Source organism: Streptomyces sp. NPDC059787, assembly GCF_042732315.1.
Taxonomy (GTDB): Bacteria; Actinomycetota; Actinomycetes; order Streptomycetales; family Streptomycetaceae; genus Streptomyces; species Streptomyces atrovirens.
Genome location: NZ_JBHWHX010000009.1, coordinates 171,638 through 227,196 on the forward strand (window position 1 = coordinate 171,638; position 55,559 = coordinate 227,196).

Below are 55,559 nucleotides of genomic sequence, written 5' to 3' on the forward strand. Positions count from 1 at the left end.
CGCCAACGACGCGCTGCGCACCTTCTCCGTGGACCTCGCCATGGCCGCCGCCCTCCAGGGCCGCGACCTCGTCCACTCCCACACCTGGTACGCCAACCTCGGCGGCCACCTCGCCAAGCTGCTGTACGGCATCCCGCACGTGATGACCGCCCATTCCCTGGAGCCCCTGCGCCCCTGGAAGGCCGAGCAGCTCGGCGGCGGCTACGACCTGTCGAGCTGGGCCGAGCGCACCGCCGTCGAGGCGGCCGACGGCGTGATCGCCGTCTCCGGCGCCATGCGCGACGACATCCTCGCCTCCTACCCGGCGCTGGACCCCGGCCGGGTGCACGTCGTGCACAACGGCATCGACACGGACCTGTACCGCCCCGACCCCGGCACCGACGCCCTGGACCGGATCGGCCTCGACCGCTCCCGCCCGTACGTGCTGTTCGTCGGCCGGATCACCCGGCAGAAGGGCGTGCCCCAGCTGCTGCGGGCGGTGCGCGGCATCGACCCGGCCGCACAGGTCGTGCTGTGCGCCGGCGCCCCGGACACGCCCGAGATCGACCGGGAGTTCCGTGAGCTGTACGAGGAGCTGAGCCGGGTCCGCGAGGGAGTGCACTGGATCCCGCGGATGCTGCCGCGGCCCGAGGTGATCCAGCTCCTGACGCACGCCGCCGTGTTCGCCTGCCCCTCGGTGTACGAGCCGCTCGGCATCGTCAACCTGGAGGCCATGGCGTGCGGCACCGCCGTGGTCGCCTCCCGGGTCGGAGGGATCCCCGAGGTCGTGGCGGACGGCGACACCGGGGTACTCGTGGACGCGGACGACGACTTCGAGGCGGGCCTCACGCGGGCGCTCGACTCGGTCCTCGGCGACCCGGAGGCGGCACGGCGGATGGGCGAGGCGGGCCGGGAGCGCGCGGTCTCGGAGTTCGGCTGGGGCGCGGTGGCCCGCCGTACGGCCGGGCTCTACGAGGAGATCCTCAAACAGGCTTAGTCCCGCCCGTCCGGGGCAGTGTTGGGAAAATTCGGCGTGAGGGGAGAGACCGTGCGTCGTGGAGGTCCTTCGGTCCTGGGAATCGTGCTCGCGGGCGGCGAGGGCAAGCGCCTGATGCCCCTCACGGCGGACCGCGCCAAACCGGCGGTCACCTTCGGCGGCACGTACCGCCTGGTCGACTTCGTGCTGTCCAACCTGGTCAACGGCGACATCCTGCGCGTCTGCGTGCTCACGCAGTACAAGTCGCACTCGCTGGACCGGCACATCACCACCACCTGGCGGATGTCCAGCCTGCTCGGCAACTACGTCACCCCGGTCCCCGCCCAGCAGCGCCTCGGCCCGCGCTGGTACCTGGGCAGCGCCGACGCGATCCTGCAGTCGCTGAACCTGGTCTACGACGAACGGCCGGAGTACGTGGCGGTGTTCGGCGCCGACCACGTGTACCGCATGGACCCGCGCCAGATGCTCGCCCAGCACATCGAGAGCGGGGCCGGGGTCACGGTGGCGGGGATACGGGTGCCGCGCTCGGAGTCCTCCGCCTTCGGTGTGATCACGCCGGGCTCGGACGGACAGTCCGTGGACCGCTTCCTGGAGAAGCCCACCGACCCGCCCGGACTGGCCGACGACCCCGAGTGCGTGTTCGCCTCCATGGGGAACTACATCTTCACCACCAAGGCGCTCATCGAGGCCCTCCACCGGGACGCCGAGGACGAGAACTCGGTGCACGACATGGGCGGTTCGATCCTGCCCCGGCTCACCGAGCGGGGCGAGGCCGCGCTGTACGACTTCAGCGCCAACCACGTGCCCGGCGAGACCAGCCGCGACCAGGGCTACTGGCGGGACGTCGGCACGCTGGACGCGTACTACGAGGCGCACATGGACCTGATCGCCGAGCGCCCCGCGTTCAACCTCTACAACCGGCAGTGGCCCGTCTACACCCACTCCGGCCAGCTCTCCCCGGCCCGCTTCAACGCGGGCGGCATGGCGAGCGAGTCGATCATCAGCGCAGGCTGCCTCATCCGGGGCCAGGTCACCCGGTCCGTGCTGTCGCCGGGCGTGGTCGTCGATCCGGGGGCCGTGGTGCAGGGCTCGGTGCTGCACGACAACGTGCACGTCGGGCGGGGCGCGGTGGTGCGCGGCGCCGTGCTCGACAAGAACGTCGAGGTGCCGCCGGGCGCCACGATCGGCGTCAACCCCGAGCGGGACGCGGAGCTGTACACGGTGTCCAAGGGCGGGGTGATCGCGCTCGGCAAGGGACAGCTCGTGCCCTAGGGGCGGAGTGGGAGGCCCCCTGGAAAGCGCCGACCTTCAACGAGGGCTGGGGCCAGTACGACATCGGCCGCATCGCCGAACAGGCCAAGGCCTGGGACCCCAGCCGGCTGGTCAACAACCGGTCCGGGCTCAACCTCGGCGCCGACGGGAACGCCGGCGACATCATGGACGAGCACGGATACCCCAGCCCGGCGCTCCCGCCCGGCCCGGACGGGAAACGCGCCCTGGTCAGCGGCGAGTACGGCGGCCTCGGCCTCGCGGTGCCCGGACACGCCTGGCCCGTGCAGCAGTCGTACGTCGACCCGGCGACCTGCACCGAGGACTACCTCACCAAGCTCGACGAGGTGCGCGCGCTGGTGTGCCGGGGCAGCAACGGCGCCGTCTACACCCGGATCACGGACGTCGAGGGCGAGCTCAACGGGCTGCTCACCTACGACCGGCGCGTGATGAAGCCGGACGTGGCCCGGGTGAAGGCCGCCCACGAGGCCCTGATCCGGGACGCCTCACGGGCACGGCCCGCGGGCTGCCCGGCGGCGGAGGGCGCCGCGCGATGAACCGTTCCTCCAGAGGGCCGCGCCCGTCCGGGTGGTGTCCGTCACCCAGGAGGCGGTGAACGCGCCGCAGTAGCCCCGTCCGTCACTCCCGTCCCGCCCCTTCCGCCGCACCGGCGGGAGGGGCGAAGACGTCACATGCTGTTAACTATGTGTAGCCAGATCGTACTTGACCGTAATCGGCCGGGAGCGATTGACTGCTGATCCGTTCCCGTCGTCGACGCGAGGCCCCGCCCATGACCGCAGATCCGCTCGCCCCTCTCGACCTGGCGTTCTGGAACATCGAGTCCGCCGGTCATCCCATGCACCTCGCGGCGCTCGGCGTCTTCTCCGCCGGCTCGCCCTCCGCGGCGGCCCACGCGGCCGACCTGCTGGCGTCCCGGGCCGCCGCCGTGCCGGGGCTGCGCATGCGCATCCGCGACACCTGGCAGCCGCTCGGTCTGCGCCGGCCGCTGGCGGCGCTGCGCCGCCCCTGGCCGGCGTCCGGCGAGTCCCTGGCTGCCGTGCTGCGGCAGCCGCTCGCCTCCGCCCTGCGCCGGTCCCTCGCCTTCGGCGGCGCCGCCCGCGAACCCGACCCCGGCTTCGACCCCCTCGACCACGTACGGCTGCACCCCCCGGCCGCCGAATTCCACACCGCCGCCGGACGCCTCATGGGACGCCCGCTGCAACGCACCCGGCCGCCCTGGGAGGCCCATGTGCTGCCGGGGGAGGACGGCACCTCCTTCGCCGTCCTGTTCAAGTTCCACCACGCCCTCGCCGACGGGCTGCGCGCCCTCACCCTCGCCGCCGCGCTGATGGACCCGATGGACCTCCCCGCACCACGGCCCCGCCCCGCCGAGCCACCGCGCGGACTCCTCCCGGACGTGCGCGAGGTGCCCGGCCTCGTCCGGGACGCCCTCTCCGACGCGGGCCGGGCCCTGGACATCGGCGTCGCCGTCGCCCGCTCCACCCTCGACGTACGCTCCTCGCCCGCGCTGACCTGCGCGCCCAGCGGCACCCGCCGCACCGCCGGCGCGGTCGTCGACCTCGACGACGTGCACCGGATCCGCAAGAGCGCCGGCGGCACCGTCAACGACGTACTGATCGCGGTCGTCGCGGGCGCCCTGCGCCGCTGGCTCGACGAGCGCGGCGACGGCAGCGAGGACGTCGCGCCCCGCGCACTCGTCCCCGTCTCCCGGCGCCGGCCGCGCACCGCCCACCCACAGGGCAACCGGCTCTCCGGGTACCTGATACAGCTCCCCGTCGACCAGCGGGACCCGCTCGTCCGGCTCGCGCTGGTGCGTACCGCCATGGACCGCAACAAGGACGCCGGTCCGCACCGGGGTGCGGGCGCCGTCGCCCTGCTCGCCGAGCACGTGCCGCCGCTCGGCCACCGGCTCGGCGGACCGCTGCTCGGCCAGGCGGCCCGGCTCTGGTTCGACGTCCTGGTCACCAGCGTGCCGCTGCCCGGCTTCGGTCTGCGGCTCGGCGGCGACCCGCTCGGCGCCGTCTTCCCGCTCGCGCCACTGGCCCCCGGCCACTCCCTCGCGGTCGCGGTCTCCACCTACCGCGGACGCGTCCACTACGGGCTGGTCGCCGACGGCGCGGCCGTCCCGGACCTCGACCGGCTGGCCCGCGCGCTGACCGAGGAGGTGACGACGCTGACCGCCGTCTGCGATCGCTGACGTATCCGGTTTGGCGCTGCGGCCCGGCGCTCCGTAAAATCCCCCGTTCGACAGCGTGCGCGAACGGAGCGCCGCGAGAAGCAGAGCGGGAAACGGCAGCGGCGATGACGGTGACACAGGACGGCCCCGAGGCCATGGACGCGGTGGCACACGGGCCCGGCATCGACCCGGAGCGGCTGGCCGTCTGCCTCGACGTGCTGCGGGAACTCGACGAACTCGACGTCGACCACCCGGACGCGATCCTGGTCCGCCGGGCCACCTCGCACATCTACCGCACGGTCAAGCAGCGCCGCCGCCAGGAGCGCCGGGCCGCCAAGACCGCCCACGACAAGGCCGTCACCGAGGCCACCGCCACCGGCTCCGCCGAGCGCATCGACGACGAGACCGAGGGCATCCTGCCCTCCTCCCGCGTCGAGCCCGGCAGGATCGCGGGGATACTCCAGCGTCCCCGCTCCTGCTACACCTGCAAGACCCGCTACACCGAGGTCGACTACTTCTACCACCAGCTCTGCCAGAACTGCGCCGCCGAGAACCGCGCCCGGCGCGACGCCCGCGCCGACCTCACCGGCAAGCGCGCGCTGCTCACCGGCGGACGCGCCAAGATCGGCATGTACATCGCGCTGCGGCTGCTGCGCGACGGCGCCCACACCACGATCACCACGCGCTTCCCCAAGGACGCCATCCGCCGTTTCAAGGCCATGGACGACTCCGCGGAGTGGATGCACCGCCTGGAGGTCGTCGGCATCGACCTGCGCGACCCCGCCCAGGCCGTCGCCCTGGCCGACCGGGTCGCCGAGCAGGGCCCGCTCGACATCCTGATCAACAACGCCACCCAGACCGTACGCCGGCTGCCGTCCGCGTACGCCGCGCTCGTCGAGGGCGAGGGCGCCCCGCTGCCGGCCGGTGAGCTGCCCGCCCACCATGTCATCGGCGCCTTCAACTCCGGCGCGGTCGACGGACTGACCGCGCTGCCCGTCGGCGTCAGCGGACTCGAGGCGCAGAAGGTGGCCGACCTCGCCCTGGTCGCGGGCAACGCCAGCGTGGTCCGGCACCGTGAGGGCACCGCCATCGACGCGGGCGGCCTGCTCCCCGACGTCGTCGACACCAACACCTGGGTCCAGACCATCGAGCAGATCTCCCCGGTGGAGCTGCTGGAGACCCAGCTGTGCAACTACACGGCGCCGTTCATCCTGATCAGCAAGTTGCGTCCGGCGATGGCCGAGGCCGCGCGCCGGGCGTCCGCGGGACGCGCGTACGTCGTCAACGTCTCCGCGATGGAAGGCGTGTTCGACCGCGGCTACAAGGGTGCGGGACACCCCAACACCAACGCGGCCAAGGCGGCCATGAACATGGTGACGCGGACCAGCGCGCAGGAGATGTTCGACGCCGACCGCATCCTGATGACCTCGGTCGACACCGGCTGGATCACCGACGAGCGCCCCCACTTCGACAAGCTGCGCCTCGCCGACGCCGGTTTCCACGCCCCGCTCGACCTGGTCGACGGCGCGGCCCGCGTCTACGACCCGATCGTGCGCGGCGAGGCGGGCGAGGACCTGTACGGCGTCTTCATGAAGGACTACGCGCCCGGCCGGTGGTGAGGGCGGCCGGCCGTGCCCGGCAGGGAGCTGTGCGCCGCCGGCAGCTCCAGGACACCGGCGCCGAAGCAGACGGTGCGGGCCTCCTCGTCCGCCGCGCGGCCGGCCCGTACCCCTGGTTCGCCCGGCCGTGGCGCGGCGGTGCGCGGCTCCGTGCGCCGGCCCTCCCGGGAGCGGGCCGTCGCCGCGCGGCAGCGGACCGTGCCGCGTACCGGCCGACGGGACCTGAACTGCGCCCCCGGACGCGCGGCCCGGTCGAAAACGCCGACGCCGATGTACTTCGAACGGGTGGCCGCGACCAGTCGCGTCGATCCGGAAATAGGAGCATATTCCGATCCATTGAGTACCGTCCGACGCGGGATTGTTACCGTCGGTTTTGAGCCCCATCGAGCGGGGGGCCGCTCATTTGGTTACTCTGTTCCGGACGGACAGCAGTTCAGGGTTCTACCCGCACCCACGGTCCGTCATGGGACCAGCCGGTTCACAACGGCCTGCTCTCCCTCGAGTCGCCGGCGCCACCGCGTCCGAACGGTTTTCATTCAGACCCGAGCGGACGTCGGACGCCAGGCACAGGGCCGACGCAGTACGTCCCGAGGGTGACCGACACATAAGGAGTGCGCGGTGACACCGGAGCAGACGAAGAGCGATCAGCGCCCCAAGGAGTACACGGAGCGCGCCGCCCGCCGGCCGGGAGAGCTCGGCAGTCTCGACGTGTGGGCCCGTTCGGCCCCGATTCGCCTCGCGGGCTACGAGGACGACCTCGCCGAGCCCCACATCCTGCCCAGCGTCGACTGACGGCACGTGCGGGCGGGCGCGCCCCGTGGCTACGGCCGGGCGTAGGGCCGGGTCATGATCTCCATGTTGTGGCCGTCCGGGTCGTCGAAGTAGGCGCCGCGTCCGCCGAAGAGGTCGTTGACCCTGCCCGGCTCGGTGTGGCTCGGGTCCGCGTAGTAGGTGACCCCGGCCGCCTCCAGGCGCGCGATCATGGCATCGAACCGCTCCTCGGGCACCAGGAACGCGTAGTGCTGGCCCTGGACCGGCTCGTCCCGCTTCTCGTAGTAGTCGAGGGTCACGCCGTTGCCCAGGTCGACCGGCAGGAACGGGCCGAACGGGACGCCGACCTCCAGTCCCAGTATTCCGGCGAGGAACTCGGCGGAGTGCCGGCGGTCGCTGGCGTAGACGGCGGTGTGGTTCAACTGGACGTGCTGTACTGCGGACATGGCTGGATTCGTCTCCGGTGTCGGTTTCCGTGGTGGGAGGGAACACGCGGAGAAGGGGCGGGCCACGGGCGCGCGCGAGCGGGGGCGCGCCCCGCACCGGCCTCACACCGAGGCCGGGAGCGCCTCACGTGAATGGCCCACGGCCGACCCGGCAGTCACCCGGCCGACCCTAGACCCTCGCGATCGATCACCGCAATGCCGTCGCGGTCAGGCCGGGTTGTGCCCGTCCCCGCCGTGGCGCACGGTCGACTCGTTCTCCTGGGCGAGCCGGCGCAGGGCCATCAGCGCCGGTTCCAGGAGGAACGTCAGCAGCACCGCCCGCTCGGCCTTCTCCAGCGGGTCCGTGACCGTCTCCAGGCGGTCGAGGTCGTACCGGGCCGTCCGTTCCGCGAGCTCGGCGTAGGGGAGGAGCGCCTCCCAGTCGTACTCGACGTCCAGTGAGCGCAGGGTCCGCAGCGTCTCGTCGATGATCCGCCGGGCCGGGTTCCGCGCGGAGACCGACCAGCCCATCGCGTCGACCAGGGCGGCGGCCTCGGGATTCGCCTCGGCCAGGGCCTCGCCCTCCTCCTCGCCCTCGGCCGGCGTGCCGCTGTCGGCCGGCCGGATGCCGAAGGCGATGCCGAGCAGCTCGTGCGTGTCGGCCCGGTGTTCGGTCATGGCGTCCAGGACCTGCTTGGCCGAGGCGACGGACAGGCCCCGCACCCCCGTCAGCGCGCGGATCAGGCGGAGTCTTCTGAGATGGGTCTCGTCGTACTCGGCCTGGGTCGCCGCGGTCGCCCGGCCGGGCGGCAGCAGCCCTTCGCGCAGGTAGTACTTGATCGTCGCGTTGGACACCCCGCTGCGGCGGCTGAGTTCCGAGATTCTCACGTGCTTTCCCATTCTCCCTTTGGCATTGGGTAGTGGAACTGTCTAATATGGATAGTGCCACTACCCAACTATGGAGGCGAGACTACCGTGCCTACTCTTCCCTGGGTCACGCCGCACCCGGTGGGCCCCGACACCACCCACGCCTTCGTCATGGCCTCCCGCTTCGAGGTGCGGTCACTGAAGGACGTCCCGCGCTTCTTCCGGAAGTCCCTCTCCGCCTGGGGCCAGGTCCGCAAGGCACCCGGCGCCCTCGGCGCCTCCCTGGAGGCCCGGCCGTTCGGCAGGGTCTTCTACACGCTGTCCGCGTGGGAGAGCCGGGAGGCGCTCTACACCTACGCCCGGACCGAACCGCACAAGAGCGTCATGACCGGCGTGCGCGAGACGATGAGCGACTCGACGTTCACCTTCTGGGAGGTGCCCGTCAGCGGGCTGCCGGTCGACTGGAGCGACGCCAAGCGCCGGCTGGAGGCCCAGGCGCGGGCCGGCGCCCCGGACGGGCACGGCACCGCCCACTGAACGGCGGCCTGGTTCGAACGGGCGCGCGCCGGGGGATCCGTACCCCTGGTGACCACCCGTCCTCACCCATGGAGCGCCCCGCATGCATGACGACCGCCCCCTGGTCGAAGCCCGCCTCGAACGCGTCCTCGACGAGCGCCTCCGCCCCGCCGTGTACCCCGAGTCCGTGCCCCTCGAGGTCGCGGTGTGGCACGCCCCGGGCGAGCCCGTCCCCGTCGCCGAGGGCCTCGCGGCCGAACCCGAGCCCGTCGAGGTGGGCACCCGCTGGGGCGCGCCCTGGGGCACCAGCTGGTTCCGGGCCACCGGGACCGTGCCCGAGGCCTGGGCGGGGCGGACCGTGGAGGCGGTTCTCGACCTCGGCTTCGACGAGAACATGCCCGGCTTCCAGTGCGAAGGCCTGGTCTACCGGCCCGACGGCACCCCCGTGAAGGGCCTCAACCCCCGCAACCAGTGGGTGCGCGTCGGCGCGCCCGCCGAGGGCGGGGAGGAGGTGCGCCTGCACATCGAGGCCGCCTCCAACCCCGTCGTCCTGGGCCACCACCCCTTCCGGCCCACCCCGCTCGGCGACAAGGAGACCGCGGGCAGCGCACCGCAGTACACCCTCGCCCGCATGGATCTCGCCGTGTTCGACGAGAACGTGTGGCAGCTGGTGATCGACCTCGAGGTGCTCGGCGAGCTGATGGCCGAGCTCCCGGTCGACTCGCCCCGCCGCTGGGAGATCCTGCGGGCGGTGGACCGGGCGCTGGACGCCGTCGACCTCCAGGACGTGGGTGGCACGGCGGAGCGGGCCCGTGCGCGCCTCACCGAGGTGCTGTCCGCCCCCGCCGTCCCCTCCGCCCACCGCGTCAGCGCCGTCGGCCACGCACACATCGACTCGGCGTGGCTGTGGCCGCTGCGCGAGACCGTGCGCAAGGTCGCCCGTACGGCGGCCAGCATGACGGCCCTGCTGGACGACGAGCCCGAGTTCGTGTTCGCCATGTCGCAGGCCCAGCAGTGGGCGTGGGTGAAGGAGCACCGGCCCGAGGTGTGGGCGCGGGTGAAGAAGGCGGTGGCCGACGGGCGGTTCGTGCCGGCCGGCGGCATGTGGGTGGAGTCGGACACCAACATGCCCGGATCGGAGGCGATGGCCCGGCAGTTCGTGCACGGCAAGCGGTTCTTCCTCGACGAGTTCGGCGTCGAGAACGACGAGGCGTGGCTGCCGGACACCTTCGGTTTCGCCGCCGGACTGCCGCAGATCATCAAGGCGGCGGGCTCCGAGTACCTGCTGACGCAGAAGATCTCCTGGTCGCGGACGAACGGCTTCCCGCACCACACCTTCCGCTGGGAGGGCGTCGACGGCACCCGGATCCTCACCCACTTCCCGCCCGTCGACACCTACAACTGCTCCATGAGAGGCGCCGAGATCGCCCACGCCGTCCGCAACTTCAAGGACAAGGGCGTCGCCCGCCACTCCCTCGCGCCCACCGGATGGGGCGACGGGGGCGGCGGCACCACCCGCGAGATGGTCGCCAAGGCGGCCCGGCTGCGGGACCTGGAGGGTTCGGCGACGGTGACCTGGGAGACACCGTCCGCGTTCTTCGCGAAGGCCGAGGCCGAGTACCCCGAACCACCCGTCTGGGTGGGCGAGCTGTACCTCGAACTGCACCGGGCCACCCTCACCAGCCAGGCCGGCACCAAACAGGGCAACCGCCGCAGCGAGCACCTGCTGCGCGAGGCCGAACTGTGGGCGGCCACGGCCGCCGTGCGCACCGGATTCGCCTATCCCTACGAGGAGCTGGACCGGATCTGGAAGACGGTGCTGCTGCACCAGTTCCACGACATCCTGCCCGGCTCCTCCATCGCCTGGGTGCACCGCGAGGCCCGCGCCACCTACGCCCGGACCGCCGCCGAGCTGAACGGCGTCATCGGCTCCGCCCAGCGCGCCCTGGCCGGCGAGGGAACACTCCCGCTGGTCTTCAACGCCGCCCCGCACACCCGCGCGGGGGTCCGGGCGGGCGGTGCGGGGCCGGCGGTCGTCGAGGGCCGTACGACGCTCGACGCGCGCCCCGGCGGCGGTCACGTCCTCGACAACGGCCTGCTGCGGGTGGAGACCGACGCCCGGGGCCTGGTGGTCTCCGCCCATGACATCGACGCCGACCGCGAGACCATCGCCCCCGGCCGGGCCGGCAACCTCCTCCAACTCCACCCGGACTTCCCGAACATGTGGGACGCCTGGGACGTCGACGAGTTCTACCGCAACACGGTCGTCGACCTGACCGACGTGGACGAGGTCGCCGCCGGTCAGGACGGCGCCTCGGTGCGGATCGTCCGCTCCTTCGGCGACTCACGGGTCACGCAGGTGCTGACGCTGCCGCCGGGGGAGCGGCGGCTCGTGGTGGACACCGAGGTCGACTGGCACGAGACGGAGAAGTTCCTCAAGCTCGCCTTCCCGCTCGACCTGCACGCCGAACGGTACGCGTCCGAGACGCAGTTCGGGCACTTCTTCCGGCCCACCCACACCAACACCTCCTGGGAGGCCGCCAAGTTCGAGGCGTGCAACCACCGCTTCGTCCACCTGCAGGAACCGGACTGGGGCGTGGCGGTCGTCAACGACTCGACGTACGGCCACGACGTGAGCCGTACGGTCCGCACCGACGGCGACGGCGGTACGACCACCACGGTGCGCGTCTCCCTGCTGCGCGCCCCGCGCTTCCCCGACCCCGAGACCGACCAGGGCGTGCACCGCTTCCGGCACGCGCTGGTGCCGGGCGCGTCCATCGGCGACGCGGTGCGCGAGGGCTGGCGGATCAATCTGCCCGAGCGACGGCTCACCGGGGCCGGCGAGGTCGCCCCGCTGGTGACGGCCGACCGGGACGCGGTCGTGGTCACGGCGGTCAAGCTGGCCGACGACGGCAGCGGTGACGTCGTCGTCCGCTTCCACGAGGCCCACGGCGCCCGCGCCCGCGCCACGCTCACCACCGGCTTCACCGCCACCGGCGTCGAGGTGACCGACCTGCTGGAACGCCCGCTGAAGGACACCCAGGCGCCCCCGCTCGACGGCGACCGGATCACCGTACGCCTGCGCCCCTTCCAGCTGATGACGCTGCGGCTGAAGCGGGCCTGACCGGCTCAGTCCTCCAGCCGGGCGCGCAGCCACTCCTCCACCGCGCCCACGTGCGCGGCCGCCGCCGCCCGCGCCGCCTCCGGGTCGCGGGCGGCCAGGGCGCGGTGGATCGCGGCGTGTTCGCGCCGGGTGCGGGCGAAGGCGCCCTCCTCCTGGTACCCGCGCCGGACCCGGGCCCGGAAGGTGCGCGAGGACAGGCCCTCCAGGATCGCGGCCGTCGTCCCGTTGCCGGCGGCCGCCGCGATCTCGCGGTGGAAGGCCAGGTCGTGGGCGAGGATCTCCTCCGGGTCGTCGGTGGCGTTCATCGCCGTCAGGTGCTTCTCGACCTCGGCCAGCCGGTCCGGGGTGATCCGGGCGGCGGCCAGGGCGGTCGCGTGCGACTCCAGGACGCGGCGCACCTCCAGCAGTTCGACCAGTTGCCGCCCCCGGGACAGGTCAGCCACCACCCCGAACGTCTCCAGCAGGTCCCCGGCCTCCAGCCGGGTGACGTAGATGCCCGAGCCGTGCCGGGCCTCGACCACCCCCAGCACCGTGAGCGCGCGGATCGCCTCCCGCATCGAACTGCGGGAGATGCCCAGCCGGGCGGCGAGCTCCCGCTCGGTGGGCAGCCGCTCGCCGGGCTCCAGTTCACCCTCGCGGATCATCGCCGTGATCCGTTCGATGGCGCGCTGCGTCACCGTGCCCTTCTGCGGGGCCGTCTCCTCCACGCCACTCCTCCACTCACCGGATGCGCCGCAGTCTAACGACGGAAGTGGTCGGACCAAATCCGGTCAGATGGCGGATCCGGCGCGCCAGAAGGGTGTTCTCATCGGCAAGTGGTCTGATAAATATGCGATTCCGTCCCCCATCGAAAGGCCCTCCGTGCCCCCGCGACCCGCCCGCATCACCGCCGTCGACACCTACGACGTCCGGTTCCCCACCTCGCGCGAACTCGACGGCTCCGACGCGATGAACCCCGACCCCGACTACTCGGCGGCCTACGTCGTGCTGCGCACCGACGCCGCCGACGGACACGAGGGGCACGGGTTCGCCTTCACCATCGGGCGGGGCAACGACGTCCAGGTCGCCGCGATCGAAGCACTCCGCGGCCATCTCGTCGGACGGTCCGCCGACGAACTCTGCGCCGACCCCTCCCTCCTGAACCGCGACCTGACCGGTGACAGCCAGCTGCGCTGGCTCGGACCCGAGAAGGGCGTGATGCACATGGCGATCGGAGCCGTCGTCAACGCCCTCTGGGACCTGGCCGCCAAACGCGCGGACAAACCGCTGTGGCGGCTGCTCGCCGAGGCCGACCCCGTCTGGCTGGTCCGCCAGATCGACTTCCGCTACCTCACCGACGCCCTCACCCCCGAAGAGGCCCTCGCCCTCCTGCGCCGCGGCCGGGAGGGCGCCGAGGAGCGCACCGCCCTGCTGCTGGAGCGCGGCTACCCCGCCTACACCACCTCGCCCGGCTGGCTCGGCTACGACGACGGGAAACTCACCCGGCTCGCCACCCAGGCGGTCGCCGACGGCTTCCGCCAGATCAAGCTCAAGGTCGGCGCCGACCTCGACGACGACCTGAGGCGCTGCCGGGTCGCCCGCGCGGCCGTCGGGCCGGACGTGCGCATCGCGGTCGACGCCAACCAGCGCTGGGACGTGGACGAGGCGATCCGCTGGACCAAGGCCCTCGCCGCATTCGACCCGTACTGGATCGAGGAACCCACCAGCCCCGACGACATCCTCGGCCACGCGGCGATCCGCCGCGCCGTCGCCCCGGTGAAGGTGGCCACCGGCGAGCACGCGCAGAACAGGATCGTCTTCAAGCAGCTCCTCCAGGCAGGCGCCGTCGACATCGTCCAGATCGACGCGGCCCGCGTCGGCGGGGTCCCCGAGAACCTGGCGATCCTGCTGCTCGCCGCCAAGTACGGCGTCCCCGTGTGCCCGCACGCCGGCGGGGTCGGCCTGTGCGAACTCGTCCAGCACCTCTCGATGTTCGACTACGTGGCCCTCACCGGCACCACCGAGGACCGGGTCATCGAGTACGTCGACCATCTGCACGACCACTTCCTCGACCCGGTGGTGATCCGCGACGGCCACTACGCGGCACCCCTCGCGCCGGGCTTCTCCGCCGCCGTGCGACCGGAGTCCCTGGCGCGCTACACCTATCCCGACGGCGGCTTCTGGGCCGCCGACCCGGACACACAGAAGAACAAGGACCAGGACAAGGAGCAGGCCGCATGAACGACTTCGAGGGACTGACGGCCCTGGTGACCGGCGGTGCCTCCGGCATCGGCCGGGCCACGGCGGAACTCCTCGCCGAGCGCGGCGCCCGGGTGGCCGTCCTCGATCTCGACCCGTCGACGGTCGGCGAGCCCCTCACCGGACACCGTGCCGACGTCACCGACGACGCCTCGGTGCGCGCGGCGGTGGCCGCCGCCGTCGACGGCCTGGGCGGCCTCGACGTACTGATCAACAACGCCGGCATCGGCGCCCGGGGCACCGTGGAGACCAACTCCGACGAGGAATGGCACCGCGTCTTCGACGTCAACGTCCTCGGCATGGTCCGCACCGCCCGCGCCTGCCTGCCGCACCTGCGCGCCTCCGCGCACGCGGCGATCGTCAACACCTGCTCCATCGCCGCCACCGCGGGCCTGCCCCAGCGGGCCCTGTACAGCGCCACCAAGGGCGCCGTGTACTCCCTCACCCTCGCCATGGCCGCCGACCACGTCCGCGAGGGCATCCGCGTCAACTGCGTCAACCCGGGCACCGTCGACACCCCCTGGGTCGGCCGGCTGCTGGACGCGGCCGACGACCCGGCCGCCGAACGCGCCGCCCTGGAGGCCCGCCAGCCCGCCGGCCGCCTGGTCTCGGCCGCCGAGGTCGCCGGTGCCGTCGCCCACCTGGCGAGCCCGCTGTCCGGCGCCACCACCGGCACGGCCCTCGCGGTCGACGGCGGCATGCAGGGACTGCGGCTGCGCCCGGAGAGCCGGTGAACCCCCGCCGGCTCGGCCGCAGCCGGGTCGAGGTCACCGCCCTGGCCTTCGGCGCCTCCGGCATCGGCAACCTGTACACCGAGGTCGACGAGGAGGCGGCGCACGAGACGGTGCGGGCCGCCTGGCAGCGCGGCATCCGTTACTTCGACACCGCCCCGCACTACGGCCTCGGCCTGGCCGAACGCCGCCTCGGCGCGGCCCTGCGGGAGCACCCGCGCGACGCGTACACGGTGTCCACGAAGGTGGGCCGCCGCCTCGAACCCGTCGCGCACACCGGCGGCGACGACCTCGCCCACGGCTTCGCCGTCCCCGCCACCCACCGCCGCGTCTGGGACTTCAGCGCCGACGGCGTACGCCGCACCCTGGAGGCGAGCCTGGAACGCCTCGGCCTGGACCGTGTCGACGTCGTCTACCTCCACGACCCCGACGACCACGCCGAACAGGCCTTCCGCGAGGGCTACCCGGCCCTGGAGCGGCTCCGCTCGGAGGGTGTCGTCGGGGCGATCGGCGCCGGCATGAACCAGACCGCGATGCTCACCCGCTTCGTCCGCGACACCGACGTCGACGTCGTCCTGTGCGCCGGCCGCCACACCCTGCTCGACCAGAGCGCCCTGACCGGCCTGCTGCCCGCCGCCCGGGAACACGGCAGATCGGTCGTCATCGGCGGTGCCTTCAACTCCGGGCTCCTCGCGGACCCGAGGCCGGGCGCGACGTACAACTACACCCGCGCGCCCGCCGGACTGCTGGACCGTGCCCTGCGGCTGAAGGAGGCCGCCGAACGGCACGGCACCACCCTGCGCGCCGCCGCCCTGGCGTTCTGCGCCGCCCATCCGGCGGTCGCGAGCGTACTGGTCGGCGCCCGCTCGGCCGCCGAAGTCCACGACTGCGCCGACCAGTTCGCCGCACCGGTACCCGCCGCCCTCTGGCAGGAACTGCGCGACACCGGCTTGCTGCCGCCCGAGGGGGAGCCGTCGTGACCGTCGACGCGCACCACCACGTCTGGGACCTCACCGTCCGCGACCAGGACTGGATCACCGGCCCCGAACTCCGCCCGCTGCGGCGGAACTTCACTCTGGCCGACCTCGCACCCGAGACGAGCGCGGCCGGTGTCGGCCGTACCGTCCTGGTGCAGACCGTCACAGTCCCCGAGGAGACCCCCGAACTGCTGGCGCTCGCCGAGGCCCACGAGCCGGTCGCCGGGGTCGTCGGCTGGACCGACCTCACCCGCCCCGACATCGCCGACGAGCTGGCCCGCCTGCGGGAACTGCCCGGCGGACGGTATCTGAAGGGCATCCGCCACCAGGTCCAGGGCGAACCCGACCCCGAATGGCTGCTGCGCCCGGACGTACGGCGCGGACTCGCCGCCGTCGCCGACGCGGGCCTGGTCTACGACCTGGTCGTCCTGCCCCGTCAACTGCCGGCCTGTGCGGCGGCGGCCGGGTCGCTGCCCCGGCTCACCTTCGTCCTGGACCACCTGGGCAAGCCGCCCATCGCCTCGGGCGCGCTCGAACCCTGGGCGTCCGGCGTCCGCGCCCTGGCCGCACTGCCCAACACGGTGTGCAAGCTCTCCGGCCTGGTCACCGAGGCCGACCGGGCCTCCTGGACCGTCGACGACCTGCGCCCGTACGCCGACGTCGTGCTGGACGCCTTCGGCCCCGGCCGGCTGATGTTCGGCTCGGACTGGCCGGTCTGCACCCTCGCGGCGGCGTACGGCGACGTCCTCGCCACCGCACGGGAGCTGACCGGGGGCCTCGACGCCACCGCACGCCGTCAGCTCTTCGAGACCACCGCCACCCGCGTCTACGGCCTCTGAGCCGGCCCCGTCAGCCGGGTCGGGGGCAGGAACTCCCGCACGTACGTCCGCTCCCAGCACGCGCCCGTCTCCCGCAGCTCCCGCCACGTCGTGTAGCGGTAGCGGAAGAGGCGGGCGCGGATGTGCCGGGGCGGCGCGTCCGCGGGGAACGGGGAGCGGCGCAGCAGCCTCAGCGTGTCCCGGTCGCCCTCCAGCAGCCGCTCCACCAGCGTGCCGAACCACGGACCCGCGTACGCGGGCGACAGCGCGGCGAACCACATCAGCCAGTCGAGCCGCAGATGGTACGGCGCGAACTGCCGCGGCCAGCGCCGCGGATCACCCGGCTTTCCCTTGAACTCGTACTCCCGCCAGCAGGCGTCCTTCCGGGGCACCTCGTCCGCCGTCCCCTCCACGACCACCTCGTACCGGATCCGGCTGACGCTGCCGAACGCCCCGTAGGTGTTGACCAGGTGCAGCGGGTCGAAGGAGCGGTTCATCACCTGACGGCGGGAGAGCATGTTGCGCACCGGCCGGTAGCCGAGGCCGAGCAGCAGCGCGCACACCGCGAGGACGACGACCACGTACCACAGCGGCGCGTCGGGCACCGCGGGCGGATCGGCGGGGAACGCGACCGCGGGCAGGGCCAGCACGATCGTGATCCAGTTCAGCCACGCGAAGTTGCCGGACAGCACCAGCCAGAGCTGGGTGACGATCATCAGCGACGCGGCGGCCGTGGCGACCGGCTGCGGGGCGAACAGCAGGAACGGCACGACGAGCTGGGTGACGTGGTTCGCGGCCACCTCGACGCGGTGCAGCGGCTTCGGCAGATGGTGGAAGAACCAGCTCAGCGGCCCCGGCATCGGCTGGGTCTCGTGATGGTGGTCCAGGCAGGTCAGCTTCCGCCAGCACTCGTCGCCGCGCATCTTGATCAGCCCCGCGCCGAACTCCACCCGGAACAGGATCCACCGCAGCAGGAACAGCACCACGACCGGCGGCGCCACCTCGTCGTTGCCGAGGAAGACGGCGAGGAACCCGACCTCGAGGAGCAGCGACTCCCAGCCGAACGAGTACCAGGTCTGCCCGACATTGACGACCGACAGGTACAGCGCCCACGGCACCAGCCACAGCAGCATCCCGCCCCACAGCGGAAGCAGCGAGTCCAGCCCCGCCAGCAGCGCCGCCGACACCGCGCAGCCCGCCCAGGCGCACACGGCGAAGAACCGGTCCGAGTAGTGCCAGTGGAACAGGCTCGGCGACCTCCTGAACGGCACCCGCTCCACGAAACGCGGCACCGGCAGCATGCCGCGCTCCCCGATCAGCGCGCGGAACTGCAGCGCCGCCGTCAGGAACGCGACCAGATACAGCCCGGCCAGCGCCCGCTGGAAGACCAGCCGGCCCGTCCAGTACTCGGACGCGGTGAACCACTCCACGGCCGTACGCTCCCTCCTGCCCCGTCCCGCCGACACCTCTGTGACTCTCCGTATACCACCGCGCGGACCGCGCAACCCGCGCGCGGACGGCGCCCAGCGGTCGAAGAATCGCGTGAACCCTGGCAAGGTGGGCCCATGGCTGATCGGGGAGCGAGCCCCCTGCCTCTCCCGGACGACTGGCCGGACCACCCGGATCCGATCCTGGCGCTCAACCGCATGGGCGGTTTCGACTGGGACCTGGACGCCGGGGTGATGCAGATGGACGCCCAGGCGCACGAGATCTTCGACCTGCGCCCCGACGAGTACGACGATCGCCCCGAGACCCTGGGCAGCCGGGTCCCGCCCGGCGAGGCCCGGCGCCTGGACACCGTCGTGTCGCAGGCGCTGAAGGCCGGCAGCGAGAACTACGGCGCCTACTTCCGCGTCCGCTGCCGCGACGGCTCCCTGCGCTGGACCCACACCCAGGGCTACATCCGCCGGGACGAGTCCGGTCGGCCCCGCCGCATCATCGGCATCGTCCGGGACGCCACCCAGGAGCTCCGCGACACCGAGGCCCGGCGCGATCAGGCGCTCCAGGAGGACATCCGCCGCCGGCAGACCAACGTCGTCCAGCTCACCACCGCCGCCCTCGCCCACGCCCGCACCGTGCAGGACGTCATCGACGTCCTCAAGGACACCCACGGCCTCACCCATCTGGGTGCGACCAGCCTCGTGATGGGTCTGGTCGAGGCGGGCAGGATCCGGCTCATCGCGGAGGGCCCCGCGGGCAGCTTCGTACCGGGCACCGATGTCACCGGGATCGAGGAGCCGTACCCGATGAGCGAGGCGGTGCGCACCCTCAGCCCGCGCTTCATCGAGTCACCGGAGGAGTTCGCCGAACGCTATCCGGGGCTGTGGCAGGGCATCACCGGGCTGAAGATCACCTCGGCGGCCTATCTGCCGCTGATCGTCCAGGCCCGTCCCATCGGCGCGATGGGGCTGCTCTACAGCGACCGGCGCGGCTTCACCGCCGAGGAGCGCAACATCCTCGTCGCCCTGGGCAGCAGCATCTCCCAGAGCCTGCAGCGCGCGATGTTCTACGAGCAGGAGATGGACCTCGCCCAGGGGCTGCAGCAGGCCATGCTGCCGCGCACCATCCCCAGCGTGCCCGGCGCCGACCTCGCCGTGCGCTACCGCGCCGCCTCCATCGGCGGCTCCCTCGGCCGGGACATCGGCGGCGACTGGTACGACCTGATCCCGCTGCCGGGAGGCCGGGTGGGCGCCGTCATCGGCGACGTCCAGGGCCACGACACGCACGCCGCCGCCGTCATGGGCCAGCTGCGGATCGTGCTGCGCGCCTACGCGGCCGAGGGCCACCCGCCGGCCACCGTGATGGCCCGCGCCTCCGTCTTCCTGGACGAGCTCGACACCGACCGCTCCGCGACCTGTCTCTACGCCGAGGCCGACCTGTCCACCGGCGTGCTCCAGGTGGTCCGGGCCGGTCACCTCGACCCGCTGGTGCGCCGCACCGACGGCTCCTGCCGGCGCGTCCCCGTCCCCGGCGGGCTGCCGCTCGGCCTGTCCGCGGAGTTCGGACAGCTCGACTACCCGGTCGGCACGATGGAGCTCGATCCCGGCGACACCCTGCTGCTGTGCACCGACGGTCTGGTCGAGCAGCCCGGCGCCGACCTCGACGAGGGCATGGAGACCCTCTCGGCGCTGGTCGCCGTCGGCCCCGACGACGTACGCGACCTCGCCGACCGGCTCATCGACGTGGCCGGGGAACGCGGCGGCGGCGACGACGTGGCGCTGCTCCTGCTGCGCCGCCGCGCCCTGGACAGCGCGCGGCCCGACGGCCGGCTCAAGCAGCGGGTGACGCCCGGCGACCCGGAGGCGCTGGCCGAGACCCGGCGCATGATCCGTACGGCGGTGGGCACCTGGGGCGCGGGGGAGCGGGCCGACGAGATAGAGCTGGTCGCCGACGAGATGATCACCAACGTGCTGATGCACACCGAGGGCTCCGCGGTCGTCACCCTGAGGGCCCTCACCGGCAGCGAGCGGCGCGTGCGGGTGGAGGTCGAGGACTCCTCCAGCGCCCTGCCGCGCCGCCGGGAGGCGGGTGAGTCGGGCGTCTCCGGGCGGGGCCTGCTCCTGATCGAGACGCTCACGGACGTGTGGGGCGTGGAGGCACGCGGCGGCGGCAAGTGCGTATGGAGCGAGTTCGTGGTGGCGAAGGATCCCGGCCCGGCCTGAGCACGCGCGGTCGCCGTACCGTCGGCGCGGTTTCGGGGGCTCCTGCGGGCACGGCGGGGGAGCACCGTCCGCACGGGAGGGCCCCGCGGCAGCCGTGCCGCAGCGGCAGGACTGCGTGGAGCGCGTGCCGTACCGGGAGCCGGCCGGGCGCGGGGCGATGCCGGCAGCGTGGGACGGTGCCGTGCCGGGCGGCCCCGTCGCGCCCGCCGCGGTGCCCGAGCGGCCTGACCGCCGGTGCCCCGGACGGCCCTCCTGACGTATGCCGGAACCACTCTCCCGCGAAGGCGGACGCCGGCGGCTCAAGGGCGCCGCGCACCGCGCTGCCCGCGTGGGGCCTCACCGGGGCTTCAGCGTCACCAGGCTGTCGCCCTCCGCCGTACGCACCTCGTAGCGGGCGATGTCCTCGGGGTGCATGGCGGAGCCGCCGAGCACCGTGTGGGGGCGGGCGTCGAGACGGGGCACGCTCCAGCTGGTCACCGTCTCCTCGGAGCCGTCCCGGCCGACCACCACCAGACGGCAGGTGCGGGGGCCGGCACCGTCCTTGACCTCCATCTCCACATTGCTGCCCCAGGCCTCGTCCTGAGTGGTCACCTGGGCCCACACCCCGGACCGCTCGTCGGTCGCCGCGACGCTCACGGCGCTCCCGCCGTCGTCCCGCGCCAGCACCGCGACCGCCGGCGCGGACACCGCGACCACCACCGAGGCGGCCAGTGCCAGCAGCAGCCGGCGCCGCCCCGCCCGGTTGCGGGCCGCCACCTGGGACAGCAGCCGGTCCAGCATCCTCGGGCCGGGCTTGGCCAGCGGGTGCACCAGCCGTGGGGTGGAACTCCGGTACAGCATCAACTGGCGTGCCGCGGGACCGAATTCGGTCACCTGGACAGCGCACTGGGGGCACTCCATGAGGTGGTCCTCGAAACGGAACGCGTCCGCCTCGTCCAGCACGCCGAGCGCGTAGGCGCCGACGTCGCGATGCCTCTCCAGGGACCTCATGCCGAATCCTCGTGCCGTTGGGTGCGGGTGGGGTTACTCCTTGCTCCCACCGGTACGCACCAGGCAGCCGAATCACTCAAGCGACGTGCCGAATCGTAACCAAGGGATTCGGAGCGGACCGGCCCCCGGATTGGTCGGATCGGCGAGAAAACTAGAAAAGGTGGATGGCGAGGTGGCCGAGCGGCAGCCCGAGCTGCCACGCCGGTGTCCACACCTCGGGTCCCTCGTCCTCACCGGTCACCGCGCCGCCGCCCGGCACCGCGTTCAGGTCGGGCGCGAGCAGCTCCGTCTCCCGCAGCCAGCGCCAGGCCTCCCGGGCCAGCTCCAGGTCCGGATCCGGCGCGTCCCGGCCGGCCGCGGCGGCGTCCGCGGTCAGCTCCCGCAGGCGCCCCTGCACCCACTCCTGCCACGGCTGGTCGTACGCGGTCAGCGACAGCCAGGTCTCCAGCTGGGTGACCACCCGGATGCCGGACAGCTCGCCGTCGGTGTCGGACAGGAACACGGTCAGCGCCAGCGCGTCCCGGCCCGCGCGGAACTCGAAGGACGTCGGCGGCATCAGATCGCCGCTGCGCAGCAGTTCGTCGGCGATGTACTCGGCGTACAACCAGGCCATGGGGACGGTCAGTTCACCGTCGCCGGTGCCGTCCGTGTTCTCTCGACCTCTGTGCAGCATCCCTTCCTGCCTTCCTCCGGTGCGTGCGCGTCGCCCGAACCCGGGCCCCCGGTCCGGAACACGGATGAGGACAGCCGATTACTCAACCGGGGTGGTCGGCAAGGCGCTTTGCGAAGGTTTGACTCTGCCTTCGGTTTCACCGCATGTCGGAGGCGTATCCGGGGAGCACCCGGCGCAGGGCGCGCAGCGCGTAGTACGCGCGGGACTTCACGGTACCGGGCGGAATCCCGAGGGCCGTCGCCGCTTCCGCCACACTCGCCCCCTGGAAGTACACGAGCACCAGGACTTCACGGTGCTCCGGAGTGAGTGTCTTCACAGCCTCGCGGACGTCGAGCGCGGCCGCGGCCCGCTCGGCGTGGTCGGAGATCACCCGGGCGTTCTCCAGCACGGCGTCCCCGACCTCGGCCGGCCGGGCCTGCCGGGCCCGTCGCGCGTCGATGGCGAGCCGCCGTCCCACGGTGAGCAGCCAGGGCCGTACGGAGTCGAAGTTCTCGGCACGCAGGGCCTCGGGGTGCTGCCAGGCGCGCACCAGGGTCTCCTGGACCAGATCCTCCGCGCGCTGCCGGTCCCCGTCGCAGAGCCGGAGCAGCAGCGCGAAGAGGGGCCGGCCGTGCTCGCGCTGCAGTGCGGCGAGCTCGTGCTCGGCGGTCGTCCCGTTCATGAGTGTGGTTCCGGCCGTCATGGCCGTATGGCAGCGCACGGCGCGACGCGGGGACAGGGCGTGCACAGGAGCGTGCGGCGGACGGTCGATCGCGTCGACGAACGGTTCGACGAACGGTCGGGGAGGCCGTTCGCGCACGCCGGACGGCCTAAAGGGCGTGTCGGAACAGCGATGGGCATGATGCGGCTTCTTATCTGTTCATCCATAAATACGACTACAGCGGGGTGGAGTGATGATCACACGCAGTCGGCAGGTGGCCCTGGTCCTGACCGTCGTCCTGGCCGCGGGCGCCGCCTGCCAGGCCCGCGACCACCGACCACCGGAACCGGGGCGTCCGGCCCCTTCCGTCACGGGGCCCCGCGGCTTCACCCTGGTCGCCTCGGGGGACGTGCTGCCCCACGACTCGATCATCGAACGCGCCCGCTTCGACGCGGGCGGCACCGGGTACGACTTCCGGCCGATGCTCTCCGGCATCCGCTCCGTCGTCGGCTCCGCCGATGTGGCGCTGTGCCACATGGAGACCGTGTACGGCGCAGGCGGCGACTACACCGGCTACCCCCTCTTCAAGTCCCCGCCCGAGGTGGCCCGCGGTCTCGCCGCCACCGGCTACGACGGCTGCTCCACCGCCTCCAACCACTCCCTGGACGACGGCGCCGAGGGCATCCGCCGCACCCTGGACGCCCTCGACCGGGCCGGTGTGCGACACGCCGGCTCGGCGCGCACCGAGCGGGAGGCCGGCACGGCGACCGTGCTGCGCGCGGGCCCGGCGCGGGTCGCCCACCTCGCCTACACCTACGACACCAACGGCTTCCCGCTGCCGCCGGACGAGCCCTGGGCCGTCGGTCTGATCGACGAGGCGCGGATCGTCGCCGACGCGCGGGCCGCCCGGAAGGCCGGAGCCGACGTCGTCGTGGTCTCCCTGCACTGGGGCACCGAATGGCAGGAGGCCCCCGACGAGCGGCAGACCGCCCTCGCCCGCTCGCTCACCGCCTCGGCCACCGGGGGCCGTCCCGACATCGACCTGATCCTCGGCACCCACGCCCATGTCCCGCAGGCCTACGAGAAGGTCAACGGCACCTGGGTGATCTACGGCATGGGCGACCAGATCGCCGGCGAGATGACCGACCACGAGGGCGTCCACGATCCGCGCGGCAACCAGTCCACCCTGGGCCGCTTCACCTTCGCCCCGCCGGGGCGCCCCGGCGGGCGCTGGGAGGTGACCCGGGCCGAGTTCGTCCCGCAGCTCTTCGACGTGGACGCAGGCCGGGTCGTCAACCTCAACCGGGCGCTCGCCCGGGGCGCCGAGGTGCGGTCCGTGCGCGACCGGATCCGGAACGTGGTGCTCAGCCGGGGCGCCGCGCAGGACGGGCTCGTGATGGGGGAGTGAGGACCGTCAGCCGAGGTCGACGTGGTCGAGTGCCGTCAGCAGTTCGCCCAGCACCCGCAGACAGGCCGTCACCTCGGCGTCCGTGAGGCCACCGCCGACCTCCCGCAGGAGCAGGTGCTCGCGCTCCAGGACGGCGGAGATCACCGCGGAGCCCCGCCCGGTCGGACGGATGAGCGACGACCGCCGGTGGGCGGGGTTCGGGACGGCCTCCACCAGGTCCTGCGCCGCGGCGTCGTTCACCATGCGCTGCACGAACTGCCGGCTGATCGCCTGTGCCCTGCCCATCTGCGGCACGGTCATCGGCCCGTTGCGGTGCAGCAGGGTCAGCACGGCACGTACGCCCACGGACAGGTCGTCGGTGGTCAGTCCCTGCTCCACGCTGCGCTGGGCGCGCCGGTAGAGGGGGCCGACCAGGTCGTACACCTCGGTGAGGCGACGGCCGAGCTCGTCCGGGGGGAGGGGGGCGTCGATGTCCTTCATCCCGCCATCATGACACCTAGGTTGCCAAAGTCCTGTCGACATGACACCTTGGTTGTCATGAATGGTGCTTCGGATCTGCGCTTCTTCCCCTCCGCCGACGGCGACCTCGCCTACCTCGACACCGGCTCCGGCGACCCGGTGGTCCTGCTGCACTCCGGCTTCGCCGACCACCGGGTCTTCGACGCCCAGATCCCGGCCCTGGCCGCCGGTCACCGGGTGATCGCACCGGACGTCCGCGGCCACGGCGCCTCGGCCAACGCCACCGCGCCGTTCCGCTGGGCCGACGACCTCGCCGCGCTGCTGCGCCACCTGGACACCGGTCCGGCGGTGCTCGTCGGTGTGTCGATGGGCGGCGCCATCGCCACCGACACGGTGCTGGAGTACCCGGAGCTGGTGCGCGCCGTGGTGGCCTGCGGTGCGGCCACCAGCGACTTCCAGTACACCGACCCCTGGGTCCGCCAGGTGCTGGCCGAGCAGGCCGCGGCCCTGGGCGCGGGCGACGTGGAGGGCTGGCTCACCGCGTTCCTGCGCTACGTGCCCGGCGAGCACCGCACCGCCGCCGACATCGACCCGGACATCCTGAGCCGGCTGCGCGGGATGGCCCTGGGCACCCTCGCCAAGCACACCCCGGACGAGAAGGACCACCACGTGCCCATGACCGGCACCTGGGCCCGCGTCCCGGAGATCGACGTCCCGGTCCTCACCGTCAACGGAGCCCTCGACGCCCCCGACCTGATCGCCGAGGCGGAACGGTTCGCCCGTACCGTCCGCGACGGCCGCTCCGTGATCGTCGACGGCACCGCGCACTACCCGAACCTGGAGCGGCCCGAGGAGCTGAACAAGATCCTGCTGGACTTCCTCGGCTCCCTCCGCTCCCGCTGACGGCGAACCGCACCCGGGCCCGCCCGCACGGGACTACGGCACCACCGTCACCGGCCACCGTCCGGCCTTCACCAGCCGCACCGCGACCGACCCGACGAACCGGTGGCCGGCCTGCTCGGAGGCGCCCACGACCACCGCGTCCGCCTTCAGGTCGTCGGCCGCCCTCACCAGTCCGCTGTAGGGGTCGCCGCGGAAGGTGTGGAACTCCCAGCGGATCTCGAAGATGCCCCTGATCCGCTCCATCGCCTCCCGGACCTGCGCCACCAGGTCCTCGGCCACCTCCTCGGTCGTGTCGGCCACCGGCGCGCCGAGCGCCGCTCCCGCGGCCAGCACCGGCTGCACGTACACGAGGGCGAGCAGCGCCCCCTGACGGCGTGCCAGACCGGAGGCGTACGCCGCCGCGCGCAGCGAGGAGTCGGAGCCGTCCACGCCGGCCACGATCACCTTCGGGCCGTCCGTGCCCCGTTCGAACCGCTGTTCCGTCACGACGGCGAGGCTATCGGAGTCCGGTTCACCGGCCCTCACGCGCCCTCCGGGGTCCGTCACCCCGCACTGCGCCGATCGGGTGGAATCGTGCCGCCGCACCGGTGTCGCTGAGGTGCGTCGGCCCCCCGCGGGGCGACTGATGAGTCATGCAGAAGGATCACTTGCTCACCCGGCGCCGGGTGCTGCTCGCCGGCGCCGTCTCCCTGGGCGCCGCCGGTGTGGCCGCGGCGTTCGTGCCGGGCGCCGGGAACCATGCCGCCCCCACGCCGCCACCGCCGGCCGCCGGCGCCCGGGCGGCCCGCCGCCCGCTCAGGCCCTCCGAATACCGCCTGCGGCCCCTGACCGGCTACGGACCCCCGCACACCCCGCGCGGCAGGACGCCCGTACGGCGCGAACCGCTGCTGAGCGTGCCCGGACACGGCCGCACCATGGTGCTGAGCTTCGACGACGGCCCCGACCCCCGCTACACCCCGCACATCCTCGACACCCTGGCCCGGTACGAGGTGCGGGCGATGTTCTTCGTGTGCGGGGGGATGGCGGCCTACAACCGGGACCTGCTGGCCCGGATGGCCGACGAGGGACACGTGGTCGGCAACCACACCTGGTCCCACCCCCTGCTCACCCGGCTGCGGCGCGCCCGGATCCGCTCGGAGATGGAGCGCACCAGCGACATCGTCGAGCAGGCCTGCGGCGAACGCCCCGAGTGGTTCCGCGCACCCTACGGCGCCTGGAACCGCGCCGCCTTCCAGCTCGGCGCCGAGCTGGGCATGGAACCGCTGGCCTGGACGGTCGACACCCTCGACTGGACCGAGCCCGGCACCCGCACCATCGTCGAGCGGGTGGAGGAGGGCGCCGCCCCCGGCGCCGTGGTGCTCTCGCACGACGCCGGGGGCGACCGCTCGCAGAGCGTCCGGGCCCTGCGCGCCTACCTGCCCGAACTGCTGGACTCCGGCTACCACGTCACCGTGCCCCGCCGGCAGTACGTCTGAGCGGGCCCCGCCCGCCCGGACGCGGGACCGCTCAGCGGACCTCGGCCAGGCGGGCGAAGACGACCACGTTCCCGTCGTAGCCGTTCTGCTTGGAGAAACCGCCGCCACAGGTGATGACCCGCAGCTCCGCCGCCCCCTTGGAGGCGTAGACCCGGTCGCCGGGGAAGTCGTTCTTCGCGAAGACCTCGATGCCGTAGACCTCGAACACGGCGGTCTTCCCGTCCTGGCGGGTGATCTCGACGCGGTTCCCCTTCTTCAGCGCCCCGAGCCCGTAGAACACGGCCGGTCCCTGAGCGTTGTCGACATGGCCGACGACGACCGCCGTGCCCTTCTCGCCCGGTGAGACGGCGCCGGTGAACCAGCCCGCCAGATTGGGGTCCTGGGGCGGCGGCGCGTCCACCCAGCCCTCCGCGTCCAGCCCCACCGGAATGACAGGCGCGTCCACCTGGATCCCCGGGATCACGACCCGGTCCGGGACCGCGTACGGCAGCGGCCGCACCGACGCGGCCGTGACGGTGCCGGGCACCCGGCCGTCGGCGGCGGCCGCGCCGGCCGGCTGCGGCGGGCCCACGTCGAATTCCCCCGAACCGTTCCGGATGAGCGCGAGGCCGGTGAGCAGAACCAGCGCTATCACGCCCCACGGGGCGCGCTTTCTCCGCCGTGCCTCCCATTCGGCTTCGTCCGGCTCGAAAGCAGACATTCGCCTTCCCCTCTCGACACGGCCGTCGCCGTACCACTCGCGCATGATGAAAACGCTAAATGCCGTGCGCGCAACCGGCGACGGGGCGGCGGCGAACGGGTGGTCCCGGCACGACCGGGTGCGCCATCCGAGGCGGTACCGGACGAAGATTTTCTGACGGTCCGTGACCTGCGGTGATATCCCCTCTCGCGGTTCTCCGCGCGGGGTTCGCCTCACCGGTACGGACCATTCCCGAAATGCGGGCGTGCGCAGGGCAACTGAGGGTCTTTCCGGGAGGCGCTTTCTCGCCGATCGACCGGGAACGGGACCCGGGGCGTCTTCCGCGGAGGATCACATGCGCAATTCACGTGCCCTGGCGGCCGCCGGCGTCGCGGTCGCCGTCCTCGGGCTCGCCGCCCCGGCGGCGGTCGCGGACTCCGGCCGGGTTCCCAACCCGTCCAACATCGTCGTCCTGCCCAGCGTCATTCCCCGCGGCGGCCAGCTGACCATCACGGTCGACGGCTGCCCCAACGGCGGCACGGCGACCTCCAACGCCTTCCCCCGGACGAACCTGACGCCCATCGGCGGTGCCAACGACACCTCGAAGGGCACCGCCACCGTCGACGCCGACGCCCGTCCCGGTTCCTACGACGTCACGGTCCACTGCTCCGGCCGGAGCCTGACCCGGCCGGCCGCCTTCACCGTCATCGGCGGTGTCCGCGGCGGTATCGGCGGCAGCAGCGCCAGCGGGGCGACCCCGACCGACGTGGCCATCGGCGGGGCCCTGGTGGCCGCCGCGGTCGCCGGCAGCGGTGTCTTCTGGATGCGCCGCCGCGCCGAGAAGCGGATCTGAACCGCTGTCCCCTCAGGGCCGCCGTTTCGCACGAGTTCGTACGCCGCTCGCCCCGGATCCCGCGGGACCCGGGGCGGCGCTCTGCTCACCCGCGGGCGGTCTCAGCCCTCGATGTGCGGGAAGAGCCGCAGGAACGGGTCCGCCGACGCGGCGAGGCCCCGGCCGAAGGGCGCGTCGAAGTCCCAGATGAGGAAGAGCAGGAAGGCGATCAGCGCCGAGAACAGCCCGGCGAGGACCATCTCCCGGGTGGTGCGCCGGATCTGCAGCGCGAAGATCATCCCGATGGTGATGGCGGCCCCGGTGAGCAGCCCGAACCACACCACGCCCGGCATGGTCTCCCCGGTCGACTCGGCCCGTGCGCTGCGCGCCTGGTCGGCGGCGGCCACCTGGTCCACGAGGGGCTGATAGGCCTGCGCCTCGAAGTCCGTCCGCGGCTCGTAGTCGGTGACGTCCCGGCGGACCCGGTCGAGGAGTTCGGTGCCGCGTCCGGTGACCTGTCCGTCGTCGGCCATGGCCTGCCACTCGGTGGTGACGACGTGTCCGACATAGGCGTTGACATCGTCCCGGATACGGTCACGCACCTCGGCGGGGTAGACCCGTACCCGTTCCGAGATCTCGTGCAGGGCCACCGCCTCCGCCCGTACGTGCTCCTGGGCGGCGCCGCGTCCCTCCCAGACGCCGGCGATGGCGAGACCCAGGACGATGGCGTACACCACGCCGATCCACATCGTCATGTACTCGATGACGTCCGGGGTCTCGCTGGGGTCCTCGTCGTCGGCCGCCCTGCGGTGCCGTACGAGGGTGATGACCACCACGACGACACAGGCGGCGAGCATCGCGAGGGTGAGAACAAGCCATTCCGGCAAGAGGTGCCTCCAGAAGGGGTCGGGTCGGTCCGGGCCTCAGCGCGGACGCAGCGCGGCGATCGCGACCACCGCGGGGACCGTGATGAGCAGGACGAAGGTGAGCGGTGACGTGGCACCGCCGGAGGGCCGCCGGACCGGGGCCGCGCGGTACCGCGGGTAGTGCACGGGCGTCACGGACGGACGCGGCTCCGGGGTGGCCGACGGTGTCGGGGCCGGTGACGGCGGTGGCGGCGGCGGGCGGCGCGGGCGCGGCGGCGGGGTGGGAGCCGGCGTCGGACGGGTTGCGGGTGGTGCCGGACGGGCGGCCGGCGGGGGCGGTGGCTCGGGTTCCGGGGTCGGGCGGGGCTTCGGCGGCGGGGTGGCCGGCGTGGGCTCGGGCGGGGGCGGCGGCTTCGGAGAGGGCGTGGGTGTGGGTGTGGGCGTGGGGGACGGTGGCGGTGGTGAGCAGAACGGGGGGTCCGTCCAGGTGACGTGTCCCGCGACCGCCACCGCCTCCGTGCCGCCCGGCCCCGTCGAGGCGTACGCGCAGGCGTCGGCCGCGGCCGTGCCGGGTGCGCCGACGAGCGCCCAGATCAGCGTCGTCACGGCCAACGCGCGTGCGGTGGCGCGGGATTGGGTCGGTACGAGTGCTTGCACGACGAAGATCATGAATCGTGAACCGCAGGGCCGCGCCCGGGATCCCGGTGATTGCCCCGAAGGAGTTAACAAAAGAAATCCGGGCCACCGTTGAACACGACCCGTGCCTTCATGCGTACCCATCGTCGAGCGGCGGCACAGCAGGGCGCTGCACGACCCTTGCGATGATGTGGAGTTGACGATGAAGACCTCCTGGCGGACCGCCTCACTGGTGGCGAGCGCCGCGGCGGTGCTGGCCCTGACCACGGCGTGCGGTCAGGACAGCCCGCCGCCCGCCGTCAGCCAGAACGTGGGCGCCACGACCGGGGCCGGGGACGTCGGCGCCATCGGCGCGGGCCAGGCGGGCGGCGGCGCCCAGGCGTCGGCGAGCCCCTCCGACACGGCGGGCGAGCTGAACGTCTCCACCAACGCCGAACTGGGCAAGGTGGTGACCGACAGCCTCGGTCTGACCCTGTACCGCTTCGACCAGGACACCGCCGAGCCGCCCGCCTCCAACTGCGAGGACGACTGCGCCAAGACCTGGCCGCCGGTGCCCGCCGACGACGCCACGGCCGGCGAGGGCATCGACAAGGCGCTGCTCGGGTCGGTCGACCGGGCCGACGGCACCAAGCAGCTCACCGTCGCCGGCTGGCCGGCCTACCGCTACGTCAAGGACGTCAACGCCGGCGACGTCAAGGGCCAGGGTGTGGGCGGCAAGTGGTACGCGCTGAACCCCCAGGGCAAGAAGGCCCAGGCGGCCGACCGGCCCGGACTGTCCACCCGCGAGGACGCGAAGCTGGGTGAGATCGTCGTCGACGGGAACGGCATGACCGTCTACCGCTTCATGAAGGACGAGGCCTGGCCGAAACCCGTGTCGGCCTGCACCGGCGCCTGCCTGGAGAAGTGGCCGGTGGTCTCGCCGGTCGACTTCGAGGACACCAAGGGCATCCAGAAGAAGGGCTACATGACCTTCACCCGCCCGGACGGCGCCGACCAGCAGACGATCAACTGCTGGCCCATCTACACCTTCGCCGGTGACAAGGCTCCCGGCGACACCAACGGTCAGGGCGTCGGCGGTACCTGGTACGCCGTACGGCCCGACGGAAAGCCGGTCGGCGCGTCGGAGAAGTAGCAACCTCCCCCAAGGGTGTCGTCCGCTCCGGACGTCGCCGGCCCCGTGTCCGCCCCTCCGCAGCGTGCGGAGGGGCGGACCGTTTTGCCGTGATTCACCGGCACCCGTGGAATGATCGGCACCCTTCTCCGCGTACTTCTCGACGTGCCGGAACTCTCCGGAATGCCGCGGACACATGTCGTCACGCTTTCGCGGGCGCCGAACAGGCACGTGCCACTGGCAGTGACCGGGAACGGATGGTCAATTTCCGTTTGGGGTCGCTCCTTTGGCGGGCGATCAGTAGCCTCTGCTCGAACACCGGATCGCCTACGCCTTGGAGAGGTACATGGAGCGTCCCGCCTGGGCCCCGCGGAGCATCGACATCTCGGTGCCCAGCGTCTCCCGGATGTACGACTACTACCTGGGCGGTTCGCACAACTTCGAGGTCGACCGGGAAGCGGCCCGCAGGGCCATGGAGTTCATGCCGGGCCTGCCCAAGATCATGCAGGCGAACCGTGCCTTCATGCGGCGGGCGGTGCGCTTCGCGGCCGGTGAGGGCATCACCCAGTTCCTGGACATCGGTTCCGGCATCCCGACGTTCGGCAACGTCCACGAGGTGGCGCGGGCGGCCGTACCGGACGCCCGCGTGATGTACGTCGACCACGACCCGGTGGCCGTGGCGCACAGCCAGGCCGTTCTGGAGGGCAACGACGGAGCGGACGTCGTCGCCGCGGACCTCCGGAAGCCGCGGGAGATCATCGACAGTCCCGAGGTGCTGCGGCTGATCGACCTGAATCGGCCGGTGGCGCTGCTTCTCGTTGCCATACTGCACTTCGTGGAAGACGCGGACGACCCGTACGCGGCGGTGGCCGAACTGCGCCGGGCCCTCGCGCCCGGCAGCATGCTCGTGCTCACCCATGCCTCGTACGAGGGAATCCCGCTGCCGGCGGAGCGGGCCGAGGGGGCGGTGGACGTGTACCAGGACATTCGCAACCCGCTGATCATGCGCACGCGCGACGAGATCGCGCGGTTCTTCGAGGGGTACGACATGGTGGAACCCGGACTGGTGCCGATGCCGCAGTGGCGGCCGGACACCGCACCGGAGGACGAGGATCCCTACGCGTTCTCCGGTTTCGCGGGCGTGGGGCGTACGGCGTGAGCGCGGAGCCGGACGGGCCGGAGGACAGACTGCGCCGGTTCGCGACGATCTGGAGCCGGGCGGTCTTCCCGGTGACCTCGACGTCGTCGACCCGCCCGGAGTTCGAGGAGCGGCTGCTGCCGCTGGCCCGGCTGCTGAGCGAGGCGCTGCGGGCCCGGTCGTTCGACGCGGACGCCGGCCGGGCGGCCGGTGCCGCGCTGGTGGAGGCGCACTGCACCGACCCGGAGGCGCTCAGCCGGACCCTGGACTGCGTGGACGCCTATCTCGTCCTGTACTGCGGCGAGGACGGCGACCGGGAGGACCTGCGGGCGCGCTCCGCGAGGCTCCAGCACGCCATGGCCGCCGGGTTCGCGCAGGCGCTGCGCGAGCGGACACTGGCCGAGCAGGAGGCCGTCGCGCGGGCCGCGCTGGAGGCCCAGGGCGTGGTGGCGCAGGCGCTGCACGCCACCGAGGCCCGGTTCCGGGCGGTGTTCGAGGGCGCGGCCATAGGGATCGGCATCGCCGACCTGGAGGGCAACGTCCTGCAGGTCAACGGTGCGCTGCGGCGTATGTTCGGCCTGTCCGAGCAGGCCCTGCGCGGCCGCAGCGTCAAGGAGTGGGTCCACCCCGACGACGCCCCGCAGACATGGCGGCTCTACGACGAGCTGGTGAGCGGCGAGCGCGAGCACTACCACCTCGAAAAGGCGTTCTACCGCCCGGACGGAACGGTCCTGTGGACCAATCTGACGGTGTCCCTGCTGCGCGACGCCGACGGCGACCCGCAGTACCAGCTCGCCCTCATGGAGGACACCACCGAGCGGCGGCTGCTCAACCTCCGGCTGCGTTACGAGGCCACCCACGACGCGCTCACCGGGCTGCCCAACCGGGCGTTCTTCTTCGAGCGGCTGGAGAAGGCGCTCGGCGCCGGCGAGGGCCAGCGGTTCGGGTTGTGCTACCTCGACCTGGACGGCTTCAAGACCGTCAACGACAGCCTCGGGCACGCGGCCGGCGACCGGCTGCTCGTCGAGGTCGCCGACCGGCTGCAGGCCTGCGCCACCGCGTCCGGCGAGATGGTGGCCCGGCTCGGCGGCGACGAGTTCGTGGCCCTGACCACCGGCTCCGACACCGAGCGCACCGTCGACGAGCTCGCGGCCCGCATCATGAACGCGCTGCTCGCCCCGATCAGTGTGGACGGCCGGGAGCTGACCGTGCGCGGCAGCATCGGCATCGTCGAGGGACCGGCCGGGGAACGCAGCGCGGCGGAGGTGCTGCGCAGCGCCGACATCACCATGTACCGGGCCAAGTCGGCGGGCGGCAACCGGTTCGAGCTCGCCGACCCGGAGGCGGACGCCCGCGCCATCACCCGGCACGGGCTCACCACGGCGCTGCCGACGGCCCTGGACCGGGGCGAGTTCTTCATCGAGTACCAGCCTCTGGTGCATCTCGGCGACGGCAGTGTGCGGGGTGCGGAGGCGCTGGTGCGCTGGCTGCACCCGCAGCACGGGGTGCTGTCCCCGGACCGGTTCATCCCGCTCGCCGAGCACACGGGGCTGATCGTTCCGCTGGGCCGCTGGGTGCTGGAGCAGTCGGTGCGCCAGGCCCGTGAGTGGCGGGACCGGCACGGGGGTGAGGCGCTCGGCCCGCTGCGCATCAACGTGAACCTGTCGCCCTGCCAGCTCACGCATCCCGGGCTGGTCCAGGACACGGTGGAGATCCTGGAGCGTACGGGGATGGAGCCGGACGCGCTGTGCCTGGAGGTGACCGAGTCGGCGCTGATCGGCGCGGACGACGACCTGCTGAAGCCGCTGCGCCGGCTGGCGGAGATGGGCGTCGACATCGCGCTGGACGACTTCGGCACCGGCTACTCCAACCTGGCCAACCTGCGCCGGCTCCCGGTGAGCGTCCTGAAGCTGGACCGTTCCTTCACCCAGAGCATGCAGCGGTTCCCGGCCGACCCCGTCGACCTGAAGATCGTCGAGGGGATCGTCTCCCTGGCCCACAGCCTCGACCTCGCGGTCACGGTGGAGGGCGTGGAGACGGGAGCGCAGGCCGAGCAGTTGCGCATCCTCGGCTGTGACACGGCGCAGGGCTGGTACTACGCCCGGCCGGGGCCGCCGGAGCGTCTTCACGAGCTGGCCCTCGTGGACGCGACGGGCTAGCCGCCCAGCGGCTCGGGGGTACGGGTCGTACGGTGGCTGCGGGCCGGCTGTGGCTGGTCGCGCCCACGCGGCGGAGCCGCACATGTGTCTGCCCCGCGCCCCTGAGGGTGTGCGGCCGGCACGGACGGAGAGGGATCAGGTGGGGATGCGCCAGGAGAGGAACCCGGTGAGCGCGGCGATCGAGGGGGAGCTGCGGCTCTTGGATCCGGCCGTACGGTCCTCCCGTGCCGAAGTCGTGCGTCTGCTGGATCCGGAGTTCACAGAGGTGGGCGCCTCGGGACGGCGCTACACGTACGCGGAGATGACCGCCGAGCTGCACGACCACCCGGGCAGCTCGGCGGACGGCCCGGTCTACGTGCCGTCGGAGATCACCGGCGTCCTCCTGGCCCCCACCTGGTCCACCTCACTTACGAGACCCACTTCGCCGGGTGCCGGGCCCTGCGCAGCTCCCTGTGGCGCAAACAGGACGAGAACACGGGCTGGCGCATGTACTACCACCAGGGCACCCCGACCTCCTGAGGGGCGCGGGGCTGTGTCACCACGCGGCTCCGCCGTGTGGGCGCGACGGGGCCGGGGGCGGAGCCCCCGAGGACGGGCGGGGAAGGGGCGGCGGGGGCGAGGAACTCCCACGCAGGCACCCCGCCTCAGCGTTCCACCAGCATCCGCTGCAACTCCCGCGCGGCCCGCGGCGGGGCCACATCACTGCGGTGGGCGAGTGCGATCGCCCGATGGAGCCCCGGACGGGCCAGCGGGGTGACGCGCAGTCCGTGGCCGGAGCGGGCGGCCACCATCCGCGGCACCACCGCCACCCCCAGCCCCGCCCGTACGAAACCCAGTACCGCGTCCATCTCGCCGCCCTCCACCGCGAATCCGGGCTCGAAGCCCTCCGCCCGGCACGCCGCCACGGTCAGCTCGCGCAGGTCGTAGCCGTGCCGGAACATCACGAGCCGCTCGCCCTCCAGGTCGGCGATGCGCACGGTGCGCCGGCCCCGTCCCGGCCGCGGGGCGTCCGGGGAGGAGACGACCACCAGGTCCTCGCGCAGCAGCTCCACCGTGGTGAGCGCGGGGGAGGGCGTCGGCAGCGGCAGGACCACCAGGGCGAGGTCCAGCGCCCCGCGGGCCAGCTCCCGCACCAGGTCGTGCGAGCCGCCCTCCTCGATCAGCAGCCGGACGCCCGGATACCGGTCGTGGAAGGCGCGCAGCACGTCCGGCAGCAGCCCGGTGCACAGGCTCGGCGTCGCCCCCAGCCGCACCCGCCCGCTGCGCAGTTGCGCCACCTCCTGCACCTCGTGCCGCGCGGTGTCCGCGTCGGCGAGGATCCGCCGGGCCAGCGGCAGCAGCGCCTCACCCGCGTCGGTCAGCGTGATGTTCCCGCGCGCCCGCCGGAACAGATCCGCCCCCAGCTCCCGCTCCAGCGCCTTGATCTGCTGCGACAGTGACGGCTGTGCGACATGGACCAGTTCCGCGGCCCGGGTGAAGTGCCGGGTCTCGGCGACGGCCACGAAGTACTGGAGCTGTTGGAACTGCATCCACCCAGCATAGGCATTCCCTATCGAAACGAGCCGGACCATGTCTTGGACCGATGGGGCCTTCCGGCCCTAGCGTCTGGTGACATGGCTCTGGCAACGCGGACGGACCGACGGCCGTCCATGGCACGCACCGTGTGGGACTCGACCGTCGGCAAGAAGACGGTGATGGCGGTCAGCGGCATCGTCATGCTGCTCTACCTGGTCGCCCACATGATCGGGAACCTGAAGATCTTCTTCGGGGCGGGCGAGTTCAACCACTACGCCCACTGGCTGCGCACCGTCGGTGAACCGTTCATGCACTACGAGTGGACGCTGTGGATCGTCCGCGTCGTCCTCGTCGTCGCCGTGATCGCCCACGCCGTCTCCGCCTACCAGCTCAGCCGCCGCGACATCAGGGCGCGCCCCAGCAAGTACGTGCACAAGAAGGCGCGGGCCAGCTACGCCACGCGCACCATGCGCTGGGGCGGCGTCATCCTCGCCCTGTTCATCGTCTGGCACCTCCTCGACCTGACCACCGGCACCGTGCACTCCGGCGGCTTCGAGTCCGGCAAGCCCTACCAGAACGTCGTGGACACCTTCTCCACCTGGTACGGCAACGTCATCTACATCGTCGCGATGCTCGCCGTCGGCCTGCACATCCGGCACGGCTTCTGGAGCGCCGCCCAGACCCTCGGCGTCGGCAGCCGCACCCGCGACCGCGCCCTCAAGACCACCGCCAATGCCCTCGCGCTGCTGCTCACGGCCGGCTTCCTCGCCGTACCCGTGGGCGTCATGACCGGAGTGGTGAGCTGACCATGACTTCCTACACCGCGTACGCGACCGGCGAGCCGGTCACCGACACCAAGGCCCCCGCGGGACCGGTCCACGAGCGCTGGGACAAGCGCCGCTTCGAGGCCGGGCTGGTCAACCCCGCCAACCGGCGGGGCAAGACCGTCATCGTCGTCGGCACCGGCCTCGCGGGCGGCTCCGCCGGTGCCACCCTGGCCGAACAGGGTTACCGCGTCGTCCAGTTCTGCTACCAGGACTCCCCGCGCCGCGCCCACTCCATCGCCGCGCAGGGCGGCATCAACGCGGCGAAGAACTACCGCAACGACGGCGACTCGGTCCACCGCCTGTTCTACGACACCGTCAAGGGCGGCGACTTCCGCTCCCGCGAGTCCAACGTGCACCGCCTCGCGCAGATCTCCGTCGAGATCATCGACCAGTGCGTGGCCCAGGGCGTGCCCTTCGCCCGCGAGTACGGCGGACTGCTCGACACCCGTTCCTTCGGCGGCGTCCAGGTCTCCCGCACCTTCTACGCCCGCGGCCAGACGGGCCAGCAGCTCCTCCTCGGCGCCTACCAGGCGCTCAGCAGGCAGATCGCCGCCGGCAACGTCGAGATGCACCCGCGCACCGAGATGCTCGACCTGATCGTCGTCGACGGCCGGGCCCGCGGCATCGTCGCCCGGGACCTGATCACCGGGAAGATCGACACGTACTTCGCGGACGCCGTCGTCCTCGCCAGCGGCGGCTACGGCAACGTCTTCTACCTGTCGACGAACGCCATGAACTCCAACGCCACCGCGATCTGGCGGGCGCACCGGCGCGGCGCGTACTTCGCCAACCCCTGCTTCACCCAGATCCACCCCACCTGCATCCCGCGCACCGGCGACCACCAGTCCAAGCTGACGCTGATGAGCGAGTCGCTGCGCAACGACGGCCGGATCTGGGTGCCCAAGGCCAAGGGCGACACCCGCCCGGCCCACCGGATCCCCGAGGACGAGCGCGACTACTACCTGGAGCGCATCTACCCCTCCTTCGGCAACCTCGTGCCCCGGGACATCGCCTCCCGCGCCGCGAAGAACGTCTGCGACGAGGGCAGGGGAGTGGGCCCCGGCGGGCAGGGCGTCTACCTCGACTTCGCCGACGCCGTCAAGCGCATGGGGCGCAAGGCCGTCGAGGCCAAGTACGGCAACCTCTTCGACATGTACCAGCGGATCACCGACGAGGATCCGTACAAGGTGCCCATGCGGATCTACCCCGCCGTGCACTACACGATGGGCGGACTGTGGGTCGACTACGACCTCCAGACCACCGTCCCCGGCCTGTTCGCCGTCGGCGAGGCCAACTTCTCCGACCACGGCGCCAACCGGCTCGGCGCCTCCGCGCTGATGCAGGGCCTGGCCGACGGCTACTTCGTCCTCCCGGCGACCGTCAACGACTACCTGGCCCGCAACCCGCACCAGGACGAGGTCACCGACGAACACCCGGTGGTGCAGGAGGTGCTGGCCGAGACCGAGGACCGGCTGAACCTGCTGCTGTCCGTGGACGGCGACCGCACCCCCGACTCCTTCCACCGCGAGGTCGGCGAACTCATGTGGGAGTTCTGCGGGATGGCCCGCACCGACTCCGGGCTGCGCAAGGCGCTGGAGCGGATCCCGCAGATCCGCGAGGAGTTCTGGCGGCGCATCAAGGTCCCCGGCACCGGCGAGGAGTTCAACCAGTCACTGGAGAAGGCCAACCGCATCGTCGACTACCTGGAGCTCGCCGAGCTGATGTGCCTCGACGCGCTGCACCGCTCCGAGTCCTGCGGCGGCCACTTCCGCGAGGAGTCCCAGACCCCCGACGGCGAGGCCGCGCGCAGGGACGAGGAGTTCTCCTACGCCGCCGCCTGGGAGTTCACCGGCACCGGCGAGGCTCCGGTCCTGCACAAGGAAGACCTGGTCTTCGAGTACGTCCACCCCACCCAGCGGAGCTACGCATGAAGCTCAACCTGCGCGTCTGGCGGCAGAAGAACGCCGACGCCGACGGCGCCATGTCCACGTACGAGGTGGACGGCATCTCACCCGACATGTCCTTCCTGGAGATGCTCGACACCCTCAACGAGGAGCTCATCCTCAAGGGCGAGGACCCGGTCGCCTTCGACCACGACTGCCGCGAGGGCATCTGCGGCGCCTGCTCGCTGGTCATCGACGGCGACGCCCACGGACCCGAGCGCACCACCACCTGCCAGCTGCACATGCGGTCCTTCAAGGACGGCGACACCATCGACGTCGAGCCGTGGCGGGCGTCCGCCTTCCCGGTCGTGAAGGACCTGGTGGTCGACCGGTCCGCCTTCGACCGGATCATCCAGGCCGGCGGCTACATCACGGCACCGACCGGTGCCGCGCCGGAGGCCCATGCCACGGCGGTGCCGAAGCCGGACGCCGACCTCGCCTTCGAGCACGCGGAGTGCATCGGGTGCGGGGCGTGCGTGGCGGCTTGCCCCAACGGGGCGGCGATGCTGTTCACCTCCGCGAAGATCAATCACCTCAATGTGCTGCCGCAGGGAGCGCCCGAGCGGGAGACCAGGGTGCTGGACATGGTGGCGCAGATGGACGAGGAGGGGTTCGGGGGGTGCACGCTCGCCGGCGAGTGCGCGACCGCTTGCCCCAAGGGCATTCCGCTCACCTCCATCACCGGTATGAACAAGGAGTGGTTGCGGGCCACTCGCAAGGTGGGCAAGCGGTAGTGCCGTGCGGCGGCAGGTCGTCACCCGGCTGCGGGCCGTTGGTGGCTTGTCGCGCCCACGCGGCGGAGCCGCACAATGTCACGCCCCGCGCCCCTTTCGGGGCGCCTCGGTGAACGTTCGCCGGAAGCGCGGACGGACGGGGCCGGGAGAGGTGCTCCTTCCGGCCCCGTCTCGCTTCCGCTCCCGGCATTCAGCATCTCCACATCCGTACTCCCGGCTCCGGTCACGTACACGCCAACCCCGGTCGGGAGAACAGGGGTGTCCCCACCCCCGCTCCGGCGCGTGATCAGGAGAGAGCCATGACCGGCGTGCTGACCGTCGACCACCCCCCGAAGCCCATCGCACCCGTCCGCTACACCGTCACCCTCGCCCGCGACGAGGAGGACGTGCGTGCCGCTCAGCGGTTGCGGTACGACGTCTTCGCGGGGGAGATGGGCGCCCTGTTGTCCGGCTCGCGGCCGGGGCTGGACGTCGACCCGTTCGACGCGTACTGCGACCACCTGCTGGTCCGGGAGGAGGTGAGCGGGCAGGTCGTCGGCACCTACCGGCTGCTGCCGCCGGAGCGCGCCGGGATCGCCGGGCGGCTGTACGGGGAAGGGGAGTTCGACCTGTCGGCCCTCGACGCCGTACGGCCGTCCCTCGTCGAGGTCGGCCGTTCCTGTGTGCACCCCGACCACCGCGACGGCGCGGTCATCGGGCTCATCTGGGCCGGCATCGCCCGCTACATGACCGACCGCGGCCACGCCTGGCTGGCAGGCTGCTGCTCCGTCCCCCTCGCCGACGGCGGCGCGCTCGCCTCCGCCACCTGGGACCGGGTGCGGGCGGGGCACCTCGCGCCGGAGGAGTACCGGGTGCGCCCGCTGCTGCCCTGGGTGCCGAGGACCTCGGCACCCGCCGCCCCCGGTGAGCTGCCCGCCCTGCTGCGCGGCTACCTCCGGCTCGGCGCCTGGGTCTGCGGCGAGCCCGCGCACGACGTGGACTTCGGTGTCGCCGACCTCTATGTGCTGCTGCCGATGAACCGGGTCGACCCCCGTTATCTGCGGCACTTCCTCTCCCTCGTCCCCGCCTGATGAGCGTCTGGCTGCCGGGCGCGCCCTGCACCCCGCGGGGCTGTGTGGAACCGACGGCGTCCACGACGGCCGTACCGCTGGCGGTGCTGCGGCTGGCGGCGGTGGGCCTGCTGGTCCTCGCCGGGATCGCGCTGCTCCCGCTCGGGCGGCGGATCCCGGCCGGCGCGGTGCGCCGGTGGTGCCGGTGGATCGTACGGGCCGCCGGGGTCCGGGTCCGTATCGACGGGACCGCCGTGCCCACGGGCGGACTGCTGCTCGTCGCCAACCACGTCTCCTGGCTGGACGTGCCGCTGCTCGCGGCGGTCCGTCCGGCCAGGATGCTGGCCAAGACCGAGATACGGCGCTGGCCCGTGGCGGGGGCGCTGGCGGCGCGCGGCGGTGTGCTGTTCATCGACCGTGACCGGCTGCGCGCCCTGCCCGGCACGGTCACCGCGCTCGCCGGGGTCCTGCGCGGCGGCGCGGCGGTCGCGGCGTTCCCGGAGGGCAGCACCTGGTGCGGCCTGGCCCGGGGGCACTTCCGCCGCGCGGTCTTCCAGGCGGCGCTGGACGCCCGGGTTCCGGTGCAGCCGGTGCGCATCCGCTACCGGAGCGCGCGCGGAACCCCGGCCACCGCACCGGCCTTCGTCGGCGACGACACGCTCCTCGCCTCGCTGTGGCGCGTGGCGTCGGCCCGTGGCGTGGTCGCCGAGGTCGAGGTGCGGGCTCCCCTCCCGCCGGGGAGCCACCTCGACCGCCGCGCCCTGGCGCGCGCGGCGCAGCCGGAGGCGGTGACGGGACACGAAGGCGGTCACCACGGGTGAGCACTGCGGAAAATTAAGTACCTTTTGTCGCTTTCATTCCGTTTTTGGCGGGCGATCCGGGAGAACCCGTGAGAGGCGACCTTCGAAAGGAGGGTGATGGAAGATGATCACCCGCGAAGAGATCTCGATCCTGCTGGATCATCCCGTCTACGACGGGGACGGGAACAAGGTAGGCGACGCGAAGCACGTCTTCCTCGACGACGCCAGCGGACGCCCCGAGTGGGTGACCGTCAAAACGGGCATGTTCGGCTCCAGCGAGTCGTTCATCCCCATCCGTGACGCCGCCCTGGTGAAGGACCACCTCGAGGTTCCCTACCGCAAGGACAAGATCAAGGGCGCGCCCAACGTCGACATCGACGCGGGCGGCCACCTGTCGGTGGACGAGGAACACCGTCTGTACGACTACTACGGCATCGACTGGGACTCCGTGCTGGCCGAGCCCGGTGAACGCGACCGTTCTCCCGGTATGGGCACGGCCGGTACGGCGGGAGCGGCCGGTGCCGCCGGCACGGCGGGCATGGCCGGCCGTCGGGGCGACGCCTCCCGGACGGCGCCGGACACGGCCGGAACCGCGGGCACCGCGGGCCGCCGGAGCGAAGCCCGGACCCGAGGGCGCGGCGACGACGCGATGACCCGCTCCGAGGAGCGCATGCGCGTCGGCGTCGAGCGGCACGAGACCGGACGGGCCAGGCTGCGCAAGTACGTGGTCACGGAGGAGGTCCAGCAGACCGTGCCGGTGCGCCACGAGGAGGTCCGCGTGGAGCGCGAGCCGATCACGGACGCCAACCGCGGCGATGCCATGTCGGGCCCGGCCTTCAAGGAGGACGAGCACGAGGTCACGCTGCACGAGGAGCGCCCGGTCGTGGAGACCGAGGCGGTGCCGGTCGAGCGGGTCCGGATGACCACGGAGGAGAAGACCGCTGACGAGACCGTCCGCGGGCAGGTCCGCAAGGAGCGCATCGAGGCCGAGACGGAACTGGACGAGGAGTCCGGCCGCCGCGGCCGCGACGTCCCCAAGCGGGGCCGCGAGTAACCCCGCCCCTCCCGGTGCGCGCCGGTGCGAACACCACCGGCGCGTCGCCACGCCTTCACCCACCCTGGCCGCTCACCCCGCCCTCCGGGGGCGACCGCGTGCCGTACGCCCCGCTCTCCGCGGGCAGCCGTGCCGCCCCGGGGGTACCTCCCAGGCCCTTGAGGCACTGGGGGAGGCGCGACTGCCCGCAGCTACGGCGGCTCCAGCACAACTGCCCGCCGCTGCGGTGTGGGTGGCGCGACTGCCCGCAGGCACGTATGTGCGTCTAGGGTCGGTCGTGTGACCGATCGCAGCAAGTTGCCGCTGGCCGTGTTCGACCTCGACAACACCCTCGCCGACACGGCGCACCGGCAGCGCTTCCTGGAGCGCAGGCCCCGTGACTGGGACGCCTTCTTCGCCGCCGCGCCGCAGGACCCCCCGCTCGCCGAGGGCATCGCCCTGGTCCGGAAGTGCGCGCGGGAGTGCGAGATCGTCTACCTCACCGGCCGCCCCGAGCGCTGCCGGCGCGACACGCTGGACTGGCTCGCCGCCCGGGAACTGCCCGAGGGGGACGTGTACATGCGCGGCAACGCCGACCGCCGGCCGGCCCGCCACACCAAGCTGGCGATCCTGCGCCGCCTCGCCCGCACCCGGGACGTCCGCGTGCTGGTGGACGACGACGAGCTGGTCTGCCTGGACGCCCGGCGGGCCGGTTTCACCGTCGTACAGGCCCGCTGGACGGCCCCGTCCGGCGAGCTGAAGGACGCGCAGGAGCGCGAAGGACGGACCTGACCCCGCCCGGGCTCAGTCCGTCCCCTCCAGCCGGAAGCCGACCTTCAGCCCCACCTGCCAGTGCGCGACCTGCCCGTCCTCGATCTGGCCGCGCACCTGGGTCACCTCGAACCAGTCCAGATTGCGCAGGGTCTGCGAGGCGCGTTCGATGCCGTTGCGTACGGCCTGGTCGACGCCGTCGGGCGAGGTGCCGACGATCTCCGTGACCCGGTAGGTGTGATTCGACATGCGACTGCTCCTCTCACGTCACTCCACCGTGCCCCACACCACGGCGGAGCGCGAGACGTCGGCCCCGTTCGCCTGACGGCCTTGACCTAGGCATTGGTCCATACCAAGATGCTGAGCACCCGCCCGAGCTCCGCTCGCCCCCCACGTCGGGCCCCGCCCTGTCCGTCAGACAGAAACAGGACCCTCGTGAAACGCCGTCTGCTCGCCCTTGTCTGTGTGTCCGCCTCCCTGCTCAGCGGCTGTGGACTGATGCCCGGCGACGCCGAACGGCACACGGTCACCGTGTGGTTGATGCAGCACAGCGCCTCACAGGAGTACCTGGACCGCTTCACCGAGGAGTTCGAGCGCGAGCACCCCGGACTCGACCTCGACATCCGCATCCAGGAATGGACCGGCATCGGCGAGAAGGTGCAGAAGGCACTGGAGACGGACGAGGAGGACGGCCCCGACGTCATCGAGGTCGGCAACACCCAGGTCGCCACGTACGCGGAGGGCGACGGACTGCTCGACCTCACCCTGGAGTCCATGCGCGACTGGGGCCGGGAGGACTGGCTGCCCGGTCTCGCCGAACCCGGTCAGTGGGGCTCCCAGCAGTACGGCATCCCCTGGTACGCGGCCAACCGCGTCGTCATCTACCGCAAGGACCTCTTCCGCCAGGCCGGCGTCACCGCCCCGCCGGAGACCCGCGACGAGTGGCTCACCCTCACCGAGGAGCTCGACACCGGCGGCAACCAGGGCATCTACCTCGCCGGACAGGACTGGTACACGCTCGCCGGCTTCATCTGGGAGGAGGGCGGAGACCTCGCCAGGGATCGGGACGGCGTCTGGCGCGGCGCGCTGGACAGCCCGGAGGCGCTGCGCGGCATGGACTTCTACCGCCGGCTCCAGGCACTCGGCGACGGACCGGCCGACGCCGACGAGGAACACCCGCCGCAGGCGGGCGTGTTCGCCGAGGGCAAGGTCGCCCAGATCGTGGCCGTACCGGGGCTGGCAAGCGCCATCCTCAAGCAGAACCCGGAACTCAAGAGCGAGTTGGGCTACTTCCCCGTCCCCGGCAAGGCCGCCGACAAGCCCGGCGCCGTCTTCACCGGCGGCTCCGACCTCGTGATCCCGGCCAAGACCGACACCCGGGAGGGCGCCGTCGAGGTCGTCGCCGCGCTCACCGGCGCCAAGTGGAACACCGACCTGGCCCGCACGATGAACTACGTCCCCAACAAGGCCGAACTCGCCGAGTCGGTGGCGGGGGAGGAGGGGGTCGCGGCCATGGCGGCCGGAGCCGCACAGGGCCGGGCGACCCCCATCACACCCCAGTGGAGCGCGGTCGAGGCGGACAACCCGATCAAGGAGTACATGACCAAGGTACTCACCGGGTCCGACCCGGCCACCGAGGCCGAGCGCGCCGCGCGCCGCATCACCGAGGCCCTGGCCTTCGATTAGGGGGTGTCGTTCGGATCCTGCCGGGGGCGCGGGGGCCGGCACCGCTCCCCGCTCTCGGCTTCTCCCCCCTCTCAGCTCCGCTCGAGCGGGGGGACCCCCATGCGCGGGAGGGACCCCCACCGCCGCGTTGTCGTCGGTTGCCAGGGCCCCGCCCTGGCGCCCCCCTCCGCCTTGCGACGCTCCCCCACTGCCTGAAAGGCGTGGGAGGTGCCCCCACCACCGGACCCCGCTCGGCCCGGCTGCGAGGCACCCCTCACCGGAGCCGGCCCGATCCGGACGACACCCCCTGGGGCGACGCGCGGCCCGGTGGCGCTCCCGTCAGCGCGCGACGCTCAGCGACAGCGCGAACCGCGCCTCCCCGTCCGTCCACCACCGGGCCAACTCCAGGCCGGCGGCCGACAGTTCCCCACGCACTCCGTCCTGGCGGAACTTCGCCGACACCTCGGTGCGCAGCTCCTCGCCCGCCGCGAAGTCCACGGCGAGTCCCAGTGAGGGGATCTTCACCGTCTGCGCGGTACGGGAGCGCAGCCGCATCTCGATCCACTCGTGCCCGGCGTCCCACAGCGCCACATGGTCGAAGGTGTCGGGGTCGAAGTCGGCGCCCAGCTCCCGATTGATGACGGTCAGGACGTTCTTGTTGAACGCGGCCGTCACACCGGCCGCGTCGTCGTACGCCCGGACCAGCACCCGCTCGTCCTTCACCAGGTCCGTGCCCAGCAGCAGGGCGTCGCCCGGGGCGAGCAGGGCGCGGACGGAGGCGAGGAACGCGGCGCGCTCGGCCGGCAGCAGATTGCCGATGGTGCCGCCGAGGAACGCCACCAGCCGCGGCCCCGGCGTGTCGGGCAGGGTCAGCCGGGCGGTGAAGTCGGCGATCAGCGCGTGCACCTCCAGTCCCGGCCGTTCGGCGGCCAGCGCCCGCCCGGCGAGCGTGAGGGCGCTCTCGCTGACGTCGACGGGGACATAGGTGTGCAGTCCGGTCAGGGCGTCGATCAGGTGCCGTGTCTTCTCCGAGGATCCGGAGCCCAGTTCGACCAGGGTGCGGGCACCGGACGCCGCGGCGATCTCACCGGCGCGGGCGCGCAGGATCTCGCGTTCGGCGCGGGTCGGGTAGTACTCGGGCAGCGCGGTGATCTCCTCGAAGAGTTCGCTGCCCCGCGCGTCGTAGAACCACTTGGGCGGCAGCGTCTTGGGGCTGCCGGTCAGGCCCGCGTGGACGTCGGCGCGCAGGGCGGCGTCGGTGGTGTCCTCGGGCAGGGTGCGGGTGAGGTGGAACGGACTCACGTGAGGGGCTCCTTGAGCGGGGTCAGCAGGACGTCCGTACGGCTCGCCGCGAGCAGGGTGCGGTCGGGGACCTCACGCCAGTGCGGATCGTCGTCGTAGGGTTCGGAGGCCACGACGGTGCCGCCGCCGGCCCGGGTGAGGTACCACAGCGTGTCGCCCCAGGCGGTCGCGGTGACGGTGTCGCCGCCTGTGAGCAGCAGGTTGAGCCGGGCCCCGGGGGCCGCCGCGGCGACCTCCAGGACCGTGTCGGCCAGCGCCTGCCCCTCCTCGTCACCGGCCCGCAGCCGGGCGAGCACCAGCGCCCACACGAACGCGGAGTCGTTACGGGCCTCCAGCGACAGCACGTCCTCGGCGGACAGGGACGCCACCAGCGGCGCGAGCGAGCCCGGCCAGCCCGGCACCGCCCCGTTGTGGCTGAACAGCCAGGTCCCGGCGGCGAACGGCGCCGCCGCGGCCTCCGCGTCGGCACCCGACAGGGTCGCGTCCCGTACGGCCGCGAGCAGCGCCCGGCTCCGTACGACACGGGCGAGATCCGCGAACGACAGGTCGGCCCATACCGGTCCGGCCCGCCGGTACCGGGCCGGCACCGGATCGTCCTCCGCGTACCAGCCCACGCCGAAGCCGTCGGCGTTGACCGTGCCGTACCGCTGCCGCCGGGGCGCCCAGGACTGCCGGTACAGACCGTGCGGCGGCTTCACGAGCAGCTCGCCCAGCGGCTCCTCGGGCCCCACGTACGCCACATGACGGCACATCAGACGTCCTCCGAGCGTGCCGTGCGGAACCCGGAGAAGATCTGCCGCCGGATCGGCAGGTCCCAGTTGCGGAACGTGCCCCGGCAGGCCACCGGGTCCACGGCGAACGAACCGCCGCGCAGCACCTTGTGCCCCGGCCCGAAGAACACCTCCGAGTACTCCTTGTACGGGAACGCCCTGAACCCCGGGTACGGCAGGAAGTCGCTCGCCGTCCACTCCCACACGTCGCCGATCAACTGCCTCACACCCAGAGGTGATTCACCGGCCGGGTAGCTCCCGGCGGGCGCCGGACGCAGATGCCGCTGGCCGAGGTTGGCGTGCTCGGGCGCGGGCTCGGCGTCGCCCCACGGGTAGCGCATCGAGCGGTCGCCGGCCGGGTCGTACCGGGCCGCCTTCTCCCACTCGGCTTCGGTGGGCAGCCGGCGCCCGGCCCAGCGGGCGTAGGCGTCGGCCTCGTACCAGCACACGTGCAGCACCGGCTCGTCGGGCGGCACCACCTCGGTGACACCGAACCGGCGCCGCAGCCACTGCCCGCCGTCCCGGCGCCAGAACAGCGGCGCGGTGACGGAGTTGCGGCGGATGTGCGCCCAGCCCTCGGCCGTCCACCAGCGGGGCTCGTCGTAGCCGCCGTCCTCGATGAACGCCCGGTACGCGGCGTTCGTCACCGGAGTGGTGTCGATCCGGAAGGGCGCCACCTCGCGCCGGTGCGCGGGCCGTTCGTTGTCCAGCGCCCACGGCTCGTCCGAGGTGCCCATGGTGAACGGGCCGCCCGGAACCAGGACTTCGGCCGGTCCCGTGAACAGCGGCACCGGCTCCGGGTCCGGGGCGGTCAGGGCCTGCGGCCCCTTGCGGAGCTGATGGGTGATCAGCATGGTCTCGTCGTGCTGCTGCTCGTGCTGCGCGATCATCCCGAAGGCGAAGCCCGCCTCGGTCAGCCGCGTCCCGTGGAACGCGGCGGTCTCCAGCACGTCCAGCGCCCGGCCGCGCACGTCGGCCGCGTACCGGCGGGCCTCCTCCGGCGGCAGCAGCGGCAGCCTCGGGCGTTCGGCGCGCGGGTGCTCGAAGGCGTCGTACAGGGTGTCGATCTCGGGCCGTATCGCCTCATGGCCGGCGACGGCCCGCAGCAGCCACTGCTCCTCCTGGTTGCCGATGTGGGCGAGGTCCCACACCAGCGGCGACATCAGCGGCGAGTGCTGGGCGGTCAGGTCGGGCCCGTCGACGCAGCTGGTGAGCAGCGTGGTGCGGTCCCGTGCGGTGATCAGCGAGGCGACCGCGCGCTCGCGCAGGGCTTCGGCGTCGAGGGCGGGGTCGGTCATGAGGGGGTGTCCTTCCCATGCGGGTGCGGGGGGCGGGGACGCGCGCCGCGGGCCGTCGCACGCAGCTCGTCGAGCGAGTCGTCGGCCGGGCAGCGGCCGCGGGCGACATACCGGTCCCGGTACGCCCCGACCGCGTCGATCACCTCGGTGCCGGCACCGAGCCGGGGCAGGGCGCGCAGCGCCGCCGCGAAACAGCCGGCGGCCACCTCGCGCAGCTCCGGGTCGGCCAGGCCGACGCGGGCAGCGTCCCGCCAGAGCGGACTGTGCGGCGCGGGCATGCCGTGCGCCCGCTCGGCCAGCGGCTTCACCGCCCGGTAGGCGGTCTCGGCGGCCTCCGGGTCGTCGAACAGCGCCGCGACCACGGCCAGCGGCACGATCCAGCCGTCGTCACCGGGCTGCGCGTCGATCATGCGCAGTTCCAGGTGCCCGCGCGGCCGCACCGGCGGGAACAGGGTCGTGACGTGGTAGTCGAGGTCGTCCCGGGTCGGCGGGCCGGGCGTGCCGGACCTGATCCACTTCCGGAAGGCGAGCCCCCGGGGCACGTCCCACGGTCCGCCGTCACGCCGTACGCACATCACCGGCGAGTCCAGGACGTGCCGGGCCCAGGCGCCGCGCGGGTCGGCGTCCAGCACGGGGGCGCCCGCCCGACCGGTGCCGATCTGCGTCCAGCGGAGCTGCCGCGTGGACAGCCAGCCGGTCGGCCGGCCGCCGGCGATCGGGGAGTTGGCGAACGCGGCGACCAGGACCGCGCCGAGCTGGTGCGCCAGCCACCAGCGCCGCACATGGCCGAGCGGGCCGGGCTCCTCGTACCCGGCGTCCACGCACACCTGCACGGAGGCGGAGGCGCACATCATGGCCCGGCCGGCGGGGCCGGTGCGGTCGAGGCAGGCCTCCATGGCGTCGTACCGCGGTTCGCGCAGGAACCGGCGGGGGGTGTGCCAGGGGTCGTGGCCGAGGCCGACGAGGACCAGACCGTCCTCGCGCAGCACCGCGCGGACGGCGTCGAGGTCGGCGGAGACGGTACCGACGCACTCCATCAGGGAGGTGGCGGGCGGCGAGCTCAGCTCCAGCTGGCCGCCGGGCTCGATGGTGAGCGCCGACCTCAGAGGCACGGTCCGCAGAGCGGCGTAGGCCGCTTCGAGTCGTTCGGGTGACACGGGGAGCCGCGGGTCCCGCAGCTCGTGGACGAGCCATTCCACCTCGACCCCGAGGCGGCGCGGCGGTCCGGTCTTGAAGCAGATGCCCCGCACCAGGGCTTCCACCTCGGCTTCTGTGACGGCGGTACGCGGCTCCACACAGCCGCCTGCCGAATCGGACATGTCGGGATCCTCCTGAGATTCCACCATGTCACCGGCCGGGAGCTTCGCCGCTCCCGGCCGGCGTCAACCCGTCCAGCCAAAACCTTCGCGTCGGCGGGCACAAGAGCGCCTGGCGGGGCGTTCCGGGTCCGTCATCCTTTCGTCCGTCCTGTTCCCGGGCGGTTTCCCGCCCGTTTCCCGGGCCTTCCGGTGAGGCGGAAACTCCGTTGCGCCGCCTCACCAGCATCGCTCAGGATGCCTGCATGAGCACGACGAGCGAGACCGCGCGGCGCGTGGCCACGGCGGCTACGGGGGTGGCGCCGTGAGCGCACGCCTGCGCGGCATCGCCCGCGAGACCGAGAGCATCGTGGCGGCGGGCGCCTACCGCGCCCCCGGCGGCCACGAGGTGTCCGTCGCGGCGGCGATCGGGGCCGCGGCCCGCGGAACGCGGACGTACGGGCCGCAGCCGGTCCCGTTCCCGGCTTTCCGGCCGGCCGGCACCCGGTTCGAGGTCACCGGCGAGAGCAGCCTGGAGGCCGCCCGGCGGCTCGGGGACCAAGTGGCCGTACTGAACTTCGCCTCCGCCCGCAACCCCGGCGGGGGATACCTCAACGGCGCCCAGGCCCAGGAGGAGGCCCTGTGCCGCGCCTCCGCGCTGTACACGTGCCTGCTGCGGGCCGCCGGCTTCTACGACCACCACCGCACACACCGCGACCCGTTCTACACGGACCGCGTGATCCACTCACCCGCCGTGCCGGTCTTCCGCGACGACCGCGGACGCCTCCTGGACGAGCCGTTCACGGCCGGTTTCCTCACCTCGCCCGCGCCCAACGCGGGCGTGATCCTGCGGACGGCGCCGGAGCGGGCGGACGAGGTGCCGCACGCCCTGGTGGTACGGGCCGGGCGGGTGCTGGAGACCGCGGCCGCCCACGGCTACCGGCGGCTCGTGCTGGGCGCCTGGGGCTGCGGGGTGTTCCGCAACGACCCCGCCCAGGTGGCGGCGGCGTTCCGGTCGCACCTGGAGCCGGGCGGGCGCTTCGCGGGCGCCTTCGCACACGTGGTGTTCGGCATCCTGGACCGCACCCGCGACAGCGCGGTCCGCGCCGCGTTCGAGCGGACCTTCGCGGACCTGCTGCCCGGTCCCGCGGGGATCAGCTCCAGCCGTACCGCTCCCGCAGCCGCTGACGCACGAGGTTGAACCGCATCCGGTCCAGCGCGCACGCCTCCCGGCGCATGCCCTCCTCGTGCAGCCGCAGCACCCGGTCCACGTCGACCCACGAGTCGCGGCCCGACCGGTCCCACGGCCCGCTGCCGATCGGCACCCACTCCCGGTGACCGTTGTGCCCCTTGCTGGACAACTGCACGGCGAGGAACGTCCCGCCCGTCTCCCGGGCGACGACGAGCACCGGACGGTCCTTGCCCCGGCCGTCGTTCTCCTCATAGGGCACCCAGGTCCAGACGATCTCCCCGGGATCGGGGTCGCCGTCGTGCGCGGGCGAGTACTCGGTGCGCACCCGGCCCACCTCACGGGGCGCGGCCTCGACGGTGGCGTAAGGGCCGTGGCGGCCCGGGGCGTTCTCAGGGCTGATGGCGGTCACAGGCGTACCGTACGGCACCCCTCACACGGCCGACGACGCCGGTCACCTCCCGTACCGACGCGGCTCCGCCCTCCCCGACCACGCGGCCGGGGACACCGGCGGCGGCTCACTGCGCGCAGACCGCTCCGTGAACGTCCACTGCCCTGACCCGCAGGCGCCGGTCCCGCCGACGACCACCGCACCGGCCGCCCGCAGCCGCCGTATCGCCTGGCCGTCCGCATCGCCCCACCGCCCGGCCGTCCGCAGCCACCGCACCGCCCCACCGCCCGGCCGTCCGCCGTGACCGGAGCCGCGCCGCGTACGCGGTCACCGGTTCAGCCGGGCTCGGGCAGTCCCGTGAGTTCCCGGCCCGTGACCATCTCGGCCTCGATCCGGACGAACACCCCGTCGTGCATCGGCATCCACGAGCGGGGCCCGGTCCGCAGCAGGCGTTCGTGTTCGGCCGGGTCGGTCACCACGGCCGCCCGGCCCGTGACCACCACGCTCCAGCCGGACCGGCTCCCGGCGTCGAAGTCGTCGGCCTCGAAGGCGACCACGACGCCGTCGATCGCCCGGACCAGATCGGACGCGGCGGAGGTGCACAGCACCACGGAGTCGTCCGTGGCCAGGGCGAAGTTGACGGGGAGGACGGCGGGCAGTGCCTGCCGGGTGTAGACGACGCGACCGACCGGCACCTTGGCCAGCAGACGCAGACACTCCTGGCGGTCGAGCGGCCGGAAGCCATCGCTGTGGATCATTCCTCCATCGTCGGCGGCGGACCCCCGCCGGGCTAGGGCCGGACGGCCCTGATGACGCTCAGGACCCGGTACACGAGGCCCCGGCGGGACGGCCGTCGTACACCTCCGCTCCCGGCCGTCACGGTCGCACCCGAGTAAACATGTCTGACCCTCCCGCGCGGGTGGAACCCGGAGGGCATGGGCAAGACCGCGCTGATCGTCATCGACATGATCAACACCTACGACCATCCGGACGCCGACCATCTGATCCCGTCCGCCGAGTCGGTCGTACCGGTCGTCTCCGCCCTGCTGGAACGGGCGCGGCGCCGGGACGTGCCGGTGATCTACGTCAACGACAACTTCGGCGAATGGCGCTCCCACCACGGTGAGCTGCTCGACGAGGCCCTGTCGGGACCGCACGCGCGCCTCGTGGAACCGCTGCTGCCGGACGACTCCTCGCTCTTCGTCGTCAAGGCACGGCACTCGGCCTTCTTCGAGACCCCACTGGGCTACCTGCTCAACCAGCAGGGCATCGACCGGCTCGTGCTGTGCGGCCAGGTCACGGAGCAGTGCATCCTGTACTCGTCGCTCGACGCGCACATCCGCCACTTCGACGTGACCGTCCCCCGTGACGCCGTCGCCCACATCCACGCCGACCTCGCGGACGCCGCCCTGCGGATGATGGAACGCAACATGGGCGCGCGGGTGTGCGACAGCGACGAGTTGTGGAACTGACGCACCGCGCCGCGGATCCGCGGGCCGACACTGGTCCCATGAGCCGTACGCCCGTCCCGCCCCCCGAGGTCCGCCCCTACCTCGACGAGCTGGTCCACCGCACGCGCGCCGTCTGCGGCCCCCACCTGGTGAGCGTCCTCGCCGTCGGGTCCCTCGCGCTCGGCGACTACCGGCACGGACGCAGCGACGTCGACGTGACCGTCGTGGTGGACCGCTCGCTTCCCCGGCGTGCCCTGCCCGAACTGGCCGGGGCGCTGGCCCACCCCGTCCTGCCCTGCCCCGCGGCCGGACTGGAACTGGTCGTGTACCCGGCCGATCTCGCCGGCCGCCCGTCCGGCGGGGCCGGGTACCTCATGGACCTCAACACCGGACCGTCACTGCCCGAGCGGATCAGCCACGACCCCGGGGAGGCGCCCGCGTTCTGGTACGTCCTCGACCGTTCCATCGCCCACCAGGCCGGCCTCCCGCTGTTCGGCGGGCCGGTACGGGACGTGATCGCCGCACCGGAGCGGGCCGGCGTGCTCGCCGCGCTCCGCGCCTCCGTGCGGGAGCACGCCGAAGGAGAGGGGCACGCGGCCGACAACCGGGTGCTCAACGGCTGCCGCTCCGTGGTGTACTGCCGCACCGGCCACTGGTTCGCCAAGCGCGGGGCGGCCGGGATCGTCGCCGCCGCGGAGGCGGAGTTCCGGCCACTGATCTCGGACGCGCTGCGCAGCTTCGAACGCCCCCGTGAGTCCGCGCTCGCGCTGCCCGGGGCGGCGGTCGGGGACTTCCTGGCCTGGGTGGCCGGCCGCGTGGACGAGGCCGCCGCGGCCGAGGGCGGGTACGACGCCCCGGCCTGACACGCGCCCGCGCGTCCCGCCCGCCGTCGCCCCCGGTTCGACGGCTCGACAGCCGTCGGTTTTGTTGTCTAGGCTCTTCGGCGCGGCATCGCGTGCCGGTCACCGGCCGGGTGAGGCATGGAGGCGCCGCGGATGCCCGTGGAGGCATTGCCCTCGTGTCAGTCGAGTTCAACCACACCATCGTTCTCACCCGTGACCGGGAGAGGTCCGCCCGTTTCCTCGCCCACGTCCTGGGCCTGGAGGTCGGGGAACCGGCCGGAATGTTCCTGCCGGTGACGACCGCCAACGGAGTCACCCTGGACTTCGCGACCGTCGACATCGACATCCCGGCGCAGCACTACGCGTTCCTCGTCTCCGAGGAGGAGTTCGACGCGATCCTCACCCGGCTCGTGGACGCCGGGATCCCCGTCCAGGCCGATCCGCACGGCAGGCACCCCCGCCGCATCAACCGCAACGACGGCGGTCGCGGCGTGTACTTCCGGGATCCGGCGGGCCACGGCCTCGAGGCCATCACCCTCCCGTACGGCACCGACCCGGCCTCGCCGCTGAACGGTGTCACCGAGGAGGTTCCCGGAGCCGTGTAGCCGTGCAGTGGGGGCGAGGGCGGGCGTGCTCCACGCGCCCGTCCTCGCCCGGTCGGTTTACGCGCCGCGCAGCGGGCTACGCGGCGGACACGGGGAGTCCAGGCCGGCCACGTACAGGGAGGTGCCCATGACCATGCGGATACGGGACGTGATGTCCGCGGACACCGCGTCCGTCGAGCCCATGACGACGGTGGCGCGGGCCGCGCGCCTGATGCGCGAGCAGGACATCGGCGACGTCCTCGTCGCGTACGACTGTGATCTGTTCGGTGTGCTCACCGACCGCGACATCGTGCTGAGGGGTGTCGCCGAGGGGCGTGACCCGGAGGCCACGACGGTCGGTTCCCTGTGCACGCGCCCGCCCCTGGTGACACTCGATCCCGAGGACACCACCGATCACGCCGTGGAGCTGATGCGGCGGCATGCCGTCCGGCGGCTTCCGGTGGTGGAACGCGGTGGCTGTCCGGTGGGGGTGGTGAGTCTCGGGGATCTTGCCGCGACGGAGGATCCGCACTCCGCCCTGGCGGACATCAGCGCGGCGGCGCCCACGCACTGAGCGCGGTTCTACCGCCCCTTCCCGCCCCCGGGGGCTCCGCCCCCGGGCCCCGCTCCTCGAACTCCCCCGGAGAGGCTGATTTTCGTCATCCGTCGACTGTGAGCACGCACGTCCAGCCGTACGGGCCCGGCTGGATCCGTAGTTCCTCCCAGGCCACGGCCGTCGGCATCCGGCCGGTGACCCGTACGTCCGTCAGGGCGGCCACCGCCAGGCGTATGTCGAGACCCTCGTCGGTCTCGTCCGTCTCCACGTCGACCGGCACCTGACCGTACTCCTCCAACCGGTACAGGATCTCGTCCAGCAGCGCTGCCAGCAGATCGTCGTCACTGGCCCCGGCCAGCCGGACGCGGCCCACGCCCGTCGGCCGCACCCCGGAGACGTCGGCGAAGCACTCCACCATCGCCGCCACCGCCTCCGCCAGACAGTTCTCCCGGCTCGCCGCCCACGCCTCGATCCGGAACTCGTCCTCCTGCGCCACCGCCCGGTGCCCGCTCTCGTCCGGCCGCCGCGCCTGCCCGTAGTCGCTCGTGTCACCGACCATGGAACTCGCCTGCCCGACGACCGCGCACCCATGCCGGGCGCCGGGCGCTTCGAGTGCCGGAGAGCGGGGTACACGGGTGCGGAACAGGTGCTTCAGGTGCCGTCCGAAGGTGCGGAGGGAGGGCATCCGTCATGCGGTTCCGTGATCGCCGGCAGGCCGGCCGTGAACTGGCCGCACGACTGCGGGAGAGGCAGGACGAGGGAGCCCTGCCCGATCCTGTCGTGCTGGCCCTGCCCCGCGGCGGTGCCGCCGTGGCCGTCGAGGTCGCCGGGGCACTGGACGCCCCGCTCGACGTCCTCGTCGTACGGAAGATCGGCGCCCCCTTCCACGAGGAGTTCGGCGTCGGCGCGATGGCCGGTGACGGGGTGCCGCTTCTCGACGAGGACGCCCTGCGGCGGCTGGGCATCGACGAGGCCGACCTGGCGCCCGTCGTCGAGCGCGAGCGCACCGAGCTGCGCCGCCGCGAACAGCGCTACCGCCAGGGCCGCCCGGCTCCCGCACTGCGCGGACGGACCGTGATCGTCGTCGACGACGGGCTGGCGACCGGGTCCACGGCCCGCGCCGCGCTGCGCGCCCTGCGGGCGCAGGACCCCGGGCGCCTCGTGCTGGCCGTTCCGGTCGGCGCGACGGAGGGCGTCGCGCTGATGCGCTCCGAGGCCGACGAGGTGGTGTGTCTGCACGAGCCGGCCGCGTTCATGGCCGTGGGCCAGTGGTACGAGGAGTTCGACCAGTTGACGGACGACGACGTCCTGGACGCGCTGCACCAGCGGCAGCCCCGGTAGGGCCCGTCCGGCGGACCACGCGCCGGGTCCCTCTCACGCCCGAC

Annotated in this window: 54 protein-coding genes and 2 pseudogenes (1 of these 56 cut by a window edge); 35 read left to right on the top strand and 21 right to left on the bottom strand. The window is 72.8% G+C overall.

Translation table 11 applies throughout. From position 1 onward, the window contains the following. The 6 genes and pseudogenes from glgA to ACFV5H_RS11340 form a co-directional block, all read left to right on the top strand. Window positions 1-976: the 3' portion of a glycogen synthase gene (gene glgA, locus ACFV5H_RS11315; protein ID WP_385049483.1), read on the top strand. The gene continues 176 nt to the left of window position 1, outside the view; only the last 976 of its 1,152 coding nucleotides appear in the window; its start codon lies beyond the left edge, outside the window; it ends in the stop codon at window positions 974-976. A gap of 51 nt (window positions 977-1,027) precedes the next feature. Then, entirely contained in the window at window positions 1,028-2,248 is a 1,221-nt protein-coding gene (gene glgC / locus ACFV5H_RS11320) for a glucose-1-phosphate adenylyltransferase (RefSeq protein WP_385049481.1), read from the top strand. Between the two features lie 32 nt (window positions 2,249-2,280). Continuing rightward, window positions 2,281-2,802: pseudogene (locus tag ACFV5H_RS11325) on the top strand (glycoside hydrolase family 2); the annotation flags it as partial. 233 nt (window positions 2,803-3,035) lie between these two features. Next, on the top strand, window positions 3,036-4,463 hold the full coding sequence (locus ACFV5H_RS11330) for a wax ester/triacylglycerol synthase family O-acyltransferase (protein ID WP_385194226.1): 1,428 nt from the start codon (window positions 3,036-3,038) through the stop codon (window positions 4,461-4,463). 104 nt (window positions 4,464-4,567) lie between these two features. After that, window positions 4,568-6,061 (top strand): SDR family NAD(P)-dependent oxidoreductase, encoded by a 1,494-nt coding sequence (locus ACFV5H_RS11335; protein WP_385049475.1) that lies wholly within the window; start codon window positions 4,568-4,570, stop codon window positions 6,059-6,061. 618 nt (window positions 6,062-6,679) lie between these two features. Next, window positions 6,680-6,853 (top strand): hypothetical protein, encoded by a 174-nt coding sequence (locus ACFV5H_RS11340; protein WP_385049473.1) that lies wholly within the window; start codon window positions 6,680-6,682, stop codon window positions 6,851-6,853. A 29-nt stretch (window positions 6,854-6,882) separates the two neighbouring features. Here ACFV5H_RS11340 and ACFV5H_RS11345 read toward each other — a convergent pair whose 3' ends face one another. Together ACFV5H_RS11345 and ACFV5H_RS11350 are read right to left on the bottom strand one after the other, a co-directional pair. Further along, window positions 6,883-7,278, bottom strand: a complete 396-nt coding sequence (locus tag ACFV5H_RS11345; RefSeq protein ID WP_385049470.1) for a VOC family protein — start codon at window positions 7,276-7,278, stop codon at window positions 6,883-6,885. Between the two features lie 207 nt (window positions 7,279-7,485). Then, on the bottom strand, window positions 7,486-8,145 hold the full coding sequence (locus ACFV5H_RS11350; RefSeq protein ID WP_385049468.1) for a MerR family transcriptional regulator: 660 nt from the start codon (window positions 8,143-8,145) through the stop codon (window positions 7,486-7,488). Between the two features lie 87 nt (window positions 8,146-8,232). Between ACFV5H_RS11350 and ACFV5H_RS11355 the strand changes: the two genes are divergently transcribed. Both ACFV5H_RS11355 and ACFV5H_RS11360 read left to right on the top strand, forming a co-directional pair. Further along, window positions 8,233-8,661, top strand: a complete 429-nt coding sequence (locus ACFV5H_RS11355; RefSeq protein WP_385049466.1) for a DUF3291 domain-containing protein — start codon at window positions 8,233-8,235, stop codon at window positions 8,659-8,661. Between the two features lie 82 nt (window positions 8,662-8,743). Beyond that, window positions 8,744-11,764 (top strand): alpha-mannosidase, encoded by a 3,021-nt coding sequence (locus ACFV5H_RS11360; protein WP_385049463.1) that lies wholly within the window; start codon window positions 8,744-8,746, stop codon window positions 11,762-11,764. A 5-nt stretch (window positions 11,765-11,769) separates the two neighbouring features. On the opposite strand, the gene ACFV5H_RS11365 is transcribed toward ACFV5H_RS11360, so the two are convergent. Further along, window positions 11,770-12,471 carry a FadR/GntR family transcriptional regulator gene (locus tag ACFV5H_RS11365; RefSeq protein WP_385049461.1) on the bottom strand — a complete coding sequence of 234 codons (702 nt, stop codon included), beginning with the start codon at window positions 12,469-12,471 and terminating at the stop codon, window positions 11,770-11,772. A gap of 154 nt (window positions 12,472-12,625) precedes the next feature. Between ACFV5H_RS11365 and ACFV5H_RS11370 the strand changes: the two genes are divergently transcribed. From ACFV5H_RS11370 to ACFV5H_RS11385, 4 genes are read left to right on the top strand one after another with little or no spacing between them, the layout of a single operon-like run. Further along, complete coding sequence (locus tag ACFV5H_RS11370) at window positions 12,626-13,984, top strand: enolase C-terminal domain-like protein (RefSeq protein WP_385049458.1); 1,359 nt, start codon at window positions 12,626-12,628, stop codon at window positions 13,982-13,984. After that, on the top strand, window positions 13,981-14,736 hold the full coding sequence (locus ACFV5H_RS11375) for an SDR family NAD(P)-dependent oxidoreductase (protein ID WP_385049455.1): 756 nt from the start codon (window positions 13,981-13,983) through the stop codon (window positions 14,734-14,736). The genes ACFV5H_RS11370 and ACFV5H_RS11375 overlap by 4 nt, the downstream gene beginning before the upstream one ends. After that, window positions 14,733-15,713, top strand: coding sequence for an aldo/keto reductase (locus ACFV5H_RS11380; RefSeq protein WP_385194228.1), 981 nt, complete (start codon window positions 14,733-14,735; stop codon window positions 15,711-15,713). The genes ACFV5H_RS11375 and ACFV5H_RS11380 overlap by 4 nt, the downstream gene beginning before the upstream one ends. Next, window positions 15,710-16,549 carry an amidohydrolase family protein gene (locus ACFV5H_RS11385; protein ID WP_385049449.1) on the top strand — a complete coding sequence of 280 codons (840 nt, stop codon included), beginning with the start codon at window positions 15,710-15,712 and terminating at the stop codon, window positions 16,547-16,549. The genes ACFV5H_RS11380 and ACFV5H_RS11385 overlap by 4 nt, the downstream gene beginning before the upstream one ends. On the opposite strand, the gene ACFV5H_RS11390 is transcribed toward ACFV5H_RS11385, so the two are convergent. Further along, window positions 16,537-17,958 carry a lipase maturation factor family protein gene (locus ACFV5H_RS11390; RefSeq protein WP_385194231.1) on the bottom strand — a complete coding sequence of 474 codons (1,422 nt, stop codon included), beginning with the start codon at window positions 17,956-17,958 and terminating at the stop codon, window positions 16,537-16,539. The two genes, ACFV5H_RS11385 and ACFV5H_RS11390, sit on opposite strands and share 13 nt — an antisense overlap. Before the next feature lie 135 nt (window positions 17,959-18,093). Between ACFV5H_RS11390 and ACFV5H_RS11395 the strand changes: the two genes are divergently transcribed. After that, the gene (locus ACFV5H_RS11395) at window positions 18,094-20,190 is read left to right on the top strand and encodes a SpoIIE family protein phosphatase (RefSeq protein ID WP_385049444.1); all 2,097 of its coding nucleotides are present in this window, start codon (window positions 18,094-18,096) and stop codon (window positions 20,188-20,190) included. A 336-nt stretch (window positions 20,191-20,526) separates the two neighbouring features. On the opposite strand, the gene ACFV5H_RS11400 is transcribed toward ACFV5H_RS11395, so the two are convergent. The 3 genes from ACFV5H_RS11400 to ACFV5H_RS11410 all read right to left on the bottom strand — a co-directional run bounded on the left by ACFV5H_RS11400 (window position 20,527) and on the right by ACFV5H_RS11410 (window position 22,535). Continuing rightward, window positions 20,527-21,180 (bottom strand): zf-HC2 domain-containing protein, encoded by a 654-nt coding sequence (locus ACFV5H_RS11400; protein ID WP_385194234.1) that lies wholly within the window; start codon window positions 21,178-21,180, stop codon window positions 20,527-20,529. A gap of 151 nt (window positions 21,181-21,331) precedes the next feature. After that, complete coding sequence (locus tag ACFV5H_RS11405) at window positions 21,332-21,853, bottom strand: hypothetical protein (protein WP_385049439.1); 522 nt, start codon at window positions 21,851-21,853, stop codon at window positions 21,332-21,334. Window positions 21,854-21,989: 136 nt separating this feature from the next. Then, on the bottom strand, window positions 21,990-22,535 hold the full coding sequence (locus tag ACFV5H_RS11410) for a sigma-70 family RNA polymerase sigma factor (RefSeq protein ID WP_085571417.1): 546 nt from the start codon (window positions 22,533-22,535) through the stop codon (window positions 21,990-21,992). A 211-nt stretch (window positions 22,536-22,746) separates the two neighbouring features. Between ACFV5H_RS11410 and ACFV5H_RS11415 the strand changes: the two genes are divergently transcribed. Continuing rightward, the gene (locus ACFV5H_RS11415) at window positions 22,747-23,901 is read left to right on the top strand and encodes a CapA family protein (protein WP_385194237.1); all 1,155 of its coding nucleotides are present in this window, start codon (window positions 22,747-22,749) and stop codon (window positions 23,899-23,901) included. Between the two features lie 6 nt (window positions 23,902-23,907). On the opposite strand, the gene ACFV5H_RS11420 is transcribed toward ACFV5H_RS11415, so the two are convergent. Then, window positions 23,908-24,381, bottom strand: coding sequence for a MarR family winged helix-turn-helix transcriptional regulator (locus ACFV5H_RS11420; RefSeq protein WP_385049434.1), 474 nt, complete (start codon window positions 24,379-24,381; stop codon window positions 23,908-23,910). Between the two features lie 57 nt (window positions 24,382-24,438). Between ACFV5H_RS11420 and ACFV5H_RS11425 the strand changes: the two genes are divergently transcribed. Then, complete coding sequence (locus ACFV5H_RS11425) at window positions 24,439-25,263, top strand: alpha/beta fold hydrolase (protein WP_385049432.1); 825 nt, start codon at window positions 24,439-24,441, stop codon at window positions 25,261-25,263. Window positions 25,264-25,296: 33 nt separating this feature from the next. Here ACFV5H_RS11425 and ACFV5H_RS11430 read toward each other — a convergent pair whose 3' ends face one another. Continuing rightward, a complete protein-coding gene (locus tag ACFV5H_RS11430; protein WP_385049429.1) occupies window positions 25,297-25,749 on the bottom strand; it encodes a universal stress protein in 453 nt (150 codons plus the stop codon). A gap of 146 nt (window positions 25,750-25,895) precedes the next feature. Between ACFV5H_RS11430 and ACFV5H_RS11435 the strand changes: the two genes are divergently transcribed. Further along, on the top strand, window positions 25,896-26,738 hold the full coding sequence (locus ACFV5H_RS11435; RefSeq protein ID WP_385194239.1) for a polysaccharide deacetylase family protein: 843 nt from the start codon (window positions 25,896-25,898) through the stop codon (window positions 26,736-26,738). A gap of 31 nt (window positions 26,739-26,769) precedes the next feature. Here the strand turns inward: ACFV5H_RS11435 and ACFV5H_RS11440 are convergent, their stop codons facing one another. After that, window positions 26,770-27,438 (bottom strand): class F sortase, encoded by a 669-nt coding sequence (locus tag ACFV5H_RS11440; protein WP_385049424.1) that lies wholly within the window; start codon window positions 27,436-27,438, stop codon window positions 26,770-26,772. Between the two features lie 334 nt (window positions 27,439-27,772). Here ACFV5H_RS11440 and ACFV5H_RS11445 point away from each other — a divergent pair, with 334 nt between their 5' ends. Next, entirely contained in the window at window positions 27,773-28,270 is a 498-nt protein-coding gene (locus ACFV5H_RS11445) for a hypothetical protein (protein ID WP_385194241.1), read from the top strand. A 101-nt stretch (window positions 28,271-28,371) separates the two neighbouring features. Here ACFV5H_RS11445 and ACFV5H_RS11450 read toward each other — a convergent pair whose 3' ends face one another. Further along, entirely contained in the window at window positions 28,372-29,136 is a 765-nt protein-coding gene (locus ACFV5H_RS11450) for a DUF4239 domain-containing protein (protein ID WP_385049418.1), read from the bottom strand. Between the two features lie 36 nt (window positions 29,137-29,172). Further along, window positions 29,173-29,301: a hypothetical protein gene (locus tag ACFV5H_RS11455; RefSeq protein ID WP_383348586.1), complete on the bottom strand. Its 129-nt coding sequence runs from the start codon at window positions 29,299-29,301 to the stop codon at window positions 29,173-29,175. A 652-nt stretch (window positions 29,302-29,953) separates the two neighbouring features. Between ACFV5H_RS11455 and ACFV5H_RS11460 the strand changes: the two genes are divergently transcribed. The 4 genes and pseudogenes from ACFV5H_RS11460 (at window position 29,954) to ACFV5H_RS11475 (ending at window position 34,678) form a co-directional block, all read left to right on the top strand. Then, entirely contained in the window at window positions 29,954-30,883 is a 930-nt protein-coding gene (locus ACFV5H_RS11460) for an SCO0930 family lipoprotein (RefSeq protein WP_385049539.1), read from the top strand. Between the two features lie 325 nt (window positions 30,884-31,208). Continuing rightward, the gene (locus ACFV5H_RS11465; RefSeq protein ID WP_385049416.1) at window positions 31,209-32,021 is read left to right on the top strand and encodes an SAM-dependent methyltransferase; all 813 of its coding nucleotides are present in this window, start codon (window positions 31,209-31,211) and stop codon (window positions 32,019-32,021) included. Next, entirely contained in the window at window positions 32,018-34,159 is a 2,142-nt protein-coding gene (locus tag ACFV5H_RS11470; RefSeq protein ID WP_385194244.1) for a putative bifunctional diguanylate cyclase/phosphodiesterase, read from the top strand. The genes ACFV5H_RS11465 and ACFV5H_RS11470 overlap by 4 nt, the downstream gene beginning before the upstream one ends. 145 nt (window positions 34,160-34,304) lie before the next feature. Next, window positions 34,305-34,678: pseudogene (locus ACFV5H_RS11475) on the top strand (DUF4440 domain-containing protein). Between the two features lie 125 nt (window positions 34,679-34,803). Here the strand turns inward: ACFV5H_RS11475 and ACFV5H_RS11480 are convergent. Beyond that, a complete protein-coding gene (locus ACFV5H_RS11480; RefSeq protein WP_385049408.1) occupies window positions 34,804-35,688 on the bottom strand; it encodes a LysR family transcriptional regulator in 885 nt (294 codons plus the stop codon). Between the two features lie 120 nt (window positions 35,689-35,808). Here ACFV5H_RS11480 and ACFV5H_RS11485 point away from each other — a divergent pair, with 120 nt between their 5' ends. The 7 genes from ACFV5H_RS11485 (at window position 35,809) to ACFV5H_RS11515 (ending at window position 42,852) form a co-directional block, all read left to right on the top strand. Then, window positions 35,809-36,480 carry a succinate dehydrogenase gene (locus ACFV5H_RS11485; RefSeq protein WP_385049406.1) on the top strand — a complete coding sequence of 224 codons (672 nt, stop codon included), beginning with the start codon at window positions 35,809-35,811 and terminating at the stop codon, window positions 36,478-36,480. 2 nt (window positions 36,481-36,482) lie between these two features. Continuing rightward, window positions 36,483-38,432, top strand: coding sequence for a fumarate reductase/succinate dehydrogenase flavoprotein subunit (locus ACFV5H_RS11490; protein ID WP_385194246.1), 1,950 nt, complete (start codon window positions 36,483-36,485; stop codon window positions 38,430-38,432). Then, window positions 38,429-39,178 carry a succinate dehydrogenase/fumarate reductase iron-sulfur subunit gene (locus ACFV5H_RS11495; protein ID WP_385194248.1) on the top strand — a complete coding sequence of 250 codons (750 nt, stop codon included), beginning with the start codon at window positions 38,429-38,431 and terminating at the stop codon, window positions 39,176-39,178. The genes ACFV5H_RS11490 and ACFV5H_RS11495 overlap by 4 nt, the downstream gene beginning before the upstream one ends. A 299-nt stretch (window positions 39,179-39,477) precedes the next feature. Then, window positions 39,478-40,248 carry a GNAT family N-acetyltransferase gene (locus tag ACFV5H_RS11500; protein WP_385194250.1) on the top strand — a complete coding sequence of 257 codons (771 nt, stop codon included), beginning with the start codon at window positions 39,478-39,480 and terminating at the stop codon, window positions 40,246-40,248. Then, complete coding sequence (locus ACFV5H_RS11505; protein ID WP_385194252.1) at window positions 40,248-41,048, top strand: lysophospholipid acyltransferase family protein; 801 nt, start codon at window positions 40,248-40,250, stop codon at window positions 41,046-41,048. Before ACFV5H_RS11500 ends, ACFV5H_RS11505 begins: the two co-directional genes overlap by 1 nt. A 103-nt stretch (window positions 41,049-41,151) precedes the next feature. Further along, the gene (locus ACFV5H_RS11510) at window positions 41,152-42,081 is read left to right on the top strand and encodes a DUF2382 domain-containing protein (RefSeq protein WP_385049394.1); all 930 of its coding nucleotides are present in this window, start codon (window positions 41,152-41,154) and stop codon (window positions 42,079-42,081) included. Window positions 42,082-42,360: 279 nt separating this feature from the next. Next, window positions 42,361-42,852 carry a hypothetical protein gene (locus ACFV5H_RS11515; RefSeq protein WP_385049391.1) on the top strand — a complete coding sequence of 164 codons (492 nt, stop codon included), beginning with the start codon at window positions 42,361-42,363 and terminating at the stop codon, window positions 42,850-42,852. A gap of 12 nt (window positions 42,853-42,864) precedes the next feature. On the opposite strand, the gene ACFV5H_RS11520 is transcribed toward ACFV5H_RS11515, so the two are convergent. Then, a complete protein-coding gene (locus ACFV5H_RS11520; RefSeq protein WP_385049388.1) occupies window positions 42,865-43,080 on the bottom strand; it encodes a dodecin in 216 nt (71 codons plus the stop codon). 186 nt (window positions 43,081-43,266) lie between these two features. Here ACFV5H_RS11520 and ACFV5H_RS11525 point away from each other — a divergent pair, with 186 nt between their 5' ends. Continuing rightward, window positions 43,267-44,517 (top strand): extracellular solute-binding protein, encoded by a 1,251-nt coding sequence (locus tag ACFV5H_RS11525; RefSeq protein ID WP_385194254.1) that lies wholly within the window; start codon window positions 43,267-43,269, stop codon window positions 44,515-44,517. A gap of 318 nt (window positions 44,518-44,835) precedes the next feature. Here the strand turns inward: ACFV5H_RS11525 and egtD are convergent, their stop codons facing one another. Genes egtD through egtA form a run of 4 tightly spaced genes read right to left on the bottom strand, consistent with a single transcriptional unit; the run spans window position 44,836 to window position 49,185 of the window. After that, entirely contained in the window at window positions 44,836-45,798 is a 963-nt protein-coding gene (gene egtD / locus ACFV5H_RS11530; protein ID WP_385194256.1) for an L-histidine N(alpha)-methyltransferase, read from the bottom strand. Beyond that, window positions 45,795-46,550, bottom strand: coding sequence for an ergothioneine biosynthesis protein EgtC (egtC, locus tag ACFV5H_RS11535; protein WP_385194259.1), 756 nt, complete (start codon window positions 46,548-46,550; stop codon window positions 45,795-45,797). The genes egtD and egtC overlap by 4 nt, the downstream gene beginning before the upstream one ends. Next, window positions 46,550-47,866 carry an ergothioneine biosynthesis protein EgtB gene (gene egtB, locus ACFV5H_RS11540; protein ID WP_385049377.1) on the bottom strand — a complete coding sequence of 439 codons (1,317 nt, stop codon included), beginning with the start codon at window positions 47,864-47,866 and terminating at the stop codon, window positions 46,550-46,552. Before egtB ends, egtC begins: the two co-directional genes overlap by 1 nt. Continuing rightward, entirely contained in the window at window positions 47,863-49,185 is a 1,323-nt protein-coding gene (gene egtA, locus ACFV5H_RS11545; RefSeq protein ID WP_385049374.1) for an ergothioneine biosynthesis glutamate--cysteine ligase EgtA, read from the bottom strand. Before egtA ends, egtB begins: the two co-directional genes overlap by 4 nt. A gap of 301 nt (window positions 49,186-49,486) precedes the next feature. Here egtA and ACFV5H_RS11550 point away from each other — a divergent pair, with 301 nt between their 5' ends. Beyond that, window positions 49,487-50,362 (top strand): TIGR02452 family protein, encoded by an 876-nt coding sequence (locus tag ACFV5H_RS11550; RefSeq protein WP_385194262.1) that lies wholly within the window; start codon window positions 49,487-49,489, stop codon window positions 50,360-50,362. On the opposite strand, the gene ACFV5H_RS11555 is transcribed toward ACFV5H_RS11550, so the two are convergent. Both ACFV5H_RS11555 and ACFV5H_RS11560 read right to left on the bottom strand, forming a co-directional pair. Next, on the bottom strand, window positions 50,316-50,762 hold the full coding sequence (locus ACFV5H_RS11555) for a type II toxin-antitoxin system PemK/MazF family toxin (protein ID WP_385049369.1): 447 nt from the start codon (window positions 50,760-50,762) through the stop codon (window positions 50,316-50,318). The two genes, ACFV5H_RS11550 and ACFV5H_RS11555, sit on opposite strands and share 47 nt — an antisense overlap. Before the next feature lie 314 nt (window positions 50,763-51,076). Then, window positions 51,077-51,499: a pyridoxamine 5'-phosphate oxidase family protein gene (locus ACFV5H_RS11560; protein ID WP_385049366.1), complete on the bottom strand. Its 423-nt coding sequence runs from the start codon at window positions 51,497-51,499 to the stop codon at window positions 51,077-51,079. 177 nt (window positions 51,500-51,676) lie between these two features. Between ACFV5H_RS11560 and ACFV5H_RS11565 the strand changes: the two genes are divergently transcribed. The 4 genes from ACFV5H_RS11565 to ACFV5H_RS11580 all read left to right on the top strand — a co-directional run bounded on the left by ACFV5H_RS11565 (window position 51,677) and on the right by ACFV5H_RS11580 (window position 54,192). After that, a complete protein-coding gene (locus ACFV5H_RS11565; protein ID WP_385049364.1) occupies window positions 51,677-52,213 on the top strand; it encodes a cysteine hydrolase family protein in 537 nt (178 codons plus the stop codon). A gap of 38 nt (window positions 52,214-52,251) precedes the next feature. Then, entirely contained in the window at window positions 52,252-53,055 is an 804-nt protein-coding gene (locus ACFV5H_RS11570) for an aminoglycoside adenylyltransferase domain-containing protein (protein WP_385194265.1), read from the top strand. Window positions 53,056-53,210: 155 nt separating this feature from the next. Continuing rightward, window positions 53,211-53,639 (top strand): VOC family protein, encoded by a 429-nt coding sequence (locus ACFV5H_RS11575; protein ID WP_385049359.1) that lies wholly within the window; start codon window positions 53,211-53,213, stop codon window positions 53,637-53,639. A 127-nt stretch (window positions 53,640-53,766) separates the two neighbouring features. Then, window positions 53,767-54,192, top strand: a complete 426-nt coding sequence (locus tag ACFV5H_RS11580; protein WP_385049356.1) for a CBS domain-containing protein — start codon at window positions 53,767-53,769, stop codon at window positions 54,190-54,192. Window positions 54,193-54,277: 85 nt separating this feature from the next. Here ACFV5H_RS11580 and ACFV5H_RS11585 read toward each other — a convergent pair whose 3' ends face one another. Next, window positions 54,278-54,733, bottom strand: a complete 456-nt coding sequence (locus tag ACFV5H_RS11585) for an archease (RefSeq protein WP_385049353.1) — start codon at window positions 54,731-54,733, stop codon at window positions 54,278-54,280. 131 nt (window positions 54,734-54,864) lie between these two features. Between ACFV5H_RS11585 and ACFV5H_RS11590 the strand changes: the two genes are divergently transcribed. Beyond that, complete coding sequence (locus ACFV5H_RS11590; protein WP_385049351.1) at window positions 54,865-55,515, top strand: phosphoribosyltransferase; 651 nt, start codon at window positions 54,865-54,867, stop codon at window positions 55,513-55,515. Window positions 55,516-55,559 lie beyond the last annotated feature (44 nt).

Excerpts from the sequence above, each read along its gene's own strand:
- ACFV5H_RS11330 (WP_385194226.1), top strand. The coding sequence starts at position 3,036 with ATGACCGCAGATCCGCTCGCCCCTCTCGACCTGGCGTTCTGGAACATC.
- ACFV5H_RS11335 (WP_385049475.1), top strand. The coding sequence starts at position 4,568 with ATGACGGTGACACAGGACGGCCCCGAGGCCATGGACGCGGTGGCACAC.
- ACFV5H_RS11345 (WP_385049470.1), bottom strand. The coding sequence starts at position 7,278 with ATGTCCGCAGTACAGCACGTCCAGTTGAACCACACCGCCGTCTACGCC.
- ACFV5H_RS11360 (WP_385049463.1), top strand. The coding sequence starts at position 8,744 with ATGCATGACGACCGCCCCCTGGTCGAAGCCCGCCTCGAACGCGTCCTC.
- ACFV5H_RS11375 (WP_385049455.1), top strand. The coding sequence starts at position 13,981 with ATGAACGACTTCGAGGGACTGACGGCCCTGGTGACCGGCGGTGCCTCC.
- ACFV5H_RS11395 (WP_385049444.1), top strand. The coding sequence starts at position 18,094 with ATGGCTGATCGGGGAGCGAGCCCCCTGCCTCTCCCGGACGACTGGCCG.
- ACFV5H_RS11400 (WP_385194234.1), bottom strand. The coding sequence starts at position 21,180 with ATGAGGTCCCTGGAGAGGCATCGCGACGTCGGCGCCTACGCGCTCGGC.
- ACFV5H_RS11405 (WP_385049439.1), bottom strand. The coding sequence starts at position 21,853 with ATGCTGCACAGAGGTCGAGAGAACACGGACGGCACCGGCGACGGTGAA.
- ACFV5H_RS11410 (WP_085571417.1), bottom strand. The coding sequence starts at position 22,535 with ATGACGGCCGGAACCACACTCATGAACGGGACGACCGCCGAGCACGAG.
- ACFV5H_RS11415 (WP_385194237.1), top strand. The coding sequence starts at position 22,747 with ATGATCACACGCAGTCGGCAGGTGGCCCTGGTCCTGACCGTCGTCCTG.
- ACFV5H_RS11420 (WP_385049434.1), bottom strand. The coding sequence starts at position 24,381 with ATGAAGGACATCGACGCCCCCCTCCCCCCGGACGAGCTCGGCCGTCGC.
- ACFV5H_RS11425 (WP_385049432.1), top strand. The coding sequence starts at position 24,439 with ATGAATGGTGCTTCGGATCTGCGCTTCTTCCCCTCCGCCGACGGCGAC.
- ACFV5H_RS11435 (WP_385194239.1), top strand. The coding sequence starts at position 25,896 with ATGCAGAAGGATCACTTGCTCACCCGGCGCCGGGTGCTGCTCGCCGGC.
- ACFV5H_RS11440 (WP_385049424.1), bottom strand. The coding sequence starts at position 27,438 with ATGTCTGCTTTCGAGCCGGACGAAGCCGAATGGGAGGCACGGCGGAGA.
- ACFV5H_RS11445 (WP_385194241.1), top strand. The coding sequence starts at position 27,773 with ATGCGCAATTCACGTGCCCTGGCGGCCGCCGGCGTCGCGGTCGCCGTC.
- ACFV5H_RS11460 (WP_385049539.1), top strand. The coding sequence starts at position 29,954 with ATGAAGACCTCCTGGCGGACCGCCTCACTGGTGGCGAGCGCCGCGGCG.
- ACFV5H_RS11465 (WP_385049416.1), top strand. The coding sequence starts at position 31,209 with ATGGAGCGTCCCGCCTGGGCCCCGCGGAGCATCGACATCTCGGTGCCC.
- ACFV5H_RS11480 (WP_385049408.1), bottom strand. The coding sequence starts at position 35,688 with ATGCAGTTCCAACAGCTCCAGTACTTCGTGGCCGTCGCCGAGACCCGG.
- ACFV5H_RS11485 (WP_385049406.1), top strand. The coding sequence starts at position 35,809 with ATGGCACGCACCGTGTGGGACTCGACCGTCGGCAAGAAGACGGTGATG.
- ACFV5H_RS11490 (WP_385194246.1), top strand. The coding sequence starts at position 36,483 with ATGACTTCCTACACCGCGTACGCGACCGGCGAGCCGGTCACCGACACC.
- ACFV5H_RS11495 (WP_385194248.1), top strand. The coding sequence starts at position 38,429 with ATGAAGCTCAACCTGCGCGTCTGGCGGCAGAAGAACGCCGACGCCGAC.
- ACFV5H_RS11500 (WP_385194250.1), top strand. The coding sequence starts at position 39,478 with ATGACCGGCGTGCTGACCGTCGACCACCCCCCGAAGCCCATCGCACCC.
- ACFV5H_RS11505 (WP_385194252.1), top strand. The coding sequence starts at position 40,248 with ATGAGCGTCTGGCTGCCGGGCGCGCCCTGCACCCCGCGGGGCTGTGTG.
- ACFV5H_RS11510 (WP_385049394.1), top strand. The coding sequence starts at position 41,152 with ATGATCACCCGCGAAGAGATCTCGATCCTGCTGGATCATCCCGTCTAC.
- ACFV5H_RS11520 (WP_385049388.1), bottom strand. The coding sequence starts at position 43,080 with ATGTCGAATCACACCTACCGGGTCACGGAGATCGTCGGCACCTCGCCC.
- egtC (WP_385194259.1), bottom strand. The coding sequence starts at position 46,550 with ATGTGCCGTCATGTGGCGTACGTGGGGCCCGAGGAGCCGCTGGGCGAG.
- egtB (WP_385049377.1), bottom strand. The coding sequence starts at position 47,866 with ATGACCGACCCCGCCCTCGACGCCGAAGCCCTGCGCGAGCGCGCGGTC.
- egtA (WP_385049374.1), bottom strand. The coding sequence starts at position 49,185 with ATGTCCGATTCGGCAGGCGGCTGTGTGGAGCCGCGTACCGCCGTCACA.
- ACFV5H_RS11560 (WP_385049366.1), bottom strand. The coding sequence starts at position 51,499 with ATGATCCACAGCGATGGCTTCCGGCCGCTCGACCGCCAGGAGTGTCTG.
- ACFV5H_RS11565 (WP_385049364.1), top strand. The coding sequence starts at position 51,677 with ATGGGCAAGACCGCGCTGATCGTCATCGACATGATCAACACCTACGAC.
- ACFV5H_RS11570 (WP_385194265.1), top strand. The coding sequence starts at position 52,252 with ATGAGCCGTACGCCCGTCCCGCCCCCCGAGGTCCGCCCCTACCTCGAC.
- ACFV5H_RS11580 (WP_385049356.1), top strand. The coding sequence starts at position 53,767 with ATGACCATGCGGATACGGGACGTGATGTCCGCGGACACCGCGTCCGTC.
- ACFV5H_RS11585 (WP_385049353.1), bottom strand. The coding sequence starts at position 54,733 with ATGGTCGGTGACACGAGCGACTACGGGCAGGCGCGGCGGCCGGACGAG.
- ACFV5H_RS11590 (WP_385049351.1), top strand. The coding sequence starts at position 54,865 with ATGCGGTTCCGTGATCGCCGGCAGGCCGGCCGTGAACTGGCCGCACGA.